This window comes from Saccharothrix carnea, assembly GCF_003014735.1.
Classification (GTDB): Bacteria; Actinomycetota; Actinomycetes; order Mycobacteriales; family Pseudonocardiaceae; genus Actinosynnema; species Actinosynnema carneum.
In genome coordinates this window covers 168,027-224,686 of record NZ_PYAX01000007.1, presented here as the reverse complement: position 1 = coordinate 224,686, position 56,660 = coordinate 168,027, and the positions used below count along the sequence as shown (strand labels likewise).

Here is a 56,660-nt window from a genome sequence, read left to right as displayed (position 1 = left end):
TGCTTGAACCGGGAGCGGCGCAGGTTCGCGCCCACCACGTCGAACGCCTTGCGGGACAGCTCCAGCAGCTCGTGGTCGGCCTGGGTGGGGCTGGTCGGCTTCGGCACGGCGCCCACGTTCTTGTGCGCCATCGAGATCGACCGGTTGACCAGGTTGCCCCACTCGTTGGCCAGCTCGAAGTTCGTCCGGCGGACGAACTCCTCCCAGGTGAAGTCGGTGTCCTGGTTCTCCGGACCGGCGACCGAGATGAAGTAGCGCAGCGCGTCCGGCCCGAACTGCTTCAAGAAGTCCGTGACGTAGATCACCGTGCCGCGCGAGGTGGAGAACTTCGAGCCGCTCATGGTCAGGAACTCGGAGCTGACGACCTCGGTGGGCAGGTTCAGCGTGCCGAACGCGCCCGGCTCGCCGCCCTTCGCGCCCTGGCCGTTCTGGCCGAGCAGCAGGGACGGCCAGATCAGCGAGTGGAAGACGATGTTGTCCTTGCCCATGAAGTAGTAGCCCTGGGCGTCACCGGTCCAGAACTCCCGCCAGGCGTCGTCGTCCCCGCTGCGGCGGGCCCACTCGACGGACGCGCTGAGGTAGCCGATCACCGCGTCGAACCACACGTAGAAGCGCTTCATCGGCTGCTCGCGCCAGCCGTCGAGCGGGATCGGGATGCCCCAGTCCAGGTCGCGGGTGATGGCGCGCGGGCGCAGGTCGTCGATGAGGTTCTGGCTGAACTTGAGCACGTTCGGGCGCCACTCGGTGCGGGTCTGCAACCAGCCGCCGAGCGCGTCGATGAACTGCGGCAGGTCCAGGAACAGGTGCTCGGTCTCGACGAACTTCGGCACCTCGCCGTTGATGCGCGAGCGCGGGTTCTTCAGGTCGACGGGGTCGAGCTGGTTGCCGCAGTTGTCGCACTGGTCGCCGCGGGCACCGTCGTAGCCGCAGATCGGGCAGGTGCCCTCGATGTAGCGGTCGGGCAGGGTGCGGCCGGTGGAGGGGCTGATCGCGCCCATCTCGGTCTTGGGGATGACGTAGCCGTTGCGCCAGAGGGCGAGGAACAGCTCCTGCACCACCTTGTAGTGGTTGCCGGTGGTGGTGCGCGTGAACAAGTCGTAGGACAGGCCCAAGCCGTGCAGGTCGTTCGCGATCACGCGGTGGTACTTGTCCACCAGCTCGCGGGTGGACATGCCCTCCTTCTCGGCCTGCACCGAGATGGGCGTGCCGTGCTCGTCCGAGCCGGAGACCATCAGCACCCGGTTGCCCGACATGCGCATGTAGCGGGAGAACACGTCGGAGGGGACACCGAAACCGGAGACGTGACCGATGTGGCGGGGGCCGTTGGCGTAGGGCCACGCCACCGCGGTCAGCACGGAGGCACTCATGGGCCAAGCCTACGGAGGCCCTTCCAGCACTTTTCCGCGGGTTGGGCTGTGCGGACCGCCCGTGCGCCGGAGCTCACCCGGGCGACTGACGGCCCGTCTCAGCCCTTGCTGATCACGGCGTCGTACAGGGCCTTCTTGCTCACCCCCGCCGCCTCGGCGACCTCCGCCGCCGCCGTCTTGGTCCGCTCGCCGGCGGCCACGCGTTGCTTCACCTCGGCGACCAGCGCCTCCATCGGAGGGGCCTCGCGGGCCTCGGCGGGTGCCAGCACGACGGTGATCTCGCCCCGCACGCCCTCCGCCGCCCACTCGGCCAGCTCACCCAGGCCGCCCCGCTTGACCTCCTCGTACGTCTTCGTCAGCTCACGGCACACCGCCGCACGGCGGTCCGCGCCCAGGACGTGCACGGCGTCGGCGAGGGTGTCCGCCAGCCGATGGGGTGATTCGAAGAAGACGCACGTCCGGGGCTCGTCCAGCAGCGCGGCGAACCACCGCCGGCGTTCGCCCTGCTTGCGCGGCGGGAAGCCGTCGAAGCAGAAGCGGTCCGAGGGCAGGCCCGACACGGCCAGCGCGGTCGTCACCGCCGACGGGCCGGGCAGGCACGTGACCTGCACGTCCTCCGCCACGCACGCCGCCACGAGGCGGTAGCCGGGGTCGGACACGCTCGGCATGCCGGCGTCGGTCACCAGCAGCACCGTCTGCCCGTCGCGCAGCGCCTCCAGCAGGCCGGGCAGCCGGGCCGTCTCGACCTGGTCGTAGAAGCTGACCACCCGCCCCGAAGGGGTCACGTCCAGGGCCGAAGCGAGCGAGCGGAGCCGTCTGGTGTCCTCGGCCGCGATCACCTCGGCCGTGCCCAGCGCCTCGACCAGGCGCGGTGAAGCGTCCCGGACGTCGCCGAGCGGAGTAGCCGCCAGCACCAAACGGCCTGATCCAGATACAGGTCTCACGCCTCTCACCCTACGATCGGGCGCGTGAGCCTGATCGCACCGCAGTCCGCAGACGATGTGGTCGACGCCGGCGAGGTACCGCCGACGAGCCCGCCACCGGGCAACGACCGCGAACAGCGGGCCCGCCTGCTCGAACCCGGCCCGATGAGCGACGCCCTGAGGGGCTGGCTCGTCACGTTGACCGTGGCGCTGATCGGCGGTGTGGTGCGGTTCTGGAACCTCGGGTTCCCGACCGACAAGGGCACCCCGATCTTCGACGAGAAGCACTACGTGCCGCAGGGCGCGCAGGTGCTGCGCAACGGCGGGTACGAGGACAACCCCGGCTACGAGCTGATCGTCCACCCGCCGCTGGGCAAGCAGCTCATCGCGATCGGCGAGTGGCTGTTCGGCTACGACGGCGTGGGCTGGCGGTTCGCGTCGGCGGCCGTGGGCACGTTGACGATCCTGCTGGTGGTGCGGATCGCGCGGCGGATGACGCGGTCGGACCTGATCGGCGCGATCGCGGGCGTGCTGCTGATCGCCGACGGCCTGAGCCACGTGCAGTCGCGGATGGGGATGCTGGACGCGTTCCTGACGTTCTTCGTGGTGGTGGCGTTCGCGTGCCTGGTGGTGGACCGGGACCAGGTGCGGTCGCGGTTGGCGCAGGCGACGCGCGAGGGCTGGGTGACCAGCTCGCCGTACGGGCCGTGGCTGGGTTTCCGCTGGTGGCGGTTCGCGGGCGGGATCGCGCTCGGGCTCGCGTGCGGCGTGAAGTGGTCCGGCGTGTGGTACATCGCGTTCTTCGGCGTGCTGTCGGTGGTGTGGAGCGCGCTGGCACGGCGTGCGGCGGGCGTGGAGCGGCCGTGGCTGGGCTCGTTCGCCAAGGACCTGCTGCCGTCGCTGTTCGCGCTGCTGGTCATCCCGGTGCTGGCGTACCTGGCGACGTGGTGGGCGTGGTTCGCGTCCGAGACGGCCATCGACCGGCACATCGCGGGCACCAAGATCCCCGAGGAGGGCTGGATCCCGGCGCCGCTGCGGGCGCTCTGGTTCTACAGCGGCAACGTGCTGGAGTTCCACACCAAGCTGGTGACGCCGGAGGGCAGCCCGCACCCCTGGGAGTCGAAGCCGTGGACGTGGCCGATGGGCCTGCGGCCGATGCTCTACTACTTCGAGGGCGCCGTGCAGGGCTGCGCCGGGCCGACCTGCGTGGGCGCGATCATGCTGATCGGCACGCCCGCGATGTGGTGGCTGGCGTTCCCGGTGCTGGCGTGGGCGATGTGGCAGGCGATCGCCAAGCTGGACTGGCGGTACGCGGCGGTGCTGGTCGGGTACGGCGCGGGCTACCTGCCGTGGTTCATCAACGTCGACCGGCAGATGTACTACTTCTACGCGATGCCGATGGCGCCGTTCCTGGTGCTGGGCATCGCGCTGGCGCTGGGCGAGGTGCTGGGCAAGCGGACGGACGGCAAGGAGCGCCGGGGCACCGGCCTGCTCGCCGTGGCCCTGTACCTGGGCCTGGTCGTGGCCAACTTCGTGTGGCTCTGGCCGATCCTCAACGGCATACCGATCACCCCGGAGATGTGGGACGCCCAGAAGTGGCTCCCGTCCTGGAACTGAGGTCCGGACAGCGGCGCGTGCTCGGGGGGCGGGGTGTTCGGGTTCCGGCGACGGCGCCGTGCCGATGACGGCGCGGCGAACCCGTTCGAGGGGGTGGTCCTCCTCGACAACACGACGATCTTCGGCGCGTGGCCGCGGAGGTGCGGCGCAACCCGAAGGTGGTCGGGTTCCGCAAGTGGCTGCGCGACGTCGAGCGGAGCCTGCGCGACGAGAGCGACCTGCACGGGGTGGCCAGAACTGCGCGCGGTGGAGCGCGAGGTGGAGCGGGAACTGGGGCTCGGCGAGAAGGGCAGCCAGGAGGCGGGTCAGCCCGGCAGCTCGGTGAGCACCGGGTTGCGGATGCTCTCGTAGATCACCGAACTGCGGAAGCTGATGACCTCGCGGCGTTCGCTCAGGCGGTCGATGAGGAACGCGTGCAGGTGTTCCAGGTCCGGCACGGCCAGGTGGATGAGGAAGTCGTCGTCGCCCGCCACGACGTACATCGCGGTCACCTCGGGCAGGGCGCCGATCGCCGCCTTGAAGTTGTCGATCACCGCCCGGCTCATCGGGCGCAGGCGGGCGGCGACGAAGGCCTGCACGGGGCGGTTGAGCGCGCTCAGGTCCACGTCCGCGTGGTAGCCCTTGATCACGCCGCGGTCGCGGAGCGCGCGCACGCGTTCCAGGCACGTCGAAGGGGCGATGCCGAGACGTCTGGCCAGCTCGCGGTTGGTCAGCCGCGCATCCAGTTGCAGATTCCTGATGATCGCCGAATCAAGTTCGTCCACGTCCAGATCATGACAGGCATGCGCGAATTAAGTTCGGCTGGTCTGGATCAGAGCGTTCAGGTCGACAAGTCTGGAGGCAATCCACCGAACGAACGGACCCGAAGTGCTGCCCACCAAGCTCGCGCTCGTCCTGCGTGACGACCTGCCGCCCAACCTCGCCGCCAACGCCGCCGTCTGCCTCGGCCTCACCCTCGGCGCCCGGCTGCCCGAGATCCTCGGGGAGGACGCCGAGGACGCGGACGGCACCGTCCACCTCGGCCTCAACACCCACCCGGTGCCGGTGCTGACCACGTCCGCCGAGCACCTCAAGGCCCTGCACCGCGCCGAGGGCGTGCTGAAGATCGGCTTCACCGAGGTCGCCCGCCGGGCCCGCACCTACCCCGACTACCTGGAGGTCCTCGCCGGGACCGAGGACCCCGAGTTCGTCGCCATCGCCCTGTACGGCCCGCGGGCCGAGGTCACCCGGTTGACCCGCAAGCTCCCGTTGATGGCATGAGGCTCACCGCGATGTACGTGGGCGCGGTGCTCGGCCCGGGCGTGCTGGTGCTGCCGGCCCTGGCCAACGCCGCGGCCGGGCCCGCTTCCGTGCTGGCGTGGGCCGCGCTGCTGGCGTTGAGCGTGCCGATCGCGGTGTCGTTCGCCCGGCTCGGTGTGCGCCATCGGGGCGGAGTGGCCGGGTTTGTGGAGATTGCATACGGTCGACCGGCTGCACGGGCGGTCCAGTGGTGGTTCTACCTGGTCGGCGTGCCGTTCGGCGTGCTCGGGGGTGCGCTGGTCGGTGGTCAGTACATTGCATACGCCCTCGGTGGCGGCGACCCCGCGTTGATCGGCGTGGTGCTGCTGGCCGGGGCTTTCGCGGCCAACTACGCCGGGGTGCGGGTGTCGGCGGGCGCGCAGGTGCTGCTGGTCGGGTTGCTCGCGACAGTCCTGGCCGTGGCTATCGCATACAGCATTCCGCAGGTGAGAGCGGAGGACTTCGAGCCGTTCGCGCCGCACGGGTGGCTCGCCATCGGGCACGCGGCCGTGGTGCTGTTCTTCGCGTTCTCCGGGTGGGAGGCGGCGAGCGCCCTGGCCGACGAGTTCGGCGACGTGCGCCGGGCGACCCGGCGGACGCTGGTCGTCGTCGCGGTCCTGTACTTGGGGCTGGCCGTCACCACGGCGGGCACGACGAGCGAGGTCCCGCTCGCCGACCTGCTGGAACGCGCGTTCGGGCCGTCCGCCCGGCTGGTCACGGCGGTGGCCGCGACGCTGCTGACGTTCGGCGCGATCAACACCTACCTGGCGGGCGGCGCACGCCTGGGCGGACGGCACGGCCTGACCGGCTTGCTGGTGCTGTGCGCGCTGCTCACCGCCGTGGCGCTGCGCCTGCACGTCGAGCTGGACGCGGTGATGCGCGTCGCGTCGACCGCGTTGGCCGCGGTGACGGCGGCGGGACTGGCCGCCGCCGTCAAGCTCCTCCGCAGCCGCACGGCCGCGTTCGCCCTCGGCTGTACCGCGCTGGTCCTGGCGTTCTCGGGCGTGCTGCTGGCCGTGCCGCTGGTGGTCGGGGTCGCGGCCGTGGTCAGCGCACGGGTCGGGTCGGCGGCTCCGGCCGGTCGATCATCCTCGTGACCGGGCCTTCCTTGCTCAGCCCCGCCTGCGACAGCCACGTGCTCAGCTCGGTGCGGATCGCGGCCAACGACGGCCGCTTGGCCGGGTCCGCGTCCAGCGCGGCGGTGAGCAGCCGGGCGTGGGCGCTGCGCTGGGGCAGCTTCACGCACGGCTCGCCCTGCGCGGCGGCCATCAGCGACGAGATCGGGTTCTCCCGCGAGCCGCGCGGCGGGTGGCCGGTGAGCGCGTAGCTGACCGTCGCGGCCAACTGCCAGGCGTCCGACGCGGGGCTCGCCGCCTCACCGCGGGCGGTCTCCGGTGCGAGGAAGTCGGGCGTGCCGACCATCATCCCGGTGGCGGTGAGCGTGCTGTCGCCCTTCGACCTGGCGATGCCGAAGTCGATCAGGTGCGCGGTGCCCTGGGTGTCCACGATGACGTTGGACGGCTTCACGTCCCGGTGCAGCACGCCCTGCTCGTGCGCGGCGGCCAGCGCGTCCGCCATGTTCACCCAGAGCCGGGCGGCGAGCGTGTCGGCGAGCAGGCCGCTGGTGAGCACGACGTCCGACAGCGGCTGGCCGTCGATGTACTCCATGACGATGGCCAGGCCGTCCGGGTCCTGCACGATGTCGAACACCCGCACGCAGTTCGGGTGCCGTACGGCGGCCAGAGCGCGCGCTTCACGCAGCATGCGCTGCTCGGTGTCGTTGTCCGGCGCGTGCGCGAGCTTCACCGCGACCGTGCGGGCCAGCTGCTCGTCCACGGCGAGCCACACCGTGCCGAACCCGCCCCGGCCGAGCTGGCGGATCCGCCGGAACCGGCCACCGGCCGGGTTCCACACCTTGCCGGAGTCGGGCGTGGGCGTCGGCGCGGTGCTCGCGCCGCTGCCCGGGCCGAACGGCAGCGGGCCGGGGGTGTCGGCGAGCGGTGCCGGCTGGTCCACCCTGGTCGGCTTCGGCGGCTCGACGGGCACGTCGGCGACCCGCGTCGGCGGGTAGTGCCGCTGCGGCGGCGTCGGCCGGTAGGGCGGGATCGGCTGGTACGGCGGTATCTGCGCGGGCTGGTAGGGCGGCGGCTTCTCCACCTGGTACGGCGGCGGCTTCTGCGGCTGCTGGCCGTGTGACTGCTGGCTGTGGGGCTGCGAGTGGTGGTTCTTCGGCTGCTGGGGTTGCGACGGCGAGGGCGTTCTCGACGCCGCGGGTTGCGGGCTCGGGTTCCCGCGATCGCGACCGGGGCGGTTCAGCATGGCGGTAGTCAACCCGAAAACCCGCACGACCAGGGAGCCCAACACCGCGATCGGGAAGAAACCGAGCAGCAGGTGGCCCACCAGCGTCACCGGCAGCGCGGACGTCGACAGCAGCAGGACCAGGAACGGCGGCCAGAACACCCGGCGCGGCCAGTTCGGACCGAGCCGGAACGCCGAGCCCGCCTGGAGCATCACGAACAGCAGGCACAGCAGCGCGAGCACGGCGGCGGCACCCGCCGCGATCATGTCCTGCACCCCGGCCCGGCCGGTGACCACCGTGACGAACGAGTCCGCGAGGATCAGGTAGTCGTACTGGCTGAACGCCATGCACGGCGTCTCGTCCAGCGTCTCCATGCCCGGCAGCGCCCGGGTGCGCAGCAGCTTGTAGGCGGCCGTGAACGCCATCCACGGCAGGACCAGGGTGCTGACCACGCCGAGCACGGCGAAGATGGCGCCGGTGAACGGGCCGTAGGAGTTGCCGACCACGCGGCGGACGGTGATCGACAGCAGGGCGGCGATCGTCGGCAGCGCGCCGATCAGCGCGCCGAACGCGGTGACCGTCCAGGCCCAGTCGCCGGGGCAGACTGGCACCCTCACCCAGTCGTGTAGCCACGCCAGCAGCAACGCGACCAAGTCGTACACGCCCACCACCCTCCTCGTCCGGTGTCAGACTACGGGTCTGCACCGTCATGGCGGAGTTTGCGCGACTTGATCGGACGAACCGACCGGAGACTGACCGTCTCAGACGATCAGATCGTTTGTGCACCGAAATCGAGCCAAAGCAGATAAGAAAGCTAGCTAAACTCTCAACAACGTGCGATATATCCCACATCGATGTCCATGGTGGCACGCCAAGCGCCGTGCCACCATGGATCAAGCTAGGAAGTAATCACGCTTTCTCAGCGATGACTACCGATAACGAACGTCAATGATTCCGACGTTGTCGTTCAGCCTCGCCCCGAAGCTCGGAGTCGGCAAAAAATGCGACTCCGCGTAATCCCGATTCCGATTGGTGTACGTGGCATAGTTGCACCAACCCCGCCCTTCGGCCGAACTGATGATGTTCGACCATAACGTGTTCAATTCGAGTCGGTATCCCGCCGTGTCACAGGTACCATACGCACCCTTCACCTCAGCACTGGTTCCGCCGTAATTTGCGTGTTCGTGCAACTTCACGAGCACGGTATCCGCTTCGGCCACCGCAGCTCCGTACTTGTTGCGGGTGGCTTCCGACCGCTGAGCCGCGCGAGCATCCTCCTTCGAGGCGGAGCAGTGCTCGTAAAGGACCCGCGACACACCCCCCGGAGCGGCGGACTTCTCCACCACAATGACACAGTGCTTAGCCTGTGAATCAGGCAGTGTGGCAGCATTCGCGGACGCCACACCACCGGCCATCAGCGACAAGACTGATAGGAACAAAGTCGCCACCCGTCTCGTCGAACGAGTCCCGAAATCACGCACCGTGAACCCCCAACATATCGAGAACGTGGAATACCGTACAGCACGACACGCATGACCCGAATCGTTCTCGACACAACCCGTCTCGATATTCGTAGATCATCCGGCCCCACCATTTATACCATCTGTGCTTCAAAGCGCAAGGTTCATGTTTCGACCGAGGAGCTATACGCATTACGTGCGGGCGAGTTACCGGACAGGAGTCAGCAATGTCAAGGACTCGGCGTGTCGAACTACGGGCGGTCCATGTCCCGCCAGCAGGACAGCAGGGTCGAATCACACCGTTCTGTCGTCTCTCAGGATTCGGGCGCGGACCACGCCAATAGCGCCATTCGAGCAACGTCGCCAAGTTCGGCCAGCGTGGCGTCGTCACTGGCCAGGGACGACATTGCCCCGGACGGTGGCCGCGACAAACACGGCCAGCCCGCGCGCATCGGTCCAGCCGTGCAGCCACGCCAGCAGCGACTCGGCCAGCTCCACGACCCGCACCACCCCTTCGCGTCGTCTCAGGCTACGGGTGCGGGCCACGCCGACAGCGCCGTCCGGGCAACGTCGCGCAGTTCTTCCCGGGTGGCGCCGTCCCGGGCCAGCGACGACATCCCCCGGACGGTCGCCGCGACGAACAGGGCGAGGCGGCGCACGTCGGTGCCAGCGGGCAGCGCGCCGGTGGCGACGTCGTGCCGGATCTTGGCCTCGAACGCCTGCCTGGCCTGATCACGCAGGTCGTGCAGCTCGGGGGAACTGAGGATCAGGCAGCCCTTGGGGCGGTCGGGGGTCGTGTACTCGATCGCGGCCTCGGTCAGGATCCGCTCGACGGCCTGGCGCGCGGTGGGCTCCTCTTCGAGGGCACGCGCGGTGAACGCGCCGTACGTGGCCTGGTAGCGGGCCACGGCTTCGGCGAAGAGGGCGCGCTTGTCACCGAACGCCGCGTAGAGGCTCGGCGGGTTCACGCCGGTGGTCCCGGTGAGGTCGGCGACCGACGTCGCCTGGAAGCCGTCCCGCCAGAAGGCGCGCGTGACCTGGTCCAGCACTTCGTCCCGGTCGAACCCGCGCTTGCGACCCACCATGGCGCTCATTTTATAACGTTCGCTACAGTTCGCCGTTGTGTAGTGGTCGTTACAGATTGGAGTGCTGGTGAAGACGGCTTTGGTGACCGGGGCGAGTCGTGGGATCGGGCGGGCGATCGCGCTGAGGTTGGCGGCGGACGGGATGCGGGTGGTCGTGCACTACGCGCGGGACGCCGACGCGGCTGCCGCCGTGGTCGAGGAGGCGGGGCGTGGGTCGTTCGCGGTGCGGGCGTCGTTGCCGTCGGAACTCGACGCGCTGGTGGCGGCGCTGCCGCCGTTGGACGTGCTGGTGAACAACGCCGCGATCGGGCTGCCCGCGCCGATCGAGGACGTGACGCCGGAGGCGTTCGACGAGGTGTTCGCGGTGAACGTGCGGGCGCCGTTCTTCCTGGTGCAGCGCGCGCTGCCGGTGCTGAAGGACGGTGGGCGGATCGTGAACATCTCGTCCGGGGCAACGCGCATCGCCATGCCGGTGGGCATCGCGTACTCGATGACGAAGGGTGCCCTGGACACGTTCACGCGCACGCTTGCCCTGCACCTGGGGGCGCGCGGGATCACCGTGAACACCGTCGCACCGGGGGTGGTCGACACCGACGCGAACGCGTCGTGGCTGCGCGGGAACGCGGAGGCGGAGGCCGCGATGGCGGCGCGTTCGGCACTGGGCCGGATCGGTTATGCCGGCGATATAGCCGACGTGGTCTCGTTCGTGGCATCGGAGCGAGCGCGATGGGTGACGGGAGCGTGGATCGATGCGACAGGCGGTGCGCACTTGTGAGCAGATGGGGCCCGGCTCGCCGCGTGTGCGAGCCGGACCCCGCGCGTGCGCTTGCCGCTAGCTCACACGCGCTGCCACAAGGCGGGCACCGCCGGCGGATCCCAGCCTGGTTGGGACGTGTGCCCCTGCAAGCACCTGTACCCGACGCCGCCGTACGTCACGAGGGAGCCGATCGCGTACGCGACGCCTGGCTGCCAGGTGGTCTGGCCCGGGTTGGTGGTCGTCGTCGCGGTCGGCGAGGTGGTGCTCGTGGGACCGCCGCCACTGACGATCAACTGGAGGCCGTAGACCTGGAGGATCTCGTTGACCGGCTGGAAGTAGATCGTCCCGCCGGACGTGCAGTTCCCGGAGCCACCGGAGGTGACGCCCTGCGCCTGGTCACCGGTCAGCCACGAGCCGCCGGAGTCGCCGGGTTCGGCGCAGGCGTTCGTGCGGGTGAGGCCGGTGATCGTGCCTTCGGGGTAGGTCACGGACGTGTTCTTCTGCTGGATGGTGCCGCAGCGCCAGCCCGTGGTGGAGCCGGAGCGGCAGACCGAGGCGCCTACGGGTGCCTCGGTGGAACCCGCCACCGGCACCGTGCCGGGGTAGCGGTTGACCAGCGGGCGGCCGGTGTTGCCCGCGGCCGTGCGGACCCAGGCGTAGTCGTTGCCGGGGAAGCTGGAGCCGGCGAACGTGCCGCTGGGCTGGGTCGTGGTCGCGCCCGTGCGGCCGCAGTGCCCGGCGGTGACGAACCCGCCGTTGACCGCGAACCCGACCGAACAGCGCGAGCCGCTGCCGATGTAGTAGGCGTTGCCGCCGATCACGTCGATCAGCGGGCGTGGTTCCTCAGTGGACTGTTCGATCCGGACGTCGGCGTCGGCGAGCCCGCTGGCGTGCGCGAACGCTTTCGCGGCGGCGACGTCGCGGGCGAGGACGACCACGGTGTTGGCGGGTTGGTCGACGTACCAGCCGGGCACGGACTCCGGTGCGCTGCGGGCGTTCTGGTCGAGCTTGACCTTGAGGGCGTCGAGCTGGGCGAGCGACCGCTGGACCAGCTTCGGCCGTGCGCCCGCCGCTTCGACGGCCTGGATCTGCGAGGCCGCCGTGACGCCGACGACGAGTTCGGTGGCGTCGGCGTTCATCCAGGCCCCCGCGAAACCGGGCCCGAGCCGCGCTTTGAGCGTGCTCTCCGTCCGAGCCGCGACCGCCTCCCGTTCGATGCGCGCGCGGGCTTGGTCGGGGGTCAGGTGGAGGTCGCGCGCCATGGCGGCGACCATGCCGCCGTCGACGGCGACCTGGGGCGGTGGAGGACCCGCGGTCGCGGTGGTGGCCAGTGCAGCTGCCAATCCGGCAGCGCTCAAAACCGCCACGGCGACCGCGGCGACGCTACGTCGAGTCATCCGCTTGTCTCCTTGCAGGGGTGGTGACACGGGATGCGGGGCCGTTGACCCGACGCTAGCCGGCCTCAAGGCCAGGCGGATATGCCAATCACGTCATAACACCACGTTATGGTCTAGTCCATTCCCCGTCTCACCGCCCAGCGCCTGATCGCCGACCTCGACCGAGCGCCAGGGCAGCCGCGCGGCGATCCGGCGAAGTCAGAGCAGGCTGAGTTGGGTTCCCTTGCGCTTGCGGCGAGGTTGCGAGTCGCCCAGCTGCTCGAAGGCCTTCAAGGCCGCCAGGAAGGGGGACCTCGGTCGCCCGGTCGTGTGACTCAGGAACAAGTGCCGCTGCGCCCGCGTCATCCCCACGAACAGCAGGCGGCGCTCCTCGGCCACCGACTCCTCGTCCTCCTCACCCGGCCACCGCAGCGGCAGGACGCCGTCCTCGCACCCGACGATGAACACGACCGGGAACTCCAGGCCCTTCGACGCGTGCAACGTGAGCAGCGAGATCCGGTCCGCCCGGGGATCCCACGTGTCGACCTCCACCCCCAGCGCGAGAGCCGTGTGGAAGCGCTCGAAGTCCGTCCCGCACGCCGTGGCCAAGGGCTTGAGCAGCTCGTACGCCGTGTGGTCGTCACCCGCCACCGCACGCACGCGCTCCAGGACGGTGGCACCGGCGGCGTAAGCGACCTCATGGGCGATCCGCGCCACCCCGGGACGGTCCGCCAACCGGTCGTGCGACCGCTTCTGGAACGGCAACCCCGACTGCGTCAACGCCTCCACCAACGCCCGCGACTGCCGATCCGTCCGGTACAGCACGGCGAAGTCGGAAAAACCGAGGCCCTGCGTGCCGTCACCCACGACCCGCCCGCTGTCGAACGCGTGGAACGACGCACCGCCCAGCACCTGCTCGATCGTCCGCGCCACGAACACCGCCTCGGCCGCCTCCGACGACGCGTGGTGCACACCGATCGGCGCGGCACCGTGGTCGACCATCGGCCGCAGCTCCCGCCCCGGCACGAGCGACGACGGCGCGATCACCTCCAGCGCACCCGTCACCACCGCCGACGACGACCGGTAGTTCCTGGTCAGCTGCACGGTCCGCGCCGAGGGGAAGTCCTCCCGGAACCGCAGGAAGAACCCGACGTCGGCACCGCGGAACCGGTAGATCGCCTGGTCCGGGTCACCGATCGCGGTCAGGTTGCCGTCCGGCGGCACGAGCAGCCGCAACAGCCGGTACTGCTGCTCGTCCACGTCCTGGTACTCGTCCACCGACACCCACCGCCACCGCGCCCGGTAGGCCTCGACCAGGTCCGGCGAGGACTCCAGCAACGACAGCGGCAACGTGATCAGGTCGTCGAAGTCCACCAGGTCCTGCGCCCGCAACGCCTTCTTGTACCGGTCGTCACCGGCGGCGATCAGCGCCCGCGCCTCCTTCTCGTCCGCCACCACGGACAGCGCCACCGCCAGCTGCCCCTCCGGGTCCGCCACCCCGAACGACGCCGACAACCCGAACTCCGCACCGTGCGAGCGCAGGATCAGCACCCCGAGCGAGTGGAACGTCGCGATCGTCATCCCGCCGACCGCGTCACCGACGAGGACGGCCAGCCGTTCCGCCATCTCCTCCGCCGCACGCCGGGTGAACGTGATCGCCAGGCACTCCGACGGCGGCACGCCCCGTGACGTCACCAGGTCCGCGATCCGGTGCGTCAACGTCCGCGTCTTCCCCGTCCCCGGCCCGGCGATGATCAGCAACGGCCCACCGCCCACCTCGGCCGCCGCCCGCTGCTCCGGGTCCAGCCCGTCCAGCAACGAACCCGGAGCCGAGACGACCGGCACAGCCGCGGCAGGCACAGCAGCGGGAGCAGCCGGCCGTGGACGCTCCACAGTGGACGGAACCGGGGCGTCGTAGTCGAACAACGCGAAAGCCGACCGCCGACGCTCCAACTCCCCCGGCTCGAACACCCGGATCACGCCGTACTCGCCGTCGTACCCCGAGTCGCGCACGACCTCGCCGCGCCGCAGCCGGGTCACCGCCTCGGCCAGCAACGGCGAGTGCACGGCGATGTCGTCCACCGGCACGTCCTGGAGGATCACCAGCTCCGGCCCCAGCGCGGCGGTCAGCTTGTCGATCTCGCCCAGCACCTTCTTGCTCTTCGGCCCGGTGCCGACGATCTCGCTCATGATCTCCGGCAACGGCACCAGGCTGGTGAACCCGGCCGTACCGGCGGGCCGGGCACCGTGCGGCCGGTCGGCCAGCTCCTCCACCCGGCTGAGCACCCCGACCGTCAGCGGTTTGCCGCACTCCGGGCAGATCCCGCGGTGCGCCAGCGTCTCCTCGGGTTCCATCCGCACACCGCACTTGCGGTGCCCGTCGACGTGGTACTTGCCCTCCTCCGGGAAGAACTCCAACGTCCCGCCGAACCCGTCCCCGGTCTCCAGCGCGTTGCGCACCGAGTAGTAGTCGAGCTCCGTGTCGAACACGGTCGCCTCACGTCCCAGCACCGGCGGCGAGTGCGCGTCCGAGTTGCTGACCAGCCGGTACTTGTCCAGTCCCGACACCCGCCAGTTCATCAGCGGGTCCGACGACAGGCCGGTCTCCACCGCGAAGACGTGCGACGCGAGGTCGGCGTAGCAGTCCTCGATCGCGTCGAACCCGGACTTGGAGCCGAGCACCGCGAACCACGGCGTCCACACGTGCGCGGGCACGAGGTAGCCGCCGCACTCCAGCGTGATCTCCAGCAGGTCGCGCGAGTCGAGCCCGAGGATGGGCCGCCCGTCCGATCCGAGGTTGCCGATCTTGGCCAACCGGGCGTTGAACCGCGCCGCCGACGACAGATCCGGCATGTAGACGAGGTGGTGGACCTTGCGGGTGCGGTCACCGCGCTTGTAGATGGTCGAGATCTCCACCGAGAGCATGAACCGCACCGGCGCCGAGGCCAGCGACGGCGGCAGCCTGCGGTCGATGTCGCGATCCAACTCCTCCCGCAACCGGAACAGCCCGGGCGAGGCCTCGACCAGGTTGTCGCTCAGGTGGTCGTACCAGGCGGGGTGGGTGAAGTCGCCGGTGCCGACCAGCGAGATCCCCTTGCGCCGGGCCCACCAGGTCAGGTGTTCGAGATCGCAATCACGGCTGCAGGCCCGGGAGTACTTGGAGTGGATGTGGAGATCCGCCACAAAGCGCACCGGCGAGATCGTAGTGACTGATCGACACCGCCTCCGCCCGGCCCTGAAGTCCGTCGAATGACATCGGCCCCTGAATGTGTTCGCGCACCTTGGCCTCTACTGGACCCGACTACACAGCATGAGAACTCTCTTGTGGCCGTCCAGGGGCCCGAGCTGCTGATCCCACCCGTGGGCTTCCGCGACACCCGCACATGCGACTCCACCCCGCCCGACACCTCACCGTCAGACGCCGGGTAGGACGGGTGACCGCGACGGACGGGCGATCGGGTGAACCGCCCGCCGCCCACCTCGGGTGACTCGTCACAGCATGGCGTTCAGCAGAACAGTGAGCAGGACCGACAACACCACGGAGATCACCAGCATCGTCAGGCATCCCGAGCGGCCACCCAAGAACTCGACCCGGGTGTCACCGAAGCGCATGACCGACTCCCGCCCCTGCCGGCTCCGCTCGGGTCACCGACCCACAGTGCGATCGGTGGCCTGGTTCCGCTTCCGTCCTGCCAGGCCCGCCAAACCCAGCAGACCGAGGAGGCCCAGCAAGCCCCAGTTGCCGCTGCTGTCGTCGTTGTTGTTGTCGTCCTGAGCTGTCACCACCACCGTGGCGCGCGGCGCAGCGTCGTCGGCGAGCGCCGAAGCCGCTGGAACTCCGGCGAGGGCTGCGCCGAGAACGAGTACGGCCATGAGCCGCATCGCGGTGTCCATGTCATCTCCTCCGGGCGATCGTTGTTCGAAGTCCCTGGGTACCGTCGAAGGAACCATCCATGTGCTGATCGGCGAAAACCCCCCGTTCGAGTGCACCTCTAGGCACCTCGTACCTGTCGTGCCACGGGTTGACCACATGGGCGGGCCGCTGTCCCGCACCTTGCGGGCAGCAAGACGACTCCTGCGGTCCGGGGTGCGCGTCCATCGCGAGCCCTGGTCCCAGGGCTGTCGACAGCGTTGGCCGGCACCACCGACCTCGACGCGGCGAATGCGAAAGAGCGGTACCCGGCTCACCGGCTACCGCTCTTCGTGTGCTGTGTCATTTGTGGAGCTGAGGGGAATCGAACCCCTGACCTACTCGATGCGAACGAGTCGCGCTACCAACTGCGCTACAGCCCCGTGTTCTGTTGTCGTGCGGGAGGAAGCATATCAGTAGTCGGGGGGTGGTTTTGCCACCCCCCTCTACTCGCCCGACGCCCGCCGGTACGGGAGGGCTTCGGGGCCGTCCAGCTCGACGAACAGCGGGTCCTCGTCATCCGGGTCCACCACGACGGTGCCGGGGCGGGGCTGGTGCTGGAACCTCGGCTGCGGTGCCAGGCCGGGCTGGTCACGGGTCTTCTCGGCCTCCGTGGAGGGCGCGGACGACGGCGTGGGCACGGCGTGCGGCGGCACGTCGGCCGCCTGCCGCGTGGTGGAGCGGCGGCGGGCCTGGGCGAGCCTGGACTGGCGGCGCGCGCGGATCTCCTCCTCGATCCGCACCTGCCGGCGCAGGTAGGCGAGGTAGGAGACGAGCGTCACGTCGACCGCGGCGTGGCCCCACCAGACGACCGGGTACAGCACACCGGCGACGACACCGGTGACCAGCGCCAGGAGCAGCAGCGTGCCGACCACGCGGCGGCGGAACGCGTACTTCGCCTGGGCCACGATCGCCGCGGTCTCCGGGTCGTAGCCGCCCCGCCCGGGGCGGAACGGCCGGTGCGCGACGAAGTCGGCGTCCGGCTCGTCGTACTCGTCGTAGTCCTCGAAGTCCGTGTCGTCCTCGGGCATGGCGTCGTACTCCTCCTCCACGCTGCCGCGCGACGCGTCGGCGCGCTTGCGCGCGACCATCGGCACGAGGACGACCAACCAGGCCACGACCAGTCCCACGACGATCAGCGAGCTCGGCATCCCCGTCACCTCCCCCTACCCCGCGGCGCGCTCGGTGGTGCGCATGCCACGCTAGTCACAACAGTCACACCTGTGTCGGAGGCACGCCGACTGGCGTACGTACCAAAGTGTGGTGTATCACCCACTTTCGGGTGATCCGAATAAGCCGCTCGGCGCCCAGATCAGGCAGTTCGGGCGTATCCCTGTGCGACCAACCGGCGTACCAGCCCCTCCGGTGACGTCTCCTCGGCGGTCATCGCGAAGCACAGGTGGTCACGCCAGTCGCCGGCCACGTCGAGGTACCGCACGAACAGGCCCTCCTCCCGGAACCCGGCCTTGGCGAGCACCCGGAGGCTGGCCCGGTTCTCCGGCCGGACGGTCGCCTCCAGCCGGTGCAGGCCGCCGTCGCCGAAGCAGTGGTCGACCACGAGCGCCAGCGCCGCCGTGGCCACGCCGCCGCGCGCCCGGTCGGCCGCCACCCAGTAGCCGACCCACGCCGAGCGCAGCGACCCGCGCACGATGTTGCCCACGGTGATCTGCCCGGCCAGCACGCCGTCCACGGTGATCACGAACGGCAGCGCCTGGCCGCGCCGGGCCAACGCCCTCAGCGACGACCACTGCTGCGGCCACGCCATCGGCGCGTTGCGCTCGTGCCACCCCTCGGTCGCGGTGGGTTCCCAGTCCTCCAGGTACGCCCGGTCGCGCAGCCGGGCCCGCGACCACGCCGAGGCGTCGAACAGCTTCGGCGGGCGCAGCGCCACCAGACCCGCGTCGACCCGCAACGGCCCGAGCCGCGCGGGCCAGCCGGGGTGCCGACCACCGTCACCCGCGAGACTCATCCATCCCCACTGTGCTCGTTCCCCGCCGGGAGGTCACCCTCGTTGGGCGAGGAAGCTGACCATGACCTCTTCGCCGACCGCCACGTCCGTCACGTCCTCGTCGACCATGATCAGGCAGTTCGCCTCGGCCAACGACGCCAGCAGGTGCGACCCGGAGGTACCCAGCGGCTGCACCAGGTACTCGCCGTTGTCCGCGTCGCGCAGCAGCTGGCCGCGCAGGTAGCCGCGCCGGCCTTTCGTCGAGGTCAGCGGCGACAGCAGCCGCGCGCTGACCGCCCGCCGGTACGGGTTGCGCTTGCCCAGCGCGGCCCGGATCAGCGGACGCACCAGCACTTCGAAAACGACCAGGGCGCTCATCGGGTTCGCGGGCAGCAGGAACGTCGGCACCGCGTCGGGTCCGAGCCGGCCGAAGCCCTGCACCGAACCGGGGTGCATGGCCACCCGGGTCACGTCCACGTCACCCAGGTCGGCCAGCGCCGCGCGCACCTCGTCGCCGATGACGCCCCCGACGCCACCCGCGACGACCACGATCTCCGACAGCAGCAGCCGTCCCTCGACGACCTCGCGCAGTCGCCGCGGGTCCGACGTCTGGATGCCGACCCGGCTGACCTCGGCGCCCGCGTCCCGCGCGGCGGCGGCCAGCGAGTAGGAGTTGACGTCGTAGACCTGGCCCTGGCCGGGGGTGCGGTCGACGTCGACCAGCTCCTCGCCGATCGAGATCACCGACACCCGCGGCCGGGGGTGCACCAGCACCTTGTTGCGGCCGACCGCGGCGAGCAGGCCGACCTGGGCGGCGCCGATGGACGCGCCGCGGCGCACCGCGACGTCACCGGTCTGCACGTCCTCGCCGGTGCGCCGGACGAACGCCGCGGACGGCACCGAGCACCGCACGGTCACCTTCGCCGGGTGCCCGTCGGTGTAGCCGATGGGCACCACGGCGTCGGCCAGGGTGGGCAGCGGCGCGCCGGTCGCGACCCGGACCGCCTGGCCGGGTTGCAGCCGTCTGGGCTGGCGGGACCCCGCGGGGATCTCGCCGACCACGGGCAGCGTGACCGGTTCCTCGTTGGCGGCCTGCACGTCGACGCTGCGCACGGCGTAGCCGTCGACCGCCGCCTGGTCGAACCCGGGCAACGCGCGCTCGGCGACGACCTCCTCGGCGCAGAGCAGGCCCTGCGACTCGGAGATCGCCACTCGCACCGGGGCGGGCCGCACGGCGGCGGCGACCACCCTGGCGAGCTGCTCGTCCACTGACCTCATAGTTGACCTCGTTTTAGGAGTTGGCGAGGCGTGCCCGCAACCACTCCCCCAGCTCGGGCCCGTAATCGGGGTGCTCAAGTGCGAAGTCAACCGCAGCTTTGAGGAATCCCCCCGGATTGCCCAGGTCGTGTCGCCCACCGCGGTGGACGACGACGTGCACCGGGTGTCCCTCGTTGATCAACAGCGCGATGGCGTCGGTGAGCTGCAGCTCGCCGCCCGCGCCCGGCGTGATGCGCTTGAGGGCGTCGAAGATCGCGCGGTCGAGCAGGTAGCGGCCGGCCGCGGCGAACGTGGACGGCGCGTCCTCCGGCTTGGGCTTCTCGACCATGCCGACGACCTGCTTGACGTCGTCGTCGCCGGTGTCCCGGACGTCGAAGACGCCGTAGGCGGAGATCTGCTCCTTGGGGATGTCGAACGCGCACAGCACGCTGCCGCCGAGCTTCTCGCGGACCGCGGCCATCTTCTTCAGCGCGCCCGTGGGCAGCACGAGGTCGTCGGGCAGGAGGACGGCGACGGCTTCGTCCGCGCCGGTCAGGTTGCCCTCGGCGCAGCCGACCGCGTGGCCGAGGCCCAGGGCCTTGTCCTGGACGGCGGTCTCGACGGTGAGCAGGTTCGGCGCGCGGCGGACCTTGGCGAGCAGGTCGGTCTTGCCGCGCTCCTCGAGCGTCGCCTCCAGCTCGGGCTGCGGGCGGAAGTACTCCGCGACCGCGTCCTTGCCGGGTGAGGTCACGATGACGAGCTTCGTCGCGCCCGCTTCGGCGGCTTCGGTGGCGACGAGTTCGATGCCAGGGGTGTCGACGACCGGCAGCAGCTCCTTGGGCACCGCTTTGGTGGTGGGCAGGAAGCGCGTGCCCAGGCCTGCCGCCGGCACGATTGCTGTCTGGAAGGCGCTCATGGGCAGCGAGCGTAACGGCGCGCTTAGGGTGACCTGCCATGACGTCCGGTGAACGTGATCGGAAGGCCACTCTGCGCACACGGCTGCGGGCCGCGCGGCGCAACGCGGTGATGCCGCCGATGACGGCCGAAGTGCTGTCGGCGGTTGGTGCTTTCGAGGTTTCCGCTGGTGAGACGGTGTGTGCTTATGTCGCTTCGGCGGTGGAGCCCGGGTCGTTGACGATGGTGGAGGCGTTGGCGGCGCGCGGGCTGCGGGTGTTGCTGCCCGTGGTCGTCGGGGAGGAGTTGGACTGGGCTCCGTTCGACGGTCGGCTGCGGGTGGGTGCGTTCGGGTTGCGGGAGCCGGTGGGGCCGTTGCTGGGTGCTTCGGCGGTTGGGGTGGCGGCGTTGGTGCTGGTGCCGGCGTTGGCGGTGGATCACGGCGGGGTGCGGCTGGGGAAGGGTGGCGGCTTCTACGACCGGGCGTTGAGGTTGTCCGCAGGTCCGGCGGTGGCTCTGGTGCGGGACGAGGAGTTCGTGCCGTCGTTGCCGGCGGAGCCCCACGACGTGCGGGTGGACGCGGTGCTGACGCCGGGGCGGGGGCTGGTGCGCCTGCCGTTGTTGTGACTTTGACCTGTGATGTTTGCGCCACATATGCCGGGTGGCGCATCATCGGTGTTGGCACTCGTGACGGAGGAGTGCCAACCAGAACTCGTGGAGGGCCCACCGTGCCGACTTACCAGTACGCCTGCACCGAGTGCGACCACCGGTTCGAAGCGGTGCAGGCCTTCTCGGACTCCGCGTTGACCGCGTGCCCCGAGTGCTCCGGCAAGCTGCGCAAGCTGTACGGCGCGGTCGGTGTCGTGTTCAAGGGCAGCGGCTTCTACCGGACCGACAGCCGTTCGTCCTCTTCCGCTTCTGCTCCTGCATCCACTTCTTCCACTTCGTCCGCGAAGTCGGAGTCGTCTTCCTCTTCGTCTTCGACTCCGGCCGCCGCCGCGTCCTGACGCCGAGTTGTCCACAGGCCCCCGAGTTATCCACAGCTCGGGGGTTCGTGCTGTCCCGGAGCCTGATCCGTCCCTAACGTCGGACCCGTGCTCCTCCACCTGAGAAGGATCCTCGCGGGCCTGTTGGCCCTGGTAGCCGTGGGCGTGGCCGTGCTGCCGGTCGACCCGACGGTGAACGTCGTCGTGGCCGCCCGCGACCTTGCACCGGGCGTGCCGTTGGGTGCGGACGACGTGCGGGTGGTCGCCGTGCCACCGTCACTGTCACCGTCCGGCGCCGTGCCGGAACGTGACGCGTTAGGCCGGCGCTTGGTGAGCGCGGCCCGTTCCGGCGAACCACTGACCGATGCCCGCCTGGCACCGGCCGACCCGGACGTGTCCTCGGTCGCCATCCGCCTCGCCGACGCGGGCGTGGTGGGCCTGCTGAGACCGGGAAGCCGGGTCGACGTCGTCAGCGCGGAGTCCCACGTGCTGGCCGCGGACGCTTCGGTCGTCGCGGTGCGCGAGGGCGAGGTCGTCGTGATCTCCGCCGAACGTGCGTCGGCACACCGAATAGCCGCCGCAACCCTAGCCGGCCCACTGGCCGTGATCCTGCGCTGACCCCGCACACCGCCCAACCCCCGACCTCGCCTACACCACCAACCTCGTCCACCAAGCCGGGCCTGAAGACGCCCCACCCACCTGCATCAACAGCAGGTTCGGTGTGCGGCGGCCGGCAGCCGCTGGTGGCAGCGGCGGGCAGCGCTCGGCGGGCACCGGGCAGGCAGCGGCTGCAGCGCTCTGCGGTCGGCCGGCACACCCACCGACCGCAGCGGTCCGCAGGCTGCGGGTAGCCGGCGGCGGGGTGCCGGCGGTCGGCGGCGGTCGGTCCGCGGCGGTCGGTCGACGGGCGGCGACAGGCGGCGGTCGGCGGCGGTCGGCGACAGGCGGTGGTCAGTAGGCGGCGACAGGCGGTGGGCAGAGGCGCCCAGCGGCGACAGCGGACAGCGGGCACCGCCCAGCAGCGGCAGAAGTCGACAGGAGGCGGACAGCGGCGGCAACGCGCAGCCGGCGACACAGAGCGCGGCAGCGGTGGGCGAGCAGCTGGCAGCACCCACCGGCCGCACGGACAGCGGGCAGCGCAGCGGCACGGGCAACCGGCCGCACTCACCGGCCGAGCGGTCGGCGGTCGGCGGGCAGAAGCGGCGGCGGCGGTCGGTGGCGGCAGCGGTCGGGGTGAGGTTGGTGGGGTGGGGAGCGGTGTTCTGGTGGGCTCAGGTCTAGAGCGGGGGCTGGTGGTGGCGACACACGGAGGCGGAGTGTTAGCGGGGTGGGGTGGAGCGGTTACCCTCCGCTCCACCCCACCTATACCCCCGAATGGAGGAGCCAGTCGTGATCAAGGGCTTCAAGGACTTCCTCATGCGCGGCAATGTGATTGATCTGGCCGTGGCAGTGGTCATCGGTACCGCGTTCACCGCGATCGTCACCGCGTTCAGCACTAACCTGATCAACCCGATCATCGCGCTGTTCGGCGGCAACAACATCAACGGGTTGGCCGTGCAGCTCGGCAAGAGCGACAAGACCATCGTGGACTTCGGTGCGATCATCACGGCGGCGATCAACTTCCTGATCGTGGCCGCCGTCGTCTACTTCATCTTCGTCTTGCCGATGAACAAGCTGAGGGAACGTCGCCAGCGCGGCCAGGAGCCCGGGCCCGTCGAGCCCACCGACGTCGAACTGCTCAAGGAGATCCGCGACCTGCTCGCCCAGCGCCAGCGTCAGGACTGACGCGACCGCCGGCGACACCGGAGTCGGCGGCCGAGACGGGACGGGGACGACCGGGGCTGCTGGGCGGCGCCCGGTCATCCGGTGCGGTGGCGGCCGTCGTGATGAAGGTCATGTCCGTCGACCACCACGGCCGAGGCTGGGCGGCGCCCGGCTCGGCCAGGGTCGGGTGGCGGGGCTGGAGGATCGGCGGGGCGCTAGCCGCCGTGGTGCGGCGGCCGGTTCTCCTCGTACCACCGGTCGTCGCGGCCGGTCGGGCGGGGTTCGTCCGACGAGTCCTCCGGCAGCACGTCGCCGAACACCTCGGCCAGCCGACGACGCCGCGCCGCCTCCTCCGCGGCCGAAGTGGCCGAAGTGGCGGAGGTGGCGGGGTCGGCGTCGTCAGCGGGCCCGGTCACGCCTCGTCCAACCCCGACAGCTGCTCGATCACGTACGGCACCAGCGCCGACAACGTCGCCATGCCGTCACGCACCGCCGACCGCGACCCGGCCAGGTTCACCACGAGGGTGCTGCCGGACACGCCGACCAGCCCCCGCGAGATCCCCGCGTCCACGGCACCCGCCGCCAGCCCCGAAGCCCGGAGCGCCTCGGCGATCCCGGCGATGGGCCGGTCGAGCACGCCCTGTGTCGCGTCCGGTGTCACGTCGCGCGGCGACACGCCGGTGCCGCCCACGGTGACGACCAGGTCGACACCACCGATCACCGCGGTGTTCAGCGCGGCGCGGATGCCCACGACCTCACCCTCCACCGCGACCGTGCCGTCGACGATGAACCCTGCTTCCTCCAGCAACTCGGTGACCAGCGGTCCTGTGCTGTCGTCGTGCTCACCGTGCGCCACCCGGTCGTCCACGATCACGACAAGGGCGCGTCCCAGTCGCTGCGCGCTGCGTTCCATGAACGCAACCGTAGCCAATCGGCGGATCTGACGGTTCCGTGACGTCACCCCGGCGCCCCGCGACTTCCCGCCGAACCACCCCTGACTTCGGTGACGTGCGCGTTCTCCGCACCGGCGGAGCCGGGTTCATCGGCTCACACATCGCCGACCAGTTGGCCGAAGAAGGCCACGACGTCGTCGTGCTCGACGCCTACCTCCCCCAGGCCCACCGCGACCGTCCACCCGTGACCCACGACGTCACCGATCCCGACACGGTGAAAAAACTCCTCGAAAGAGTGGACGTGGTCTGCCACCAGGCCGCCGTCGTGGGCCACGGCCTCGACCCGTCCGACGCACCCCTGTACGCCCGCAACAACGACCTCGGCACCGCCGTGCTGCTCGCCGCGATGCACGAGACCGGCGTGCGGCACCTGGTCCTGGCCTCGTCGATGGTGGTGTACGGCGAGGGCGGGTACGAGTGCGCCGAGCACGGCGTCTTCCGGGCCGCCCCACGCCGCCAGGCCGACCTCGACCAGGGCCGCTACGAACCGCCGTGCCCGCACTGCGGCAGCCCCCTGGAGCCGCGCCTGGTCCCCGAGGACGCCCCGCTGGACCCCCGCAGCACGTACGCCGCCGGCCGTTCGCGGCGGGCGTCAAGCAGTTCGCAACGGACCCCCTGCGCTGAGTGGCAGCCGCACCTCGAACCGGCAGCCGCGCCCGTGGTTGCGGGCGTCGATCGTGCCCTGGTGCGCCTCGACCAGGCCCCGCGCGATCGCCAGGCCGAGCCCGCCGCCGACCGGCTGCCGGTGCGGCGCGCCGCGGAACGCCACGTCGAACACGCGCGGCAGGTCGGCCTCCGGGATGCCGCCGCACCCGTCGTCCACGCGCAGCAGCGCCGACGAGCCGTCCACGTCCACCCGCACGGCCACCGTGCCGTCCGGCGGTGTGTGGCGGATCGCGTTGGACAGCAGGTTGCGCACCACGCGGGCCAGCTCCGGGTCGCTGCCCAGCACCACCGGCCACGTCGCCGCGTCCGCCCGCAACCGCACGCCCTTGCGCGACGCCACCGGGCTCTCCGCCGCCACGACCTCGCTGACCACGTCCGCCAGCGGCACCTCCGACAGCGTCAGCCGCAACGCGCCCGCGGTGATGCGGGACAGCTCGAACAGGTCGTCCACCATCCCGGACAGCGCCTCGGCCTCGGCGGAGATCCGCCCCGCGTAGTCGGTGACCTCGTCGCGCCGCGACACGACGCCGTCCGCCAGCGCCTCGGCCATGGCCCGGATCCCGGCCAGCGGTGTGCGCAGGTCGTGGCTGATCCACGCCACCAGCTCCCGCCGCGACGCCTCGGCCGCGCGTTCCCGCGCCCGCGCCTCGCTCTCCCACACGCTGCGCCGCGCCAGCACCCGGCCCAGCAGCACCGCCGTGGGCACCGTCACCAGCGCCACCAGCAGGCACACCAGCACGGTCGTGGTGAGGATCGGGGTGAACATGAACCCGCTCACCGCCAGCACGCCGCCGATGGTCGCGACCACCGGCACGATCGCCAGCACGGTCAGCGCCGTGGCCAGCGACCCGTTCTGCAACCGCCGCAGCACCACCGCCCCGAGCAGCGCCAGCGGCAGCGAGAACAGCACCGCGTACGGCAGGATGTGGTAGATCTCGACCAGCATCACGCACCGCCGTCGTACCGGTAGCCGACGCCCCACACGGTGGCGATCCGCACCGGCCGGGCCGAGTCGACCTCCACCTTCTCCCGCAACCGTCGCACGTGGACGGTCACGGTGGACTGGTCGCCGAACTCCCAGCCCCACACCCGCGACAGCAGCTCGCCCCGGCTGAACGCGGTGCCCCGGTGGGTCAGGAAGAACACCAGCAGGTCGAACTCCCGCGTGGTCAGCGACAGCTCGCGCCCGTCCAGCCACGCCGACCGCGCGCCCACGTCCACCCGCAGTCCACCGTCCTCCAGCACGGACGACGACCGCGTCGCCGCCACCCGCGACCGGCGCAGCACCGACGTGACGCGCAACGCCAGCTCACGCGGGCTGAACGGCTTGGTCACGTAGTCGTCCGCGCCGAGCTGGAGCCCGGCGATCCGGTCCTCCTCCTCGCCCAACGCGGTCAGCATCACCACCGGCACCGCGCTGCGCACCCGCAGTCGACGGCACACCTCCAGCCCGTCCACGCCCGGCAGCATCAGGTCCAGCACCACCAGGTCCGGCTCGCGCTCGGCGAACCGGTGCAACGCGCTCTCGCCGTCGCCGACCAGCTCCACCTCGTGCCCGGCCAGCTCCAGGTACCGGCGCACCACGTCGCGCACGGTCACGTCGTCGTCCACGACGAGCACCCGCCCGGTCGTCTCACCCATGTCCGCGCCTCACCAGTTGGTCAACAGGAGGTGGTTGACCGCGAGCGCGGTCACCGCTTGCGCCGCCGGCCACGTCCGCCGCCGGTCCGGCACGAGCACGACCAGCCACACGGTGAACGGCAGCCAGATCCGTTCCACCTCGGCCTTGCTCAACCCGGACAGGTCGGCGGCCAGGATGGCCACCGCCGCCGCTGCCGCCAGTGTGACGGCGCCCCCGGCAATTCCGGAAGAACCGCGCCACCGTGCCGCGAACGGCGCGAAACCACAGGCGAACACGGCGGCGGCCACCGGTGCCGGGCCTGGCGAAGACCCGGCTGTGCCCGCCCGCGACACCGGAGGAGGCGGCCGACGTCGCCGCCGCCGAGCTCCGGGCGGTCCTGCGGCGGATCACCGTGCTGCCGCAGCGGGGCGGGTCGTTCGCGGACCGCTCGGCCAACGCGCACGCCGACACCCACCGCACCGCCTCCGCCGCTGGAGTGTTCACTGTGGACGACGATTGGCGGCTGACCGTCGGCGCACGTCGGTTCTCCCGCCGGGAACTCGAAGCGCTGCCGCAGACCACGGCCGAGCTGCCGATCGCGTGCGTCGAGGGCTGGAGCGCGTCGGCGCGGTGGACCGGCGTGCCCGTGCGCGACCTGCCGGCGCCGGCGGGCGTCGAGCCCGGTGACGTCCGGGTGGAGTCGTTGGAGCGCGACGGCCTCTACCGCGCGAGCACGCTGCCCGCCGCGCACGCCCGCGACCCGTTGACCCCGCTCGCGCTGCGGGTGGACGGCGAGACCCTGCCGCTGGACCACGGCTACCCGTGCCTGCTGATCGCCCCGAGCCGACCGGGCGTGACGCAGACCAAGTGGGTCACCCGACTGGAGGTCATCCGCGTGGCCGGGCTGCTGGTGGCCGTCGCCGTGGTCTGGCTGGTAATCGGCGTCGCGGCCCTGATCAGCACGGCAAGAGGCCGCACGCCGACAGGTGACTGCCGGCATGCGGCCTCCACGACCGGCTCGGGGCACGTGAGCCGGGGCTCGCGGTGGCCGGTCGACCTCGACGACCGGCCTCGACGGGCTAGCGGACCTCGACGGGCTGGCTGCCGAGCGTCACCTCGACCGTGCGGTCCTCGCCGATGGTCAGCTGCACCTTCTCACCCGGCGCGCGGGACCGGACGGCGGCCACCAGGGCGTCGGAGGTGTCGATGGGCCGGTCGCCGAACCTGGTGATCACGTCACCGTTCTTGACGCCCGCCGCCTCGGCCGCGCCGCCACCGGTGACGGCGCGGACCTGCGCACCGCCCTCGGGGGCGTTGACGACCTGGACGCCGAGCACGGTCTGGTTCGCCTTGCCGGTCTCCGACAGCTCCTTGGCCGTGCGGCGGGCCTGGTCGATCGGGATGGCGAAGCCGATGCCGACCGATCCGCCCTGCGAGGACTGGCTGGAGTTCGGGCTGTAGATGGCCGAGTTGATGCCGACGACCTGGCCGCGCATGTTCACCAGCGGGCCGCCCGAGTTGCCGGGGTTGATCGCGGCGTCGGTCTGGATGGCGTTGAGCACGGTGTCCTCGCCGCCCTGCTGGCCGCCGGCGCGCACCGGGCGGTTCAGCGAGCTGACGATGCCGGAGGTGACCGTGCCGTTGAGGTCGAACGGCGAGCCCACGGCGACGACCTGCTGGCCGATCCGCAGGTCACCGGAGTTGCCCAGCTCGGCGGTGGGCAGGCCGGAGACGTCCTCCATCTTCAGCACGGCCAGGTCGGAGGTCGGGTCGCGGCCGACGATCCGCGCGTCGAACGAGCGGCCGTCCTGCAGCAGCACCTTCATCGGCCCGCCGTCCGCGGCGGACTCGACCACGTGGTTGTTGGTCAGCACCAGCCCATCGGAGCTGAGCGTGAAACCGGACCCGGCACCACCGGTGACCTGCACCTGCACCACGGTCGGCAGCACCTTCTGGGCGACCTGCTCGATCGAGCCGTCCGGCGCGTCGGCGCTCTGCTGCGCGGGCGGGGTCTGGCTGAGGGCGTTGACCACCGGGCGGGCGTCCTCGGCGGCCTGGAAGCCGACGTACCCGCCGACACCGCCCGCGATACCGCCTACTGCGAGCACGAGCGCGGCGACACCGGCCATGACCTTGCCGCGGCCCCGCGGTGGACGAGGTGGTGCGCCGACCGAACCGGGCGGCGCGTAGTAGGGGCCCGACACACCGGGCTGCGCCGCCCCGGAAGGGGGAGGGGTCGGCGCGCCGGGGTGGTCCGGGCCGGTCGGCGGCACGCCGTACGGGCCGGTGTGCTCCGGACGGCGGAAGCCGCCCTGCCAGGCCTCCGGCCCGGGTACCGGCAGTCCGGCGCCGCCCTGCACGGCGCCGGACCCACCGGTTGAGGTCTGGCCGGTGCCGCCCTGCACAGCACCGGCCACACCTGCTCCGACCGGACCGGTGCCGCCCTGCACGGCACCGGCCTGACCGGTTTCCGGCTGGCCGGCGGCACCCTGCGAGGCGGCCGGCGAGCCGAAGTCGTCCGGGTGGCCGGAGCGCCACTGCGCGTCCGACAACCCGGGCACGGACCCGGCGGCACCCTGCGGAGCGACCGGCGAGCCGAAGTTGGAGGTGGCAGCGGTAGTGGTCACGCTGTCCGGGTAGAGGTCGGCCGGGTGGCCGGTGTTCCCCCGCGGAACACCCGCCGACCCCGCCGCCGACCGGTCGGCCCCTGCCGCCGACCCGTCGGGCACGTCCTCCGGTCGCGCCGAGGCCCCCTGCCGGGCACCCTCCGCGCCGGTGGACCCCGACGAACCGGCGCCGCCCTGCACGGCACCGGAGTCGTCGGTGTCCGGCCGACCAGCACCCTGCGGCTGGTGGCCGGCGTCGTCATGACCGAGCCCGGCGCTCCCACGCGCCCACGGGCTCTGCGGCTGAGGCGGCTGCGAATGCGGAGGCTGCTTCGGCTGCTCGTCTTCGGTCATGTCCACCACTCTGCGGTGCCCGCCTGAGAGCAGCCTTAAACGAATCTGGGCATCCGTTGTGAGTCGGCCCCGAAGTCTCAGCCGCGCAACCTCTCGGCGATCTGCTCCGGCGTCGCGTCGTTCACCCACACGCCCATGCCCGACTCGGACCCGGCCAGGTACTTGAGCTTGTCCGCCGTCCGCAGCACCGAGAACACCTCCAGGTGCAGCCACGCCAGGTCACGCCCGGTGCGCACGGGTGCCTGGTGCCACGCCGCGATGTAGGGCAGCGGGCGGTCGTAGAGCGCGTCCAGGCGGTGCAGGACGGCCAGGTAGAGCGCCGCGAAGTCGTCCCGCTCGGCGTCGGTCAGCGCGGGCAGGTCCGGCACCTGGCGGTGCGGGACGAGGTGCACCTCCACCGGCCACCGGGCCGCGGCGGGAACGAACGCCGTCCAGTGCACGCCCTCCGCGATGACGCGGGTGCCCGCCGCCCGTTCGGCGGCCAGCACGTCACCCATCAGTGGACGGCCGTGCGTTTCCCGGTACTCCGCCGCGACGGCGAGCATCCGCTCCGTCTTCGGGGTCACGAAGGGGTAGCCGTAGATCTGGCCGTGCGGGTGCGACAGCGTCACGCCGATCTCTTCGCCCCGGTTCTCGAACGGGAAGACCTGCTCGACGCCCGGTGTCGCGTTCAACGCCTCGGTGCGGTCCGCCCACGCGTCCACGACGGTGCGCACCCGTGACGCGGGCAGCGAGCCGAACGACGTGTCGTGGTCGGAGGTGAAGCACATGACCTCGCACCGGCCGCGCCCGGCCGCCCGCGCCACCATCGGCATACCGTCCACAGTGGACGGCAGATCGGGCACGCCCTGCGCGAACGACGGGAACCGGTTCTCGAACACCACCACGTCGTAGGCCGACTCGGGGATCTCGGTCGGCTTGCCGGGCGTGGACGGGCACAGCGGGCACAGGTCGGCCGGCGGCTTGTACGTGCGGGTCTGCCGGTGGGCGGCCATCGCCACCCACTCGTTGGTCAACGGGTCCCGCCGCACCTCCGACAGCGGCTGCGTGCGCGGCAGGTCACGCGTGTCGACCGCGTCGCGCGGCGGCGCGTCGGGGGTGTCGTCGAAGTAGATGATCTCGCGACCATCCGCGAGTTTCCCCGCCGTGCGCCTCACGCCAGTTCCTCTCCGCGGCCCGGCACGTGCGCCAGGACCAGTTCGCCCACCTGCTCGCCGAGCACCGCGCGGGCGGGCTCGGCCAATCCCTCGTCGGTCACCAGCACGTCCGCCTCGTCCAGCGCGGCGATCGTGGAGATGCCGACGGTGCCCCACTTGGTGTGGTCGGCCACCACGACGACCCGCCCGGCCGCGTCGACCAGCGCCCGGTCGGTCTCGCTCTCGTTCAGGTTGGGCGTGGTGAAGCCGGAGCGCTCGGCCATGCCGTGCACGCCCAGGAACACCACGTCCAGGTGCAGCGACCGCAGCGCCTGCACCGCCACCGGCCCGACCAGCGCGTCCGATGGCGTGCGCACGCCGCCGGTGAGCACCACCGTGCGGTCGGTGCGCCCGCTCTGCTGCAGCACGTCGGCGACCCGGATCGAGTTGGTCACCACGGTCAGGTCCGGGATGTCGTCCAGGAACCGCGCCAGCGTCCACGTGGTGGTGCCGGCGGACAGGCCGATCGCGGTGCCGGGGCGCACCAGGCCCGCGGCGAACGCGGCGATGGCCTCCTTCTCCGGCAGCTGCCGGACCGACTTCGCCTCGAAGCCCGGCTCGTCGGTGCTGCGGCCGACCACGGACGTGGCGCCGCCGTACACCTTCTCCACCAGGCCGCGGGCGGCCAGCACGTCCAGGTCGCGACGCACGGTCATGTCCGAGACGCCCAGCCGGACGACCAGGTCGCTCACCCGCACCGCGCCGGTGCGGCGGACCTCTTCCAGGATCACCGCTTGCCGCTGGCGTGCCAGCACGTCACACCTCTTCTTCCCTGATCACGACGACGCCGCCGGCGGGCACGACCACGCGGCCCGACGCACGCGCGCCGGAGAGCAGCTCGACCCCCGCCGCGGACAGCTCGGCGTCGCGGTCGGAGTGGTTGACCGCGACCAGCCACGATACGGCGGAGCCGGCCACCGCACCGCGCCGACGCACCACCTCGACGTCGCCCCCGCCCGGCCCCGGCGGCACCCCGGCACCGGCGAGCGCGGTCCGCACCAGCCGCTCCAGCCCGTCACCGGTGAGGCCGCACGCCACGTACCAGGCCACGCCGTCACCGCGCTCGTTGCGGGTCACGGCGGGCACGCCGGGCAGCGGGCCGTCGGCGTAGGAGGCGACCACCTTGGCGCCGTCTGCGTGCAGGTGCTCGGTCCACACCTCGGCCGACGAGCCGTCGTCCAGCGCCACCGCCTCGCCCGCCCGCAGCGGGTGGAACTCCTCGGTCCGCACGCCGAGCAGCTCGCGGAACGCGCCGGGGTAGCCGCCGAGGTGCACGTGGCCGCGCGTGTCGGTGATCCCGGCCAGGTACGTGACCAGCAGGTGCCCGCCGCCCGCGACGAACTCCTCGTACGGCGTCACGTCGTCCACCGCGTACAGCGCGGGCACGACGGCCAGCCGGTAGCCGGACAGGTCCGCGCCGGGCGGCACGAAGTCGACCGTCACCCCGGCCCGCCACAGCGCCCGGTAGTAGGCGAGGGCGTGCCGGTGGTAGCCGAAGTCTTGGGTGGGGTGCGCGGGCTGGTCGAGCGCCGACCACGACTGCCAGTCGAACACGATCGCCACCGACGCCTCGACCGTCGAGCCGACCACCTCGGCGAGCCGCTGGTACTCCCCACCGACCTGCTCGACCTCGCGGAACACCTTCGTGTCCGGGCCCGCGTGCGGCACCATCGCCGAGTGGTAGCGCTCCGCGCCCGCCCGCGACTGGCGCCACTGGAAGAACAGCGTGCCGTCCGCGCCGTGCGCGAAGTGCGCGAACGAGTTGCGGCGCAGCTCACCGGGCAGCTTGGCGATGTTGCGCGGCTGCCAGTTCACCGCCGAGGTGGAGTGCTCCATCAGCAGCCACGGCTGCCCGCCGGCGAGGCCGCGCACGAGGTCTGCGGAGAACGCCAGGTCGACGTGCCGCTCGGGGTGCTCGGCCAGCGTGTAGTGGTCGTTGGAGACGAAGTCGACCTCGGCGGCCCACTGCCAGTAGTCCAGCGCGCGGAAGCCGGAGATGACCATGAAGTTGGTGGTCACCGGCACGCCCGGGGTGATCTCGTGCAGCACGTCCCGCTCGGCCTTGTACAGCTCCAGCAGCGCGTCCGAGCCGAACCGGTCGAAGTCGAGCAGCTGGCCCGGGTTGCCGAACGACGGCGTGGCGCGCGGCGGCAGGACCTGCTCCCACGAGGTGTAGCGCTGGCTCCAGAACGCCGTGCCCCAGGCCTCGTTCAGCACGTCCAGCGTGCCGTGGCGGTCGCGCAGCCAGGTCCGGAACGCCTCCGCGCACCGGTCGCAGTAGCAGCGGGAGACGTGGCAGCCGTACTCGTTGTTGACGTGCCAGGCGGCCAGCGCCGGGTGGTCGCGGTACCGCTCGGCCAGGGCACGGGCCAGCGCGACGGCCTTCGCCCGGTAGACCGGCGAGCTGGGGCAGTACGACTGGCGGGAGCCGTGCGAGAGCCGCACCCCCTCGGCCGTCACCGGCAGCATCTCGGGGTGCGCGGTGGTCAACCACGGTGGCGGGGAGGCGGTCGCGGTGGCCAGGTCGACCCGGATGCCGCCCGCGTGCAAACGGTCGAGCACGCGGTCCAACCAGCCGAACTCGTAGCGCCCCTCTTCCACTTCCAGCAAGGCCCACGAGAAGATCGCCACGCTCACCAGGTTCACCCCGGCCCGGCGCATCAGCTCGACGTCGTCGTCCCAGACGTCCTCCGGCCACTGCTCGGGGTTGTAGTCGGCGCCCCACGCCGGGCCGCGCACGCCGGTGGGCCAAATCGTCATGGCACAAGAGTGGTCGACTTACCCGGGAAACGTCAACACACTCCAACAAGAACCCTCGGATAGCTTGACATTCCGTGTGGCTCAGCCCACATTGTGAGTCCTCTTGTTGACTCTTTGTTCACTTGGTTCGCGCCGAGTGTCACCCGGAGGAGCGACGATGACGAGGTTCTCCGCCCCACCCCACCCCCTGCTGGGCCGACGCGCGCTGTTGAGGGCGATGGTCGCGGGCGCGGGCATCGCGGCCGTGCCCGGCCTGGCCGCGTGCGGCTCCGAAGGCGGTGCCGCCGCCACCGACACGGTGTCGTTCGGCAACAACGCCTCCGACCAGGTGCCGAAGGACGCGATCACGGCGGCGCTCAAGGCGTTCGAGGGCGAGTCCGGGCTCAAGGTCGCCATCAACACCAAGCAGCACGAGCAGTACCAGGAGCAGATCAACAACTACCTCCAGGGCAAGCCGGACGACGTGCTGGCCTGGTTCGCGGGCTACCGGATGCGGTTCTTCGCCGAGAAGGGCCTGACCGGCGACCTCAGCGAGGTCTGGTCGAAGGTGTCGGGCGGCTACGAGCCCGCGCTGAAGGAGGCGTCCACCGCCACGGACGGCAAGCAGTACCTGATCCCGTTCACCCAGTACCCGTGGGGCGTGTTCTACCGCAAGAGCGTGTGGCAGCAGCGCGGCTACGAGGTGCCGAAGACGCTCGACGAGCTGGTCTCGCTGTCCACCAGGATGAAGTCGGACGGGCTGGTGCCGATCGCGTTCGCGCAGAAGCAGGGCTGGCCCGGCATGGGCACGTTCGACCAGCTGAACTTCCGCATCAACGGCTACCGCTTCCACGTCGACCTCATGGCGGGCAAGGAGCACTGGCAGAGCCCGAAGGTGCGCGAGGTGTTCGACACCTGGAAGCGCCTGCTGCCGCTGCACCAGGAGAACGCGCTCGGCCGGGAGTGGCAGGAGGCCGCGCAGGCGTTGCAGCAGGGCAAGGCGGGCATGTACCTGCTCGGCTCCTTCATCGCCCAGCAGTTCAAGGGCGAGGAGGAGGACTTGGACTTCTTCCCCTACCCCGAGATCAACCCGGAGCACGGCCAGGACACCGTGGAAGCCCCGATCGACGGCTACATGATGGCCCGCAAGCCCGCCAACCCCGAGGGCGCGAAGAAGCTGCTGGAGTACCTGTCCGCGCCCGCCGCCCAGCTGCTCTACACCAAGGCCGACTCCGGCGTGATCGCCACGTCCAACAAGGCCGACACGTCCGGCTACAACTCGTTGCAGAAGAAGGCCGCGCAGGTCATCAAGGAAGCCGCGCACATCACGCAGTTCCTCGACCGCGACACCGACCCGCGCTTCGCCAGCGACGCGGCGACCAACGGGCTCAACGCGTTCATCCAGAACCCCGACGACCTCGACTCGATCCTCAAGGGCATGGCCGACCAGGCGAAGACGATCTTCACGGGGTGACGGCGTGACCGCCTTGGAATCTCCCGCGAAGCCCGCCGGGACGTCGGACCCCTCCCCGACGTCCCGGCGCGGCAGGCGTCGTGCCACCGCGCTGGCGCCACGCGACAAGCTCGTGCTCGGCCTGATGCTGGGCATCCCGTCACTGGTGCACCTGGCGCTGGTGTGGGTGCCCGCGCTCGGCTCGGTCGCGCTGTCCTTCAGCTCGTGGGACGGCATCGGCGGCTTCGCCGACATCGAGTGGGTCGGGTTCGGCAACTACGTCGACATCTTCACCCGCTACCCCCGGTTCTGGCCCGCGTTGCAGCACAACCTGATCTGGTTGCTGTTCCTGCTCGTCGTGCCCACGGTGGCGGGGTTGCTGCTGGCTGTTCTGCTGGATCGTCAGCTGCGGTTCGGGCGGATCTACCAGAGCGCGCTGTACCTGCCGATGGTGCTGTCGCTGGCGTTGGTCGGGTTCATCTGGCAGCTCATCTACCAGCCCGAGCAGGGATTGCTGAACAACGTGCTCGGCACCGCCGCCACCGACCCGGTGAACTGGCTGGGCGACCCGGACATCAACCTGTACGCGGTGCTGGTCGCGGCCGGGTGGCGGCACACCGGCTACATCATGCTGCTGTACCTGGCCGGGCTGAAGGCGGTGGACCCGGCGTTGAAGGAGGCCGCCGCGCTGGACGGCGCGACCGCGTGGCAGACGTTCTTCCGGGTGACGTTCCCGGTGCTCAAGCCGGTGAACGTGGTGGTGCTCGTGGTCACCGTGATCGAGGGCCTGCGGGCGTTCGACATCGTGTACGTGATCAACAAGGGCCGCAACGGGCTGGAGCTGCTGTCCGTGCTGGTAACCGACAACATCATCGGCGAGTCGAGCCGGATCGGGTGGGGGTCGGCGCTGGCCGTCGTGCTGCTGGTGATCTCGCTCGGGTTCATCATCACCTACCTGTTCCAGGTGTTCCGCGAGGAGGAACGCGCGTGACGTTCCGACGGAGTTCGATCCCTTGGCCACGCATCGCCCTGCACGTCTTCCTGGTCTTGACGTGCCTGGTGACCTTGGCGCCTCTGCTGTGGGCTTTGTACGCGTCGCTGCGGACGTACGACGACACGGCGCGCAACGGGTACTTCTCGGTGGCGGAGAGCCTGACGTTCGACAACTTCAGCACGGCGTGGACGCAGGCCGACCTGCCGCGCTACTACCTGAACACGTTGATCGTGACGGTGCCCGCGTTGGTGCTCGTGCTGCTGCTCAGCTCGATGGTGGCGTACGGGGTGTCGCGGTACAGCTTCCGGTTCAACCTGGTGCTGCTGATGCTGTTCACGGCCGGGAACCTGTTGCCGCAGCAGGTGATCGTGACGCCGTTGTACCGGCTGTACCTGCTCACGCCGTTGCCGTCGTGGCTGAGCGACAGCGAGCTGCTGCTGGACTCGCAGCTCGGGCTGGTGCTGATCCACGTGGCGTTCCAGTCCGGGTTCTGCGTGTTCGTGCTGAGCAACTACATGAAGACGATCCCGCGTGAGCTGGGCGAGGCCGCGCGCGTGGACGGCGCGGGCGTGTTCCGCCAGTACTGGCAGGTGATCCTGCCGCTGTGCCGTCCCGCGCTGGCCGCGTTGGCGACGCTGGAGTTCACCTGGATCTACAACGACTTCCTGTGGGCGCTCGTGCTGATCCAGACCGGCGACAAGATGCCGATCACGTCGGCCCTGCAGAACCTGAAGGGCACCTTCTTCGTGGACAACAACCTGGTCGCCGCCGGCTCCCTGCTGGTCGCCTTGCCCACCCTCGTCGTCTTCTTCGCCCTCCAACGCCAGTTCATCGGCGGCCTGACCCTGGGCTCCACCAAAGGCTAACCGCGAGAGTCCAACGCTCACGTCGCGAGAGTCGTACGTTCAGAGCACCTGAATTCAACACTCGGCAGACCGGTCGGTCGGTCCGAGCGTTGAATTCAGGGTGCGTGAGCGTTGGACTCTCGCGCGGTGAGCGTTGGACTCGCGCGCGGTGAGCGTTGGACTCTCGCGCGGTGAACGTACGACTCTCGCGGTTAGTGGTGGTGGAGGGTGGGGCGGCCAGGGAGGCGGAGGGTGAAGAGGGCGCCGCCCTCGGGGGCGCGGCCCACGTAGGCCAGGCCGCCGTGGCGTTCGGCGACCTGCTTGACGATGGCCAGGCCCAGGCCCGAGCCCGGGAGGGTGCGGGCTTCGGAGGATCGGTAGAAGCGTTCGAAGACGTGCGGCAGGTCGGCGTCGGCGATGCCCGGCCCGGAGTCGGCGACCTCGACGACCGCGCTGCCGTCGCCCAACTGCTTCAACGACAGCCGCACGACGCCACCCGTCGAGCTGAACTTGACCGCGTTGTCCAGGAGGTTCAGCACGGCACGTTCCAACGCACTCGAATCACCCAGAAGAGACCACGGCTGCAGCTCGACCACGAACTGGACGTCGGACGCACGGCGCTTCGCCCGGTCCAGCGCGCGCTCCACCACCTCGACCAGGTCCACCGGCTCGTGCACGACCTGCGGCGCGTCCTCCCGCGCCAGCTCGACCAGGTCACCGATCAACGTGGTCAGCTCGTCCAGCTGCGCCCGCACGTCGGCGTTGATCTCCGCCTTGTCCTCGTCGGACAACGTCGGCGCGTCCGGCCGCTCCGACGCCAGCAGCAGCTCCAGGTTCGTCCGCATCGACGTCAACGGCGTCCGCAGCTCGTGCCCCGCGTCCGCGACCAGCCGCCGCTGCCGCTCCTGCGACTCCGCCACCGCGCCCAGCATCGCGTTGAACCGCTGCGACAACAACGCCAGCTCGTCGTCACCGGACACCGGGATCGGCCGCAGGTCACCGGTCATCGCCACCCGTTCGGTGGCCTCCGTCAACCGCTGCACGGGCCGCAGCCCGGTCCGTGCCACCGCCGTCCCCGCCACCGCCGCGACCAGCACCCCCATCCCGCTGATCACGAACAGCACCACGGACAGCTTGCCCAGCGTGACGTTCAACGGCTTGGTGGACTGCGCGATCAGCATCGCCTGGCCGTCGCCGTACGGCACCGCGATCACCCGGAAGTCGGTGCGCAGGTCGGTCCAGATGTTCTCCAGCCGCGACCCGCGCGCCACGTCCAGGTCGGCGGGCTGGGTCGGCGGCGCGATCGTCCCCTTCGGGTACAGGATCTGCCCGGACACGTCCAGCACACCGATCCGGATGTCACCGGCGGCCAGGAACGCGCCGGGGATCTCGGTGACGTCGTTGTTGACCTTCGGCGCGTTCACCGCGGCCTGGGCGCGCTGCCGCAGGTTGGAGTCCATCTGGTCGTGCAGGTTCTGGCTCACCGTCATGTACGCGCCCAGCGACACGACGGCGACGGCTCCGGCCACGCAGAACGCGGCGAGCAGGGTCACCCGGGCCCGCAGCGACACCCGCTGGAGCCGCCCGTTGGCGGCACCGATCACGGAGGGGTCTCCCGCAGCACGTAGCCGACGCCGCGCACGGTGTGCAGCAGCCTGGGCTCGCCCTCGGCCTCGGTCTTGCGCCGCAGGTAGCCGACGTAGACCTCCAGCGCGTTGCCGGAGGTGGGGAAGTCGTAGCCCCAGACGTCCTCGAGGATCCGGCCGCGGGTCAGCACCTGCTTCGGGTGCGCCAGGAACAGCTCCAGCAGCGCGAACTCCGTCCGCGTCAGGCTGATCGGCCGTTCGCCGCGCCGCACGTCCCGGGTGCTCGGGTCGAGCTCCAGGTCCGCGAACCGCAGCACCGCGCCCGCGGGCTCCTCCGCGTCCGACGCCGCCCGCCGCAGCAACGCGCGCAGCCGGGCCAGCAGCTCCTCCAGCGCGAACGGCTTCGGCAGGTAGTCGTCGGCGCCCGCGTCGAGCCCGGACACCCGGTCGGACACCGCGTCACGGGCGGTGAGCACGAGGATCGGCAGGTCGTCGCCGGTGCTGCGCAGCCGGCGGCACACCTCCAGCCCGTCGAGCCGGGGCATCATCACGTCCAGCACCATGGCGTCGGGCCGCTGGGAGAGGACGGACTCGAGGGCCTGCTGGCCGTCGCCGGCAAGGTCGACCTGGTAGCCGTTGAACTGCAGTGAGCGACGAAGCGACTCACGCACGGCCCGGTCGTCGTCGACAACGAGGATGCGCATGTCGTCAGTCTTGCCCCTGGTCCTGAGAGCCGCCTGAGAAGCCGGTGTGAGCTACCCGTCAAGTTTGTGCACCACGGGTGCGTTCGCACCGCCGCGGCAGTACCCATCAGAAGTAGTCCGCCAACCTCGGCGTGCCCGGTGCGCCGACCAGCCGGTCGAGCAGGGCGGCGTCGCCGTCGAGCAGCCCGGCGCGGCGCAGGGCGTGGCTGTCGTGCATCCCGCTGAACCACGGCCCGAGGGCACGGGCGTGCAGCCGCACGGCGCCGCTGCCACCGGGCTCCACGCGCACCGCGCCGTCCTCCACCACCAGCCGCTGCCGTCCCGCGTGCCACGGCGCGTGCTCGTCGACCACGTCGAGGTCCACGACCGCGGGCTTCAGCCACCGCGCCGCGGGCCACCCCCGTGCCGCCACCGCCGCCGGCAGGTCCACCACGCGCAGCAGCCACGTGGACGCGGTCACGGTGTACTCGATCGCCTGGTTCGTCAGCAGCCCGGTCACGGCCGGGTCGGTGACCCGGACCGACGCCCGGTCCAGCACGCCCGCCCAGCTGCCCAGCTCCCGCAGCAGCCCGAGCTGGGTCGCCACGTCCCGCCCGACCAGGTCGAACACCCGCAACCCGGCCGGGCCCCGCGCGGCCGTGAGGTAGCCGCGCACCTCGCCGTCGTGGCCGGGCACCACCGTCACCACGTCCAGCTTCAGCACGTCGGCCACGTCGAACGTCGGCGCGGCGCGGTCCAGGAGCCCGTTCACGGTGGACGCGAGGTCGACGTAGCACGCGTGCAGCGCCTGGAGGTCATCCTCGCCGCCGGGCCGCGTCGGGACCCGCGCCCCGGCCGGCATCCGGTCCAGCGGGAACTCCAGGTGCTCGAACACCCCGGCCGCGTCCCACCCGCGCGACCGGTAGACCGCGGGCACGGTCGCGTACAGCACCGACACCGCCTGCCCGCATTCCCGCAGGTCCCGCAACGCCGCGTCGAGCAGCGCGCCGGCCACCCCGCGCCCCCGCGCCCAGGAGTCGACGGCCACCCCGCCGATACCGCCCATCGGCACCGGCGAGCCGCCCCAGAACTGGTGCATGTCCTTGATCGTCAGCACCCCCGCCGCACGCCCGTCCACCTCGGCGAGCAGCCCCCGCCGACCTGGCCGCAACGACGGCTCGGCGATGCTCCCGAACGCCACCCGGCGCAGCCGGTCGGCCTCCTCGACGTCCTCCGGCACCAGCTCTCGGATCCGCACAAGACCCTGCTTACCAGGTGAAGAAGCCCTGGCCGGTCTTCCGGCCGAGGTGTCCGGCCGCCACCTTCTCCCGCAGCAACGTCGGCGGCTCGAACCGCGGCCCCAGCTCCGCCGCCAGGTGCGAGGCGATGGCCAGCCGCACGTCCAGCCCGACCAGGTCCGTCAGCCGCAGCGGGCCCATCGGCCACCCGTAGCCCAGCCGCATGCCGGTGTCGATGTCCTCCGCGCTCGCGACGCCTTCTTCGAGCATCCGGATCGCCTCCATGCCGACCGCGACCCCGAGCCGCGACGTGGCGAACCCCGGCGCGTCCCGCACCTCGATCACGGTCTTGCCCAGTTCCTCGGCCCAGCCGCGGACCCGGGCCACCACGTCGGCGGCCACCCCGGCGTGGTGCACCAGCTCGACCAGCTGCTGCACCGGCACGGGGTTGAAGAAGTGCATGCCCAGCACCCGTTCGCCGGGCAGCCCCTCGGCCAGCGCCGAGATCGACAACGACGACGTGTTCGACGCCAGCACCGCGTCCGGGCACGCCGAAGCGGCTTCGCCGAGCACCCGCCGCTTCAGCTCGAGGTCCTCCGGCACGGCCTCGACGACCAGCGCGGCACCCCGCCCGACCTGCGTGTCCAGCCGTTCGACGACGGTCAGGCGCCGCGACAGCTCGTGCGGCGCGCCGTCCAGCCTGCCCCGCTCCGAGGCCTTCGCCAGCGACGCCTCCACCGCCCGCCGCGCCGCCGCGGCACGGTCCGCACCCGCCTCCACGAGCACCACCTCGTGCCCGCCGGCGAGGAGCAGGTGGGCGACACCGGCGCCCATCGTGCCGCCGCCGATCACCACCGCGATCATCGGGCCACGACCTCCGCGGCGAACATGGCGACCAGCTCGACGCCGCCGATCTCGCTCAGGTTCGCGCCCGCCGCCTGCCACTCCGGCGACCGGAACGCGTCCTTCATCGCGTCAGCGGACTCGAAGTACATCTCGGCCACGACGTGCAGTTCGTGCTCGCCGAGGAAACCGGGCACGAAGACGCGGGTGACCTTCGCCACCTCGGCCCGCAGCAGGCCCGGCGTCTGCTCGACCAGCGGCAGGTGGGAGGCGAAGTAGGCCTCGTCGAACGCTTCGACGTCGGCCGGTTTCCGGTACAGGGCGACGTACTTGACCATGTGACACCTTCCGTCCGGTTTCGCCAGCGAATGTAACACCGGCACGATGGGCAGGTGCGGATCATCCTGCTGCGCCACGGGCAGAGCCTGGGCAACGTCGACGAGCTGGCGTACTGCCGCGTCCCCGACCACGCCCTCCCGTTGACCGAACTGGGCGAACACCAGGCGAGGGCCGCCGGGCCGCGGATCAAGGAACTCCTCGACGGCGACCCGGCGGCCGTCTACGTCAGCCCGTACGTGCGGACCAGGGCCACCCTCCGCCACCTCGACCTCGGCGACCAGGTGGAGCGCACGGTCGCCGAGCCGAGGCTGCGGGAACAGGACTGGGGCAACCTCCAGGACCCCGTGCAGCAGGAGGTGCTCAAGCACCAGCGGCACGCGTTCGGGCACTTCTTCTTCCGGCTGCCCAACGGCGAGTCCGGCGCGGACGTGGACGACCGCCTGGCCGCGTTCCTGACCGACCTGGAGACCCGGATGCAGGACCCGGTCCACCCCGCCACGGCGCTGGTCGTCTCGCACGGCCTCACGATCCGCCTGCTGTGCCGTCGCCTGTTCGGGTGGAGCATCGAGCTGTTCGAGTCACTGTCGAACCTGGAGACGTGCGAGGACCGCGTCCTCACCCACGACGGCACGACCTGGCGCCTGGACCGCCCGTTCGACCAGTGGCGGACGTCCCCGGACGGCGAGACCCAGGGCCCGATCGGCTAGGCGGCCACCACGTCCGCGACCACGCACACCACGTTGTCCGGGCCGCCACCGGCGTTGACCCGCTCGACCAGCCGCCGCGTCACGTCCTCCGGCTCGCCCTCCGCCAGCACCTCGCGGACCTCGTCCTCGGGCACCACGGTGTAGAGCCCGTCCGAGCACAGCAGGTACCGGTCACCCGGCACGGCGTCGTGCAGCGCCAGGTCCGGCTCCACCGCCTTGCCGTGCAGCGCCCGCACCAGCAGCGACCGCTGCGGGTGGCTGAGCGCTTCCTCCTCCGTCAGCCGGCCCTCCGCGATCAACGACCGCACCGCCGTGTGGTCGTGCGTGATGCGGAACAGCCTCCCGCCGCGCAGCAGGTACACCCGCGCGTCACCGACGTGCACCAGGCCCAGCCGCGACCCGGACAGCACCAGCGCCGTCAAGGTCGTGCCGCTGCACTCGTCGACGGGGTTGGCCGACAGGTACTCCCCCACCGCCGTCCCCGCCTGCCGCACGGCGTCCGCGAGCGTGTTGAGCAGCTCGCCCGCAGGTATCGCGGTGTCCAACCCGGCCAGCGCGTCGATCGCCACCGAGCTCAGCGGCTCGCCCCGCGCGCCGAACCCGTCGGCCACGGCCAGCAGCCGTTCGCCCGCGTAGCCGACGTCCTGGTTCGACTCGCGCACGAGCCCTCGATCGGTCCTCACCGCGTATCGCAGCGTCACGGTCATGGTGTCGTCCTTCCCGGAGAGTTGTTCCACGAGGAAGGAGGCGAGGCTCCGCCGTGCCGCGGTGTCGGCCTCGACCTGCGCCCAGTAGGCGCGCACCTCGGCCGCGGCGTCCGCCGGGTCCAGCTCGCACACCCCTCGGATGCGGGCCAGCGGCATCCCGAGCCGGCGCAGCCACGCCACCAGCCGGGCCCGCTCCACCTGGTCCGGCGAGTACAGCCGGTACCCCGACAGCGGATCCACCCGGGCGGGCGTCAGCAGCCCCAGCTCGTCGTAGAGCCGCAACGCCTTCGGCGACAACCGCACCACCCGCGCGAACGCCCCGATGGTCAACAGCTCCACGCCTGCCCCCCTCCCTCGACCACGCACCCACCGTGCGGCTTCACCCAGGGTGAAGGTCAACCCACGGCGGAATCCACAATGGAGGGGGACCGATCACGCACCAACCCGCTCAGCGACACCGTCGACGCCACCGCCAGCACCGCCAGCGCCGGCCAGTCGGCGACCAGGTGCCCCTCGTCACCGACCACGAAGCTCCCGTACAGCCCCCAGCACTGCACCGCGGTCAGCGCCGCGCCGAGCACGGTCGTCCACCACGAGACGACCACCACGACCACCACCAGCAGGAGCAGGGCGAACACCGGCCAACTGCCCGCCAGCGCGGTCACCACCACTCCGCCCGCGAAACCCAGCGCGGACCCGTGCACCGTTCCGACCATGACCGGCCATTCAACGCCCAGTTGAGACGCACGCCACCCCTCCCTCGTCCAGGTTCACCGGATCGCGTGAGGCACGATCGTCCGAATGAGCTTCTACGACGTCCTGCACCGGCGACGGGACACCAGGGGCGAGTTCACCGGTGCCCCGATCCCGCCGGACGTGCTGCGCCGGGTGCTCACCGCCGCGCACGCCGCGCCCAGCGTGGGGCTGTCCCAGCCGTGGGACTTCATCGTCGTGCGCGACGAGCACACCCGCCGCGCGTTCCGCGACCACGTCCACGCCGAGCGCAGCGTCTTCGCCTCCGGGCTCGACGCCCGGCAGGCCGAGCTGTTCGCCCGGATCAAGGTCGAGGGCATCCTGGAGTCGTCCCTGGCCGTGGTCGTCACCTACGACCCCGATCGGGGTTCTCCGGCCGTGCTCGGCAGGCACGCGATCGCCGACGCCGGCCTCTACTCCGTCTGCCTGGCCATCCAGAACCTGTGGCTGGCCGCCACCGCCGAGGGCCTCGGCGTCGGCTGGGTCAGCTTCTACCGCGAGGACGTGCTGCGCCGGCTGCTGGACATCCCGCAACCCCTGCGCCCGGTGGCCTGGTTGTGCGTCGGGCCCGTCGCGTGCCTGCCGGACACCCCCGACCTGGAACGGCACGGCTGGCGCAACCGGTTGCCCTTGGAGGAAGTCCTGCACGAGGAGCGGTACACCCGGCGTTCCGGCCGGTAGCCTGTGGTAGCCGTGCCGGCGGCGAGCGGTCCCGCGTACCGCCTCGCCGAGTCGGAATGGAGTGTCAGCACGAGTGGAGCAGCGCGATCGGCTGGTAGCCGGACAGGTCCCGCAACTCGACCTTGAGGTCAAGGCGTTGCTGAACGCTGGCCGCCTGCCGGAGGCCAACACCCTGTTCGACCAGGTGGTGAGCCGCGTCCCACCCGGCGCCGACCGCTGGCAGCGCTCCGCCGTGCTGATCAACCGCGCCAAGCTGGCCTGGCGCCTCGGCCGCATCCCGCTGGCCCTGGAACTGGCCGCCGAGGGCTGGACCGACCTCGACGGCGAGGCGGGCGACAACGCCGCCGCCGCCCAGGCCATGCACGCCCTCGCCTACCTGCTGGAAGGCATCGGCAACCGCCGTGCCGCGGTGGACATGCTCCGCCTGTCCGTCCAGGTGGCCCGCCGCGCCGCCGCCGGCGAGATCCTGGGCCACTGCCTGCAGGGCCTGGGCGGCACGCTGAACTTCCGCGCGATCTCGTCGGACCCCGAACGCGCCCCGGCGATCTTCGAAGAGGCCCGCGGCTACCTCAAAGAGGGCCTCGAACTCGCCCAGGACCACCAGATGCGGCGTGCCCTCCTCGCCGCCTACAGCCGTTCGCTGGCTGGCGTCGGCGAGCTGGACCAGGCCGAGGAGAACGCCCAGGAGGCCCTGCGCCAAGCCCAGGAGGCCGGCGACAAGTGGGCCTCCGCCGTCGCCTGCTGGGTGCTCGCCGTCGTCCGGCGCGACCAGGGTGACCTGGTCCAGGCCCGCACCCTGGCCAGCCGCGCCGTCGCCGCCTCGGAGTCGATCAACGACCCGTCCCTCCTGCTGCGCTTCTCCCTCGACCTGGCCGACATCTGCGCCGAGATGGGCGACCACGTGGGTGAGGCCACCGCCCTGCGCTGCTCGGTGGCCGCCGGCCGCACCGCCACCGAGACGCTCCAGGAAGGACTGGGCCAGGCGCTCGAACAACGCCGCGTCGCCGTCCAAGCCCAACGCCTGGCCGTCGCCGCCCAGGAAGCCGCCGCCCGCGACCCCCTCACCGGCCTGGCGAACCGCCTGGGCCTGGAACGCGCCGCCGCCGGCCTGCTGGAATCCACCGCCGCCCGCGGCCGGGTCCCGTGGCTCGTCCTGGTCGACGTGGACCGCTTCAAGGGCGTGAACGACGACGCCGGCCACGCCGCCGGCGACGCCACCCTGCGCGAGATCGCCCAACTGCTGCGACGCGAGTGCCGTGCCGCCGACCTGGTCGCCCGCTGGGCGGGCGACGAGTTCGTCGTCCTCCTCGGCGACACAGACGGCAACACCCTCGAAGTGGGCCCGACCGTCGCCGAACGCATCCGCGCCGCCGTCGACAGCCACGACTGGACCGTCGTCCTGGGCACCACCAGACGCCCCACCGTCAGCATCGGCGTCGCCGCCGGACCGGCCAAACTGGACCAACTGTTCGCCGCCGCCGACATGGCCCTCTACCGCGCCAAACGCCACGGCCGCAACCGCGTCGAAGTCGAACCCCACCTCGTCGTCCCGGAAACCGTCTCCGGCAACTGACCGAACGCCAACGCCACCACCGCACCGACAGCCCCACAACAGACCCGCACCCACCACCAAGGCACAACCCCCACGTGCCGACATCGGACCACATCGAACCCGCAGCGGGACCGCAAAAGGCCCGATTTCACATGGGGTTCGGGTGCTTCAGGCTGGTCGAAGCCGGCAGGACCGGCGGGGAAAGCGTCCCGCCGGTCCTACCTGGAATACCCGTAAGGGGCCTCATGTCAAATCGAGCCCGCCCCGACCACAGCCACCTAAGCGATCAGTCCACCCCGGAACGCGACCAATGCCGCCTGCACCCGGTTGACCGCCCCGATCTTGCCCAACACCGACGACACGTAACCCTTCACGGTCGCCTCCGACAAGTGCAACGTCCCACCGATCTCGGCATTGGACATGCCCTGTCCGATCAGGACCAACACCTCACGCTCCCGTTCGGACAGCGAAGCCAGCAACCGCCGCGCCGGCTCGGCCGCCCGTTCACCGTCCGCCACCGCCGCCAGCACCCGCGCCGCCACACCGGGATCGAGCACCGCGCCACCCACCGCGAGGTCGCGCACGGCACGGACCAGCTGTTCCGGTTCAGTGTCCTTGAGCAGGAAGCCCGAGGCGCCCAGCCGCAGCGCCTCCGACACGTACTCGTCCACGTCGAACGTGGTCAGCATGGCGATCTTCGGCGGGTCCGGGATGGCGCGCAGCCTGCGCAGCGCCATCAACCCGTCCGACGACCGCATCCGGATGTCCAGCAGCACGACGTGCGGGCGGTGCCGGCGTGCCAGGTCGGCCACCAGGTGCCCGTCGTCGCATTCGGCCACGACCTCCATGTCGCCTGCGCTGCTGAGGATCATGCGAAGGCCGGACCGGACGAGGTCTTCGTCATCGGCCAGCATCACCTTGATCACGACGCCTCCCCGCGTTGGCGTTTCGTGTTCGTACCCGCCCAGCCTCGCGCACGAACACGCAAGCTGACGTTAATTCCCCGTTATCTCACCACGGACGGACGTGGGTTCAGCCTGTTCACAGTTGCCAGGAAATAACCGAGGTCGACTCAGGACACGCCTGACGGCGCACCTGCGGGCGCACCTCCACCCACGCCCGACAAACCTCACGCCACCCCCAACACCTGCGCGACTTCCTGGCGCAACCGCGGCAGCAGGGCGTAGAGCCGGTCGCCCGGGCAGAGGGTGTCCCGGTAGTCCCGGTGGCCGTGGATCGCCGTCGCCGGGATGCCGTACTGCTCGCACGTGTACACGCAGAACGACACCAGCGAGTCCCACTGCAACTTCGGCGGCTCGACGTCCATGTAGAGGCCTTCGTTCTCGATTCCGATGGCCGCCGTGTTCTGCCCCGGACAATGCGCGCCCACCACGACCCGGTCGCCCGCGCGCAACGCGGCCAGGCTGCCGTGCCTGCCCTCCATCAGGAACCCGCCCCGGCTGTTGGTGAAGTGCTGGCCGGAGTCGATCCAGCCGTTGGTGTCCATGTGCAGGTCCTGGATCCACCGCGCGTTGGCGTAGGCCGCCGCCTGCGAGTAGTCGGTGACGTTCGCCGACGCGGTGTGGTGGATCAGGATCCGCACGGGCCGTTCGTTCACAACGGTCGTCGGCTGCGACGGCCGCCGAGCGCCCCAGTCGGCGCAACTGCGGATGGGCAGGATGGGCGAACCGTGAGCCGGCGAGGCGCCCAACCCCACGAGCACGCCCGCCCCGGCGAGACCGGTGAGCAGCGATCGACGTCGCATCATGTGAATGGTTTTCCCAATCTTGGTGGTTGACGTCAAGCACTCACACCCGGACGGGTGAAGAGCACTCCGGCTCATCCACCCCGACCTCACCAAACGCGAAGGTCTTTCGCGAATCATCGACCAGCCAGTAACGTGCGTCACACGATCCCTGCCTGGAAGGAGCTTCGCGCCATGCGGAGAGCCGCCCGATCGTTAGCCGTGGTCGCCCTCCTCGCCGCGGCCGCCATCACCGTCCCTTCCACCTCCCAGACCGCTCAAGCCGAGGTCAGGACTGCCGCGTTCACCCCGGACGACCACTGCCTCGGCCAGTGCCACGACGTGCTGCCACCCGGCCAGAACGGCAACGCCACCCTCGCCGAGATCCTGGCCCACCGCGCCCTCGGCACCCGCCCGGCGCACTCGGCCGACCAGCTCGGCCGCTACGACTCGCTCGTCTCCGGCTACGGAGGCCTCACCAACGACCAGCTCGGCACGTTCTTCAACGACGCCTCGTTCGGCGTACCGGCCGGCCAGGTCGAGAGCACGATCAAGCCGCGCGCCGACGTCACGATCGTCCGCGACAAGACCCTCGGCATGCCCCACATCTACGGCACGACCCGTTCGGGCACCGAGTTCGGCGCCGGGTACGCCGCCGCGCAGGACCGCCTGTGGCTGATGGACCTGTTCCGCCACCTCGGCCGCGGCCAGCTGTCCGGGTTCGCGGGCGGCGCCGAGGGCAACCGGGCGTTGGAGCAGAGCTTCTACCACCAGATCCCGTACACCGAGGCCGACCTCCAGGCGCAGATCGACCAGGTCGCCACCCGGGGCCCGCGCGGCGCGCAGGCGTTGCAGGACGTGAAGGACTACATCGCGGGCATCAACGCCTACATCACCACGTCGGTCAACAACCGCACGTTCCCCGGCGAGTACGTCCTGACCGGGCACGCCGACGCGATCACCAACTGGAACGACATCAAGCCGTTCCAGCCGACCGACCTGGTCGCGATCGCCGCCGTCGTGGGCGGCCTGTTCGGCGCCGGCGGTGGCGGCGAGGTGCAGAACGCCCTGGTCAAGCTCGCCGCCCAGAACAAGTACGGCGCCGCGGTGGGCGACCAGGTCTGGCGGTCGTTCCGCGAGCAGAACGACCCGGAAGCCGTCCTCACCCTCCACTCGGGCCAGCGCTTCCCCTACGGCACCACTCCCACCGCGCCTCAAGGCACAGCACTCCCGGACAACGGGATCGTCACCCCGGAACCCATGGTCTACAACGCAACGACCACCACACCATCCACAGTAGACACACCGCCGAACCTGGAACCCCTCAAGGGCCTCTTCGCCGAAGGCGTCCTACCCCCCGACCTCCTCGCCCGCAAGCAGGGCATGTCCAACGCCCTGGTCGTGTCCGGCGCGCACACCGACACCGGCAACCCGATCGCCGTCTGGGGACCGCAAACCGGCTACTTCGCGCCGCAACTGCTGATGCTGCAGGAACTCCACGGCCCCGGTCTGCGCGCCCGCGGCGTGTCGTTCGCCGGCGTGTCGATGTACGTGCAGCTCGGCCGCGGCCTCGACTACTCCTGGAGCGCGACCTCCGCCGGCCAGGACATCACCGACACCTACGCCGTCGAACTGTGCGAGCCGACCGGCGCCGCGCCCACCGCCGACTCACTGCACTACCGCTACCACGGCCAGTGCCTGCCGATGGAACGCCTGGAGCGCAAGAACTCCTGGAAGCCCACGGTCGCCGACCCCACGCCCGCCGGCTCGTACACCCTCGTCATGCACCGCACCAAGTACGGCCTGGTGCACAGCCGTGCCAAGGTCGACGGGAAGTACGTCGCCTACACCTCGCTGCGCTCCACCTACCTGCACGAGGTCGACTCGATCATCGGGTTCCAGGAGTTCAACGACCCGGACGCGATCAAGTCGGCCGCCGACTTCCAACGTGCCGCCGAGCACATCGGGTACGCGTTCAACTGGTTCTACGTGGACTCGCGCGACACCGCGTACTTCAACTCCGGCTCGAACCCGGTGCGCAAGGCGACCGTCGACCCGCACCTGCCGGTGAAGGCCGAGCCCGCTTACGAGTGGGAGGGCTGGAACGCCGACCGCAACACGGCTACCTACACGCCGTTCGCGCAGCACCCGAACTCGGTCAACCAGGACTACTACATCAGCTGGAACAACAAGCAGGCCCTCGACTACTCCGCGTCCGGCTACGGCATGGGCTCGGTGCACCGCGGCGACCTGCTGGACGACCGCGTCGAGCAGCTGATCGCCAACGGCGAGGTCACCCGGTCCTCGCTCACGAAAGCCATGGCCGAAGCCGGCGTCGCCGACCTCCGCGCCGAACAGGTCCTCCCCGACCTGCTGCGCGTCCTCGACACGGCACCGGTCACCGACCCGGCCCTCGCCGCCGCCGTCACCAAGCTCCGCGACTGGCAGCGATCCGGCTCACTGCGCAAGGAGACCTCGCGCGGCAGCAAGGCCTACGCCCACGCCGACGCCATCCGCCTGCTCGACGCGTGGTGGCCGCGCCTGGTGGAGGCGCAGTTCAAGCCGGGGCTCGGCGACGCCCTCTACGGTCAGCTCACCCGTGCCATCCAGGTCGACGAACCGCCGTCCGACGCGCACGGCACCGCGCCGCACAAGGGGTCGTCGTTCCAGAACGGCTGGTGGAGCTACGTCGACAAGGACTTGCGCGCCATCCTCGGCGACCGGGTCGACGGCCCTCTCGGCGCTCGCTACTGCGGTGCCGGGAACGTCGCCGCCTGCCGCCAGATCCTCCTGGACAGCCTCGGCGCCGCCGCCGCGACCCCCGCGACCGCCGTCTACCCCGGCGACGACTCGTGCGCCGCCGGCGACCAGTGGTGCGCCGACACGATCATCCACCGGGCCATGGGCGGCATCTCCCACGACAAGGTGAACTGGCAGAACCGGCCCACGTACCAGCAGGTCGTGCAGTTCCCGTCCCGCCGCGGTACGAACCTGGCCAACCTCGCCGCGGGCGCCACCGCCACCGCCAGCAGCTACGAGCGCGGCTGGTACTACTCGCCGCCGTCGAACGCGGTGGACGGCGACCCGGGCACCCGGTGGGCCAGCGACTGGTCCGACCCGCAGTGGTTGCAGGTGGACCTCGGTGCCACGCGCACCGTGGGCCGGGTCGTGGTGTCGTGGGAAGCGGCTTATGCCAAGGGATATCGCATAGAACTGTCCACTGATGGCCGAACCTGGCGGACCGTGAACACGACTTCCGCAGGAGATGGTGGCCGGGATCTTGCGTCCTTCCCACCTGATGCGGCACGATTCGTACGAATGACGGGTATCCAGCGGGCGACAGGTTACGGATACTCGATTCACGAGCTTGAGGTCTACGTCACGTAGACCGGCCCACAGGAAGACCCCGGTCCACCCCCAGGGACCGGGGTCTTCCGCTGTCTCAGGCATGTTTTCGGGCGTGCTCTCGGGCGTGTTCTCGGCCTGACCAGGCCGTCGCTGAGCTGTGGCCGGGCCGGGGCTGAGCCGTCCTACCGGGCCACGAACAGGTAGTTGCGCACGCGATCGTCGATCCGGTCGACCGGACGCCACGTGGTCCGGTCCCAGGCGTGCATCCGGTAGCCGCGCTCGGCGAGCCAGTCCTGCACGTCGCGCGCCCGGTAGCCGAAGCGCAGCACGTGCCGTTCCTCGATCTCCAGGAGAAGTTTCGGTCGAAACCTCTCGATGGTGTCCGCACCGCCTTGCAGCACGCGCAGTTCCGCGCCCTCGACGTCGGCCTTGACGAAGTCCAGCCGGTCGATGGCGTTGGCCGCGCAGAACCGGTCCAGGGTGTCCGTGCGGACCAGGACCTCCAGGTGCTCGGTGAACTCGGCGTTGGAGCCGAGGCCGTCCGAGCCGGACGTGAGGAACGAGCGGCCCGTGACCGGCGTGCCGTGCCGGACCGGGACGCTCATCACCTCGCGGCCCTCGCTGGCGCCCAGCGCGACGGAGTGCCGCACGACGTTGCGGCCCTCGCGCGGGCGCAGCAGGTACGACAGCGCGGGGTGCGCGAACAACAGCGGCTCGATGCTGTGCACTGTCCCCTGTGGACCGACGAGGCGGGACAGCGAGACGGTGTAGAGGCCGAGCGCGGCACCGATGTCGAGGCACACGTCACCGGGCCGCACCACTGCGCGCAGGCCGATCAGCTCGGGTTCGACGAACGGCGTGAGCCGGGCCAGGACGCGCAACGCGCCGGCCACGGCCGCGCCGCGCGCCTCGGTCAGGTTGTGGGTCACGATCACCAGGTTAGGGAATCACGTCAGCGGCTTGGCGCCGTTCTGGTTCGGCTGCACTCGCGGGTGGGTCTGCGACGGCAGTTGCGCCTGCTGGTTCTGGTGCGGCAGTTGCGCCTGGTTCTGGGGCGGCAGTTGCGCTTGGGACTGTGACGGCAGGCCGACCTGCTCGGCGAACTCCGCCGCCACCGACGAGCCGCCGTAGATGCCGAGCGCCTTGGCCAGGTGGAGGCGGACGTCGGTGCGGTGGCCGTCGTCCAGTCGGGGCAGGGCGCTCTCGAAGGAGGTGACGAGGGTGTCCGCCCAGTGCCGGTCGCGGCGCTGCGAGGCGATGCCGACGAGTTCGGCGAGGTGCCTGCTCAACTTGACCGCCTGTTCGACCTCGTAGCCGTTGCGGATGAGCCACCAGATCGTGGCGCTGGACAGGTCGGTCAGCACCTCGTCCCGCAGGTACTTGATCTCGGCGCGTTCGGCGTCCCGTTCGGCTTGGCGCATCGTGGTGGTCTGGAGGAGCTCGATGTGCTTGCGGGCCATCGCCAGGTCCTGCTCGTCCACGGTCAACTCGACCCCGTCCGCGCGTGCCCAGACGTGTGTGCCCTCGACCTGCCGTTCCGCCGCCAGTTCCGCGCCCAGTTGGTGCTGGAGCGGGGCGTGGTGCACCAGCATGGCCCGTTCGGTGAGGGCTTTGGCCCGGTGGATGATGTCGTTGACGGCGGCGCTGCGCGGTGCGTTGTGCCGGACACCGGTCGTCAGGTCCACGCGCCAGTGGATCGTCATCCTGGCGCGGAAGTCGAGCCCGTAGACGGCGCTGGGCAGCGGCGATTCGAACGGGTGCTCGTGGGACGTGGAGGCCGGCACGAAGGTGTACTGCTCGGCGTTGGGGCGGGCGCGGAGCCGACGCCACCAGGCGCCGAGGGAGCCCAGGGGGCCGGGACGGAAGTCAGGCCAGGGACGGCTGCTCATGGGATGGCTTTCGTCGGAGGGGGATATGGCCCCTTCTGTACCTCACTGGACCGATGCGGAACAGATGAGGTCGCCCACTTCGCCCGGACAGCCGACGCCGGAGGCCCCGACCCCTAACCCAAGGTGCACACTCCTAGGCTTCCCGAGTGACAACCCCACCACCGGAAGCCCGACCCCCCACCGGGTAGGCTCACCCCCGCGCCCTCGTAGCTCAGGGGATAGAGCATCGGTTTCCTAAACCGTGTGTCGCAGGTTCGAATCCTGCCGGGGGCACTCACCTTTCGCCGGGTGAATCAGGCCCTGAGCAGCGGCAACGCGCTCGGGGCCTGATCTTTTCTGCCGGACGGGTTCTCGCAGCGCGGGCGTGTCGAACCGTGGTCTTGGGGTTCTGACCGGCCCGAAGGGGTTCGGGCCGGTCGGTGGTGGCGGTTGGGTCAGGGTTTGCGTTTGAGGCGGCGGGTTAGTTCGGCGAGCAGTTGTTGATCGGTGAGGGCGCCCGGGTCGGGGGTGGAGACGCCGCGCAGGTCGGCCTCCTCGGCGGTGAGCAGTTTGGCGGCCACCATGACTTCCAGTGGGCTCAGGCCGAATGCCTTGGCGACGACGCGGGCGGTGTCGAGGGTTGGGCGTTCGCCCTTTCGCCACGCGGTCAGGCGGCTTCGGTCGAACCCTGTCTTCTCGGTCAGTTCCCCTGTGCTCATCCCTCGGTCGTCCATCTGCTTCTGGACGAAGTCCGACCAGGACGAGTCCGCACTCTCGGCTTTGGTCACGCCGCCATGGTACGTGCGCGCACGCAACGCGAGTTGTGCACTCCCCCCAGGTGCCGCTGACCTGCGCGTTGTGCCGACACAACGTTAGTTGCGCTTACGAAACAGATTGCCTAGCGTTGTGAGCACACAACTCGAGTTAGGTGTGCACAACACAGGGCAGGCCATGCCGAACACGATCAAGCTCCGCACCGATGTCTTCACCAAAGCCGCCCGCCTCGCCGGGTTCCGGTCGGACTACGCGCTGGCCAAGGCGATGGACGTGAACCGCTCCACGGTCGCGCGCGTCCTCGGCGGCGAGCTCCAGCCCGGCCCGGCGTTCATCGGCGGCGCGTTGACGGCGCTCGCGCCGATGCAGTTCGACGACCTCTTCGAGATCGTCCCCACCCAGCGGTGATGACGGTCCGTGGTGTCGCGGTCCCGCGCACGTGTGACCCGTTCCCCCGCGAGTCCGCTACTTCAGCGGTGTTCAGCCTCACCCGTTTGGTTGACACTCGTGATCAAGTGACGTCGCAGAGCGATGAGACCAGTGGTCCACCACCTAGAGGTAGGTCCACCGACACGGGGACGCGGAAGGATGGCACGAGGTGAGCGACGAGCCACGGCACGCGGTCGCACGGTTGCGCCAAGACCTGCGGACCTCCGGGCACGCCTGGTTCGACGCACACCGGGACGAGGTCCTGGCCACCCTCCGCGACGCGGTGGCCGAACCGGAAGCCGCGGTCGCGTTGTTCGCCGACGTGTGGCCCGCCGTCCCCGAAGACGTGGACGAGGCGTGGTCGCGTGAGCTGCTCGCCGTCGGTGCCGACCTCGCCGCCGCACTGCCCACCTCCCTCCTGCTGGCCACCGGCTTCCGTCGCGCCGCACAGCGCTTACGGGCACGGGGTGCGCTGCGCCTCGCGGCCGTCGCGGGCATGCGCGAGCTGGCGGTGCACCGCCTCCGGGACGTCGACCCGGACGCCGCGGCCGAAGCGCTGCACGACCTGGCCGCCACCTACCGCGCCCAGGGCCGCATGCACAAGGTCGTCGGGTGCGCCGACGAGGTGCTGGAGCTGTACCTGCTGCACGACGACCGGCCCGGCACCGCGCGGGCGCTGGCGCACCTCGGCGAGTTGATGGTCGAGGTCGGCCGGTACGACTCCGCGGTCAAGTACCTGTCCCGGGCGGACAGGTACTTCGAGGACCTGTCCGACACCGCCGGACGCGCCCGGACCTTGACGTCGCTCGGCCGGGCGCTGTGGCTGTCCGGCGACCGGGTCGTCGCGCACCGGCGGTTCAACCGGGCGCTCGGCCTGCTCATCGGGACCGACGACGCCGAGGCGCAACGCGTGCGCGACCTGGTCGCCGGACTGGAGTCAGTCCCGGAACCAGTGCAGCAGGGCCACGCCGATCTGGATCAGCAGGCCGACGACGAGGCGGACCCGCGGCAGGAGCCCTGAGCGGTGACGTCGGCGGCAGGCCCGCCGGTGGCACCCGGCACGGCGGCATCGGCGTGGGGAAGAGTGGGAGGACGGGTGGTCGGGGGAGGCGCTCATCGGGGTTGTCGTTCTCTCCGGGGTCGTCAAGCGGTGGTGTCGGGGTGGTCGGCCAGCAGGCGCAGCACGTCCCGGCACAGGAACACCCGGCGGTAGCCGAGGAACTCCCACGGGACGAGCACGCCCAGCTCGACCAACCGGGAGGTGAGGTCGGTGGCGGCCTTCGCGGTGATGCCGTAACGCGTGCGCAGTGACCGGTGGTCCACCACGGGGAAGCCGATCAGCTCGGCCGCCACCAGCGGCAGCCTCCCCTTGCGCGGCAACCGGGTCGCGTAGTCGTCGGCCAGCGCCTCCAAGTGCTCGATCAGCCTCAGCTGCGCCAACGCCTGGTCGCGCACGGCGGTGGCGAAGAAGTCGACCCAGCGGTCCACCCGGCCGGTGTCGACCACGGCGCGGATCTGCCGCTGGTACTCGGCCAGCGCGGTGTCCAGCCACACCGACAGCGGCAGCACCTGGTCGCGCACCAGCCCGGACCGCACCATCTCCAACGTCGAGAACGTCCGCGCGACGTGCCCGTTGGCCGTGGGGAACGGTTGCAGCACCTCGAGCTGGTAGTGCGCGAGCGCGGTCTTGGCGATCCTCGGCTGCTCGTCCTCCTCGCGCACCCACGTCGACCACTGCTCCAGCAGCGCCACGAGGTGCGCGCCGGTCGCGGTCAGCAGGTAGGCCCGCTCGTCGCTGACCCCCAGCCGGCCGGGCGCGTCGCGCAGCACGTCCTGCAGCCGGCGGCCGGGCGTGCCGCCGGTCATGATCGCGGCGACCTCGGCGACCAGCTCGGCGTCGACCAGGGCACCGGCGCGCACCCGGTCCAGGCCGTGGGCGCACGCCCGCAGGAAAGGCGCCACGCGCTGGGACGGCGCGGCGCTGTCGGTGGGCGGCGGGCCGTCCTGGGAGGCCAGCAGGTCGGCCGCGAACGTCTCGCGCAGACCCACGGCGACCCCGGACAGCCCGGCCGAGCTGTTCGCGTCGCGGACCTGCGTGGAGCGGACCAGGGCCGGTCTGACGCCCAGCCGGTCGGCCGCCTCGTCCAGCCGGCCGAGGGCGTGCTCGGCCTCGGCGCACCGGCGGTAGGTCGAGGGCGGCAGGGCCAGGTCGGACGGCAGCGGTGGTGGCAGGTAGGCGCCTTCGCGCCGGAGTGCGGAGGGGATGCCGGGCAGCGGTGGCACCGGCGACCACTGCCCATCGGGCAGGGGGCGGTAATTCATGGCCGGAACCCTGGCACGACGACCGACGCTTTGGCAAGCATTCTCAGAGCAAGTGAAGCAAGCTACCCATTAACTACACATCGGTCTCGATACACCCGCTAGGCCGTTCGAGTTAATACCCTGGCGGTCGCCCGCAAAATTACGGTCCACCACCCATAGATCACGACATCTGCGCAGCTCAGCCTACACGTGAGCGTCACCCGGACACCACCGTCGAAGATTTTCCCCGGACACCACGCCGAGCTGCGCTATTCCACCTCAGGCGAACACCGGGAAAGTGATCACGGCACCGCGTCACGTTCCGAAATGGGCCACTGGTCTCAACGTTGCGTGATTTCACTCGAACGAGTGCCACACCGACGGGAGCCGCCACGCACCGCCGTGATGCCACCGAGACTTGCAGTGATGCCATGAAGGTGCCATAGTGGTGCCATGGACCTGACACCGTACGTCGACAACCTCCGCCGGGAGCTCGCCACCGCCGCCGAGGCGGGTGGCGCGGAGGCACGGGCCCTGGCCGAACGACTCGCCGCCCCGTTGGAGTCGGCGGTGCGGTTGACGCTGCTGGAAGCCTTGTCCACGGCCATGGACGAGATCACCCGCGAGCTGGCTCCGGGCTCGGTCGACGTGCGGCTGCGCGGCCGTGACCCCGAGTTCGTCGTCTCGGTGCCCGATGATGCCACTCCGAGCCAGGATGATGCCACCGAGCTGCCGCCGGTGGTGTCCGACGAGGGTGCG

Annotated in this window: 53 protein-coding genes, 2 tRNA genes and 2 pseudogenes (2 of these 57 cut by a window edge); 22 read left to right on the top strand and 35 right to left on the bottom strand. The window is 70.9% G+C overall.

Translation table 11 applies throughout. The annotated features are described in order from the left end of the window. Window positions 1-1,367, bottom strand: partial view of a methionine--tRNA ligase gene (gene metG / locus B0I31_RS22095; RefSeq protein WP_106617274.1) — the 5' portion only. It extends 424 nt beyond the left edge of the window; 1,367 of the gene's 1,791 nt are visible here — the first part of the coding sequence; its start codon is at window positions 1,365-1,367; its stop codon lies beyond the left edge, outside the window. A 98-nt stretch (window positions 1,368-1,465) separates the two neighbouring features. Then, window positions 1,466-2,311, bottom strand: coding sequence for a 16S rRNA (cytidine(1402)-2'-O)-methyltransferase (gene rsmI, locus B0I31_RS22090; RefSeq protein ID WP_106617273.1), 846 nt, complete (start codon window positions 2,309-2,311; stop codon window positions 1,466-1,468). A gap of 24 nt (window positions 2,312-2,335) precedes the next feature. On the opposite strand from rsmI, the gene B0I31_RS22085 reads away from it, so the two are divergent. Continuing rightward, window positions 2,336-3,907, top strand: coding sequence for a dolichyl-phosphate-mannose--protein mannosyltransferase (locus B0I31_RS22085; protein ID WP_106617272.1), 1,572 nt, complete (start codon window positions 2,336-2,338; stop codon window positions 3,905-3,907). A 305-nt stretch (window positions 3,908-4,212) separates the two neighbouring features. Here the strand turns inward: B0I31_RS22085 and B0I31_RS22080 are convergent, their stop codons facing one another. Beyond that, complete coding sequence (locus B0I31_RS22080) at window positions 4,213-4,671, bottom strand: Lrp/AsnC family transcriptional regulator (RefSeq protein WP_106617271.1); 459 nt, start codon at window positions 4,669-4,671, stop codon at window positions 4,213-4,215. A 103-nt stretch (window positions 4,672-4,774) separates the two neighbouring features. Here B0I31_RS22080 and B0I31_RS22075 point away from each other — a divergent pair, with 103 nt between their 5' ends. Continuing rightward, window positions 4,775-5,167: a DUF2000 domain-containing protein gene (locus tag B0I31_RS22075; protein ID WP_219910756.1), complete on the top strand. Its 393-nt coding sequence runs from the start codon at window positions 4,775-4,777 to the stop codon at window positions 5,165-5,167. Continuing rightward, window positions 5,164-6,282 carry an APC family permease gene (locus B0I31_RS22070; RefSeq protein WP_219910755.1) on the top strand — a complete coding sequence of 373 codons (1,119 nt, stop codon included), beginning with the start codon at window positions 5,164-5,166 and terminating at the stop codon, window positions 6,280-6,282. Before B0I31_RS22075 ends, B0I31_RS22070 begins: the two co-directional genes overlap by 4 nt. On the opposite strand, the gene B0I31_RS22065 is transcribed toward B0I31_RS22070, so the two are convergent. Together B0I31_RS22065 and B0I31_RS22060 are read right to left on the bottom strand one after the other, a co-directional pair. Beyond that, window positions 6,233-8,155, bottom strand: coding sequence for a serine/threonine-protein kinase (locus B0I31_RS22065; RefSeq protein WP_106617270.1), 1,923 nt, complete (start codon window positions 8,153-8,155; stop codon window positions 6,233-6,235). The two genes, B0I31_RS22070 and B0I31_RS22065, sit on opposite strands and share 50 nt — an antisense overlap. Window positions 8,156-9,468: 1,313 nt before the next feature. Continuing rightward, a complete protein-coding gene (locus B0I31_RS22060) occupies window positions 9,469-10,029 on the bottom strand; it encodes a TetR/AcrR family transcriptional regulator (RefSeq protein ID WP_245950224.1) in 561 nt (186 codons plus the stop codon). A 67-nt stretch (window positions 10,030-10,096) separates the two neighbouring features. Between B0I31_RS22060 and B0I31_RS22055 the strand changes: the two genes are divergently transcribed. Next, a complete protein-coding gene (locus B0I31_RS22055) occupies window positions 10,097-10,804 on the top strand; it encodes an SDR family NAD(P)-dependent oxidoreductase (protein WP_342751491.1) in 708 nt (235 codons plus the stop codon). A gap of 62 nt (window positions 10,805-10,866) precedes the next feature. On the opposite strand, the gene B0I31_RS22050 is transcribed toward B0I31_RS22055, so the two are convergent. The 8 genes from B0I31_RS22050 to B0I31_RS22015 form a co-directional block, all read right to left on the bottom strand. Continuing rightward, complete coding sequence (locus tag B0I31_RS22050) at window positions 10,867-12,183, bottom strand: alpha-lytic protease prodomain-containing protein (RefSeq protein ID WP_106617268.1); 1,317 nt, start codon at window positions 12,181-12,183, stop codon at window positions 10,867-10,869. Between the two features lie 198 nt (window positions 12,184-12,381). Then, complete coding sequence (locus tag B0I31_RS22045; RefSeq protein WP_106617267.1) at window positions 12,382-15,354, bottom strand: UvrD-helicase domain-containing protein; 2,973 nt, start codon at window positions 15,352-15,354, stop codon at window positions 12,382-12,384. Between the two features lie 453 nt (window positions 15,355-15,807). Next, window positions 15,808-16,056 (bottom strand): WGxxGxxG family protein, encoded by a 249-nt coding sequence (locus B0I31_RS41215; protein ID WP_106617266.1) that lies wholly within the window; start codon window positions 16,054-16,056, stop codon window positions 15,808-15,810. Window positions 16,057-16,382: 326 nt separating this feature from the next. After that, window positions 16,383-16,455, bottom strand: a tRNA-Ala gene (locus B0I31_RS22035). Between the two features lie 63 nt (window positions 16,456-16,518). Then, window positions 16,519-17,223, bottom strand: coding sequence for a divisome protein SepX/GlpR (sepX, locus tag B0I31_RS22030; protein WP_106617265.1), 705 nt, complete (start codon window positions 17,221-17,223; stop codon window positions 16,519-16,521). Between the two features lie 161 nt (window positions 17,224-17,384). After that, window positions 17,385-18,041, bottom strand: coding sequence for a GNAT family N-acetyltransferase (locus B0I31_RS22025; protein WP_106617264.1), 657 nt, complete (start codon window positions 18,039-18,041; stop codon window positions 17,385-17,387). A 33-nt stretch (window positions 18,042-18,074) separates the two neighbouring features. Continuing rightward, window positions 18,075-19,298, bottom strand: coding sequence for a molybdotransferase-like divisome protein Glp (gene glp / locus B0I31_RS22020; protein ID WP_106617263.1), 1,224 nt, complete (start codon window positions 19,296-19,298; stop codon window positions 18,075-18,077). 13 nt (window positions 19,299-19,311) lie between these two features. Continuing rightward, window positions 19,312-20,193 (bottom strand): UTP--glucose-1-phosphate uridylyltransferase, encoded by an 882-nt coding sequence (locus B0I31_RS22015; protein ID WP_106617262.1) that lies wholly within the window; start codon window positions 20,191-20,193, stop codon window positions 19,312-19,314. A gap of 38 nt (window positions 20,194-20,231) precedes the next feature. Between B0I31_RS22015 and B0I31_RS22010 the strand changes: the two genes are divergently transcribed. From B0I31_RS22010 to mscL, 5 genes are all read left to right on the top strand, one after another. After that, entirely contained in the window at window positions 20,232-20,798 is a 567-nt protein-coding gene (locus B0I31_RS22010) for a 5-formyltetrahydrofolate cyclo-ligase (RefSeq protein ID WP_106617261.1), read from the top strand. 101 nt (window positions 20,799-20,899) lie between these two features. Continuing rightward, a complete protein-coding gene (locus tag B0I31_RS22005; RefSeq protein ID WP_106617260.1) occupies window positions 20,900-21,178 on the top strand; it encodes an FmdB family zinc ribbon protein in 279 nt (92 codons plus the stop codon). An 87-nt stretch (window positions 21,179-21,265) separates the two neighbouring features. Beyond that, a complete protein-coding gene (locus tag B0I31_RS22000; protein WP_106617259.1) occupies window positions 21,266-21,775 on the top strand; it encodes an SAF domain-containing protein in 510 nt (169 codons plus the stop codon). Between the two features lie 471 nt (window positions 21,776-22,246). Beyond that, on the top strand, window positions 22,247-22,438 hold the full coding sequence (locus tag B0I31_RS21995) for a hypothetical protein (protein ID WP_106617258.1): 192 nt from the start codon (window positions 22,247-22,249) through the stop codon (window positions 22,436-22,438). A gap of 108 nt (window positions 22,439-22,546) precedes the next feature. Further along, window positions 22,547-22,942 (top strand): large-conductance mechanosensitive channel protein MscL, encoded by a 396-nt coding sequence (mscL, locus tag B0I31_RS21990; RefSeq protein WP_106617257.1) that lies wholly within the window; start codon window positions 22,547-22,549, stop codon window positions 22,940-22,942. A gap of 194 nt (window positions 22,943-23,136) precedes the next feature. Here mscL and B0I31_RS21985 read toward each other — a convergent pair whose 3' ends face one another. Beyond that, window positions 23,137-23,337 (bottom strand): hypothetical protein, encoded by a 201-nt coding sequence (locus B0I31_RS21985; protein ID WP_106617256.1) that lies wholly within the window; start codon window positions 23,335-23,337, stop codon window positions 23,137-23,139. Next, complete coding sequence (locus B0I31_RS21980) at window positions 23,334-23,834, bottom strand: MogA/MoaB family molybdenum cofactor biosynthesis protein (RefSeq protein WP_015098113.1); 501 nt, start codon at window positions 23,832-23,834, stop codon at window positions 23,334-23,336. The genes B0I31_RS21985 and B0I31_RS21980 overlap by 4 nt, the downstream gene beginning before the upstream one ends. A 38-nt stretch (window positions 23,835-23,872) precedes the next feature. On the opposite strand from B0I31_RS21980, the pseudogene B0I31_RS43115 reads away from it, so the two are divergent. Then, window positions 23,873-24,226 (top strand): annotated as a pseudogene (locus tag B0I31_RS43115) (NAD-dependent epimerase/dehydratase family protein); the annotation flags it as partial. 240 nt (window positions 24,227-24,466) lie between these two features. On the opposite strand, the gene B0I31_RS41840 reads toward B0I31_RS43115, so the two are convergent. From B0I31_RS41840 to B0I31_RS21965, 3 genes are read right to left on the bottom strand one after another with little or no spacing between them, the layout of a single operon-like run. Further along, a complete protein-coding gene (locus B0I31_RS41840; RefSeq protein WP_245950222.1) occupies window positions 24,467-25,486 on the bottom strand; it encodes a sensor histidine kinase in 1,020 nt (339 codons plus the stop codon). Continuing rightward, window positions 25,486-26,181, bottom strand: a complete 696-nt coding sequence (locus tag B0I31_RS21970; protein ID WP_181320279.1) for a response regulator transcription factor — start codon at window positions 26,179-26,181, stop codon at window positions 25,486-25,488. Before B0I31_RS21970 ends, B0I31_RS41840 begins: the two co-directional genes overlap by 1 nt. Before the next feature lie 9 nt (window positions 26,182-26,190). Continuing rightward, a complete protein-coding gene (locus B0I31_RS21965) occupies window positions 26,191-26,364 on the bottom strand; it encodes a hypothetical protein (RefSeq protein WP_425444383.1) in 174 nt (57 codons plus the stop codon). A gap of 59 nt (window positions 26,365-26,423) precedes the next feature. Here B0I31_RS21965 and B0I31_RS21960 point away from each other — a divergent pair. After that, window positions 26,424-27,041, top strand: a pseudogene (locus B0I31_RS21960) (molybdopterin-dependent oxidoreductase); the annotation flags it as partial. Window positions 27,042-27,240: 199 nt separating this feature from the next. Here the strand turns inward: B0I31_RS21960 and B0I31_RS40740 are convergent. The 4 genes from B0I31_RS40740 to B0I31_RS21940 all read right to left on the bottom strand — a co-directional run bounded on the left by B0I31_RS40740 (window position 27,241) and on the right by B0I31_RS21940 (window position 33,077). After that, window positions 27,241-29,121, bottom strand: coding sequence for a trypsin-like peptidase domain-containing protein (locus B0I31_RS40740; RefSeq protein WP_181320278.1), 1,881 nt, complete (start codon window positions 29,119-29,121; stop codon window positions 27,241-27,243). 77 nt (window positions 29,122-29,198) lie between these two features. Then, window positions 29,199-30,278 carry a galactose-1-phosphate uridylyltransferase gene (gene galT, locus B0I31_RS21950; protein ID WP_106617255.1) on the bottom strand — a complete coding sequence of 360 codons (1,080 nt, stop codon included), beginning with the start codon at window positions 30,276-30,278 and terminating at the stop codon, window positions 29,199-29,201. Continuing rightward, on the bottom strand, window positions 30,275-31,072 hold the full coding sequence (locus B0I31_RS21945) for a DeoR/GlpR family DNA-binding transcription regulator (protein WP_106617254.1): 798 nt from the start codon (window positions 31,070-31,072) through the stop codon (window positions 30,275-30,277). The genes galT and B0I31_RS21945 overlap by 4 nt, the downstream gene beginning before the upstream one ends. A 1-nt stretch (window position 31,073) precedes the next feature. Further along, window positions 31,074-33,077 carry a beta-galactosidase gene (locus B0I31_RS21940; RefSeq protein ID WP_106617253.1) on the bottom strand — a complete coding sequence of 668 codons (2,004 nt, stop codon included), beginning with the start codon at window positions 33,075-33,077 and terminating at the stop codon, window positions 31,074-31,076. A gap of 157 nt (window positions 33,078-33,234) precedes the next feature. On the opposite strand from B0I31_RS21940, the gene B0I31_RS21935 reads away from it, so the two are divergent. Genes B0I31_RS21935 through B0I31_RS21925 form a run of 3 tightly spaced genes read left to right on the top strand, consistent with a single transcriptional unit; the run spans window position 33,235 to window position 36,369 of the window. Beyond that, on the top strand, window positions 33,235-34,530 hold the full coding sequence (locus tag B0I31_RS21935; protein ID WP_106617252.1) for an ABC transporter substrate-binding protein: 1,296 nt from the start codon (window positions 33,235-33,237) through the stop codon (window positions 34,528-34,530). A 4-nt stretch (window positions 34,531-34,534) separates the two neighbouring features. Next, complete coding sequence (locus B0I31_RS21930; RefSeq protein WP_245950220.1) at window positions 34,535-35,500, top strand: carbohydrate ABC transporter permease; 966 nt, start codon at window positions 34,535-34,537, stop codon at window positions 35,498-35,500. Then, complete coding sequence (locus B0I31_RS21925) at window positions 35,497-36,369, top strand: carbohydrate ABC transporter permease (RefSeq protein ID WP_106617251.1); 873 nt, start codon at window positions 35,497-35,499, stop codon at window positions 36,367-36,369. The genes B0I31_RS21930 and B0I31_RS21925 overlap by 4 nt, the downstream gene beginning before the upstream one ends. Before the next feature lie 191 nt (window positions 36,370-36,560). On the opposite strand, the gene B0I31_RS21920 is transcribed toward B0I31_RS21925, so the two are convergent. The 5 genes from B0I31_RS21920 to B0I31_RS21900 form a co-directional block, all read right to left on the bottom strand. Next, entirely contained in the window at window positions 36,561-37,952 is a 1,392-nt protein-coding gene (locus tag B0I31_RS21920; RefSeq protein WP_106617250.1) for a sensor histidine kinase, read from the bottom strand. Continuing rightward, window positions 37,949-38,638 carry a response regulator transcription factor gene (locus tag B0I31_RS21915; protein ID WP_106617249.1) on the bottom strand — a complete coding sequence of 230 codons (690 nt, stop codon included), beginning with the start codon at window positions 38,636-38,638 and terminating at the stop codon, window positions 37,949-37,951. The genes B0I31_RS21920 and B0I31_RS21915 overlap by 4 nt, the downstream gene beginning before the upstream one ends. Window positions 38,639-38,744: 106 nt before the next feature. Further along, the gene (locus tag B0I31_RS21910; protein ID WP_106617248.1) at window positions 38,745-39,875 is read right to left on the bottom strand and encodes a GNAT family N-acetyltransferase; all 1,131 of its coding nucleotides are present in this window, start codon (window positions 39,873-39,875) and stop codon (window positions 38,745-38,747) included. Window positions 39,876-39,885: 10 nt separating this feature from the next. After that, window positions 39,886-40,719: a 3-hydroxyacyl-CoA dehydrogenase family protein gene (locus B0I31_RS21905; protein ID WP_106617247.1), complete on the bottom strand. Its 834-nt coding sequence runs from the start codon at window positions 40,717-40,719 to the stop codon at window positions 39,886-39,888. Then, window positions 40,716-41,036, bottom strand: a complete 321-nt coding sequence (locus B0I31_RS21900; RefSeq protein WP_106617246.1) for an EthD family reductase — start codon at window positions 41,034-41,036, stop codon at window positions 40,716-40,718. The genes B0I31_RS21905 and B0I31_RS21900 overlap by 4 nt, the downstream gene beginning before the upstream one ends. A gap of 54 nt (window positions 41,037-41,090) precedes the next feature. Here B0I31_RS21900 and B0I31_RS21895 point away from each other — a divergent pair, with 54 nt between their 5' ends. Continuing rightward, window positions 41,091-41,744 carry a histidine phosphatase family protein gene (locus B0I31_RS21895; RefSeq protein ID WP_106617245.1) on the top strand — a complete coding sequence of 218 codons (654 nt, stop codon included), beginning with the start codon at window positions 41,091-41,093 and terminating at the stop codon, window positions 41,742-41,744. On the opposite strand, the gene B0I31_RS21890 is transcribed toward B0I31_RS21895, so the two are convergent. After that, complete coding sequence (locus tag B0I31_RS21890) at window positions 41,741-42,790, bottom strand: MerR family transcriptional regulator (RefSeq protein ID WP_106617244.1); 1,050 nt, start codon at window positions 42,788-42,790, stop codon at window positions 41,741-41,743. The two genes, B0I31_RS21895 and B0I31_RS21890, sit on opposite strands and share 4 nt — an antisense overlap. Before the next feature lie 56 nt (window positions 42,791-42,846). Continuing rightward, the gene (locus B0I31_RS21885) at window positions 42,847-43,167 is read right to left on the bottom strand and encodes a hypothetical protein (RefSeq protein ID WP_106617243.1); all 321 of its coding nucleotides are present in this window, start codon (window positions 43,165-43,167) and stop codon (window positions 42,847-42,849) included. An 85-nt stretch (window positions 43,168-43,252) separates the two neighbouring features. Here B0I31_RS21885 and bluB point away from each other — a divergent pair, with 85 nt between their 5' ends. Beyond that, complete coding sequence (gene bluB, locus B0I31_RS21880) at window positions 43,253-43,885, top strand: 5,6-dimethylbenzimidazole synthase (RefSeq protein WP_106617242.1); 633 nt, start codon at window positions 43,253-43,255, stop codon at window positions 43,883-43,885. 73 nt (window positions 43,886-43,958) lie between these two features. Next, complete coding sequence (locus B0I31_RS21875) at window positions 43,959-45,458, top strand: GGDEF domain-containing protein (RefSeq protein WP_106617241.1); 1,500 nt, start codon at window positions 43,959-43,961, stop codon at window positions 45,456-45,458. 257 nt (window positions 45,459-45,715) lie between these two features. On the opposite strand, the gene B0I31_RS21870 is transcribed toward B0I31_RS21875, so the two are convergent. Together B0I31_RS21870 and B0I31_RS21865 are read right to left on the bottom strand one after the other, a co-directional pair. After that, entirely contained in the window at window positions 45,716-46,363 is a 648-nt protein-coding gene (locus tag B0I31_RS21870; RefSeq protein ID WP_053719266.1) for a response regulator, read from the bottom strand. Window positions 46,364-46,566: 203 nt separating this feature from the next. After that, complete coding sequence (locus B0I31_RS21865) at window positions 46,567-47,202, bottom strand: peptidoglycan recognition protein family protein (RefSeq protein ID WP_245950218.1); 636 nt, start codon at window positions 47,200-47,202, stop codon at window positions 46,567-46,569. Between the two features lie 174 nt (window positions 47,203-47,376). On the opposite strand from B0I31_RS21865, the gene B0I31_RS21860 reads away from it, so the two are divergent. Further along, window positions 47,377-50,568 (top strand): penicillin acylase family protein, encoded by a 3,192-nt coding sequence (locus B0I31_RS21860; protein ID WP_106617239.1) that lies wholly within the window; start codon window positions 47,377-47,379, stop codon window positions 50,566-50,568. 143 nt (window positions 50,569-50,711) lie between these two features. Here B0I31_RS21860 and B0I31_RS21855 read toward each other — a convergent pair whose 3' ends face one another. After that, window positions 50,712-51,458, bottom strand: coding sequence for an FkbM family methyltransferase (locus B0I31_RS21855; RefSeq protein WP_219910753.1), 747 nt, complete (start codon window positions 51,456-51,458; stop codon window positions 50,712-50,714). A gap of 18 nt (window positions 51,459-51,476) precedes the next feature. Next, the gene (locus tag B0I31_RS21850; RefSeq protein WP_245950215.1) at window positions 51,477-52,418 is read right to left on the bottom strand and encodes a hypothetical protein; all 942 of its coding nucleotides are present in this window, start codon (window positions 52,416-52,418) and stop codon (window positions 51,477-51,479) included. A 200-nt stretch (window positions 52,419-52,618) separates the two neighbouring features. On the opposite strand from B0I31_RS21850, the gene B0I31_RS21845 reads away from it, so the two are divergent. Then, window positions 52,619-52,691 (top strand) — tRNA-Arg (locus B0I31_RS21845). A gap of 161 nt (window positions 52,692-52,852) precedes the next feature. Here B0I31_RS21845 and B0I31_RS21840 read toward each other — a convergent pair. Continuing rightward, window positions 52,853-53,185 (bottom strand): helix-turn-helix domain-containing protein, encoded by a 333-nt coding sequence (locus tag B0I31_RS21840; RefSeq protein ID WP_106617237.1) that lies wholly within the window; start codon window positions 53,183-53,185, stop codon window positions 52,853-52,855. 163 nt (window positions 53,186-53,348) lie between these two features. Here B0I31_RS21840 and B0I31_RS21835 point away from each other — a divergent pair, with 163 nt between their 5' ends. Both B0I31_RS21835 and B0I31_RS21830 read left to right on the top strand, forming a co-directional pair. Further along, the gene (locus tag B0I31_RS21835; RefSeq protein WP_106617236.1) at window positions 53,349-53,579 is read left to right on the top strand and encodes a transcriptional regulator; all 231 of its coding nucleotides are present in this window, start codon (window positions 53,349-53,351) and stop codon (window positions 53,577-53,579) included. A 190-nt stretch (window positions 53,580-53,769) separates the two neighbouring features. After that, on the top strand, window positions 53,770-54,621 hold the full coding sequence (locus tag B0I31_RS21830; protein ID WP_106617235.1) for a tetratricopeptide repeat protein: 852 nt from the start codon (window positions 53,770-53,772) through the stop codon (window positions 54,619-54,621). Between the two features lie 122 nt (window positions 54,622-54,743). Here the strand turns inward: B0I31_RS21830 and B0I31_RS21825 are convergent, their stop codons facing one another. Beyond that, the gene (locus B0I31_RS21825) at window positions 54,744-55,922 is read right to left on the bottom strand and encodes a Fic family protein (protein WP_146173904.1); all 1,179 of its coding nucleotides are present in this window, start codon (window positions 55,920-55,922) and stop codon (window positions 54,744-54,746) included. A gap of 432 nt (window positions 55,923-56,354) precedes the next feature. Here B0I31_RS21825 and B0I31_RS21820 point away from each other — a divergent pair, with 432 nt between their 5' ends. Then, a protein-coding gene (locus B0I31_RS21820; RefSeq protein WP_106617233.1) for a hypothetical protein crosses the window boundary here: on the top strand, window positions 56,355-56,660 show its 5' portion. Its footprint extends 183 nt past the window's final position; the window shows 306 of its 489 coding nt (coding positions 1-306); it begins with the start codon at window positions 56,355-56,357; the stop codon falls past the right edge of the window.

Coding starts and splice junctions, on each gene's coding strand:
- B0I31_RS22070 (WP_219910755.1), top strand. CDS start 5,164: ATGAGGCTCACCGCGATGTACGTGGGCGCGGTGCTCGGCCCGGGCGTG.
- B0I31_RS22060 (WP_245950224.1), bottom strand. CDS start 10,029: ATGGTGGGTCGCAAGCGCGGGTTCGACCGGGACGAAGTGCTGGACCAG.
- B0I31_RS22050 (WP_106617268.1), bottom strand. CDS start 12,183: ATGACTCGACGTAGCGTCGCCGCGGTCGCCGTGGCGGTTTTGAGCGCT.
- B0I31_RS41215 (WP_106617266.1), bottom strand. CDS start 16,056: ATGGACACCGCGATGCGGCTCATGGCCGTACTCGTTCTCGGCGCAGCC.
- sepX (WP_106617265.1), bottom strand. CDS start 17,223: ATGCCGAGCTCGCTGATCGTCGTGGGACTGGTCGTGGCCTGGTTGGTC.
- B0I31_RS22025 (WP_106617264.1), bottom strand. CDS start 18,041: ATGAGTCTCGCGGGTGACGGTGGTCGGCACCCCGGCTGGCCCGCGCGG.
- glp (WP_106617263.1), bottom strand. CDS start 19,298: ATGAGGTCAGTGGACGAGCAGCTCGCCAGGGTGGTCGCCGCCGCCGTG.
- B0I31_RS22015 (WP_106617262.1), bottom strand. CDS start 20,193: ATGAGCGCCTTCCAGACAGCAATCGTGCCGGCGGCAGGCCTGGGCACG.
- B0I31_RS22010 (WP_106617261.1), top strand. CDS start 20,232: ATGACGTCCGGTGAACGTGATCGGAAGGCCACTCTGCGCACACGGCTG.
- B0I31_RS21980 (WP_015098113.1), bottom strand. CDS start 23,834: ATGGAACGCAGCGCGCAGCGACTGGGACGCGCCCTTGTCGTGATCGTG.
- B0I31_RS41840 (WP_245950222.1), bottom strand. CDS start 25,486: ATGCTGGTCGAGATCTACCACATCCTGCCGTACGCGGTGCTGTTCTCG.
- B0I31_RS21970 (WP_181320279.1), bottom strand. CDS start 26,181: ATGGGTGAGACGACCGGGCGGGTGCTCGTCGTGGACGACGACGTGACC.
- B0I31_RS40740 (WP_181320278.1), bottom strand. CDS start 29,121: ATGACCGAAGACGAGCAGCCGAAGCAGCCTCCGCATTCGCAGCCGCCT.
- B0I31_RS21940 (WP_106617253.1), bottom strand. CDS start 33,077: ATGACGATTTGGCCCACCGGCGTGCGCGGCCCGGCGTGGGGCGCCGAC.
- B0I31_RS21935 (WP_106617252.1), top strand. CDS start 33,235: ATGACGAGGTTCTCCGCCCCACCCCACCCCCTGCTGGGCCGACGCGCG.
- B0I31_RS21915 (WP_106617249.1), bottom strand. CDS start 38,638: ATGCGCATCCTCGTTGTCGACGACGACCGGGCCGTGCGTGAGTCGCTT.
- B0I31_RS21905 (WP_106617247.1), bottom strand. CDS start 40,719: ATGATCGCGGTGGTGATCGGCGGCGGCACGATGGGCGCCGGTGTCGCC.
- B0I31_RS21900 (WP_106617246.1), bottom strand. CDS start 41,036: ATGGTCAAGTACGTCGCCCTGTACCGGAAACCGGCCGACGTCGAAGCG.
- B0I31_RS21885 (WP_106617243.1), bottom strand. CDS start 43,167: ATGGTCGGAACGGTGCACGGGTCCGCGCTGGGTTTCGCGGGCGGAGTG.
- bluB (WP_106617242.1), top strand. CDS start 43,253: ATGAGCTTCTACGACGTCCTGCACCGGCGACGGGACACCAGGGGCGAG.
- B0I31_RS21865 (WP_245950218.1), bottom strand. CDS start 47,202: ATGCGACGTCGATCGCTGCTCACCGGTCTCGCCGGGGCGGGCGTGCTC.
- B0I31_RS21860 (WP_106617239.1), top strand. CDS start 47,377: ATGCGGAGAGCCGCCCGATCGTTAGCCGTGGTCGCCCTCCTCGCCGCG.
- B0I31_RS21850 (WP_245950215.1), bottom strand. CDS start 52,418: ATGAGCAGCCGTCCCTGGCCTGACTTCCGTCCCGGCCCCCTGGGCTCC.
- B0I31_RS21835 (WP_106617236.1), top strand. CDS start 53,349: ATGCCGAACACGATCAAGCTCCGCACCGATGTCTTCACCAAAGCCGCC.
- B0I31_RS21825 (WP_146173904.1), bottom strand. CDS start 55,922: ATGAATTACCGCCCCCTGCCCGATGGGCAGTGGTCGCCGGTGCCACCG.